Below are 48,747 nucleotides of genomic sequence, written 5' to 3'. Positions count from 1 at the left end.
GGTGCCGGCATCAGTGCCGAGAGCGGCATCCCCACGTTCCGCGACGCCGACGGCCTCTGGGAGAAGTTCGACCCGCAGGAGCTCGCCAACGTCGAAGCGTTCCTCGACAACCCCGAGCTGGTTCAAGGCTGGTACCGGCATCGGCGTCAGCTGGTCGAGGACGCCGAGCCCAACGCTGCCCACCGGGCCCTAGCCGAACTGGAGGCGCACGTGCCGACCGTATCTGTCCTCACCCAAAACGTGGATGATCTCCACAACCGTGCGGGGAGCAGCACAGTTATCGAGCTCCACGGCAACATCACCCGCAACTACTGCATGGACTGCGAGCGTGCAGCGGACGCGAAGACCGTGAACGCTGCCATCCAGAAGGGGGAGCCGGCGCGCTGTCCGGCCTGCGAGGGGCTCATCCGTCCCGACGTGGTGTGGTTTGGGGAGAGGCTCCCACCCGACGCGATGAAGCAGGCCGATGCGGCCACCGACCGGGCAGACGTGTTTTTGAGCGTGGGCACGAGTGCCGTGGTGTATCCGGCCGCACGTCTTCCGGTGGCAGCCAGCGAGCAAGGGGCCTACGTGGCCGAGGTGAATCCCGACACGACCGGAGTCACCGACGATGTCGACGAGTCAATCCGGGGCTCGGCCGGGGACGTGCTCCCCGCCCTCGTTGAGGCCGTAGCGGCTCAGCGCAGTGCGTAGCCCCGCCCCTGCCGACCCGCCTGATCTGTCTGACCATCGTTTTGCCGTTCGTGACCTTCGCCGATCCCCAGTTTCTGTGGCTACTCCTCGCCGTGCCAGCGGTGGGAATATGGTCGTGGTGGCGCCGACGGCGGGCCGGGGGGCTCCACTACAGCGACGTGAGGCCCGCCCGGCGAGCCCCCACCGCGTGGACCGTGCGGCTGCAGTGGGTCCCCACGGCGATTCGAATGGGGGCCCTCGCCCTCGCCATCGTGGCTCTGGCCCGCCCCCAAACCCAGGAGGTCAGGCGAACGAAGACGACCAAGGGGGTCGACATCATGCTCGTGCTTGACGCATCCTCATCAATGCAGGCCGAAGACTTCCAGCCCACCCGTTTCGAGGCGGCGCAGGAGGCCGCTGCGTCGTTTGTGCGGGGCCGAGTGTCCGACCGAGTGGGGCTCGTCGTCTTCGCCGCTGAGGCGTACACGCAGGTGCCGCTCACGCTCGACTACTCGTTCCTCCAGCGGATGCTCGAGCAGGTGAGCATCGGGGTGGTGGAGGATGGAACGGCCATCGGCACGGCGCTGGCCACAGCCGTGAATCGGCTCAAGGACAGCAAGGCGGAGAGCAAGGTCCTCATCTTGCTCACTGACGGCCGTAATAACCGGGGCCAGATCGACCCGCAGACCGCAGCCGAGATTGCCGCGACGATGGGCGTGCGGGTTTATGCAATCGGGGTGGGCTCGACAGGACAGGGCACCGCGCAGTCTGAACCCACGGCCGGAACGGGACAGGAGAAGTCGACGGGGATCGACGCCGGGATGCTGCGGTCAATTTCCACGTCAACAGGCGGGCGCTACTTCTCGGCCACGAATCAGGACGCGCTCGAGAGCATCTACGCCGAAATCGACACCATGGAGACCACGCCGGTCGACGAGCGCGTCTACACGGATCGACGAGAGCAGTACCCTTACTTCTTGCTGCCGGCCCTCCTGGCCGTGCTGCTGGACATCGGTCTGGCCACTACCGTCTTTCGCCGCTTCCCCTGAAACAACGGCGGGTTTTGAAACGCGAATCCCGAATGGGACGGACGGCTGCGTCTCGGTCGACGTTCGCACCGCCCAATCCGCAACTCGGAAACCGAAAATCAACAATGGATTGGTTGCATCCGACATACGCCTGGACGCTGGCTGTCCTTCCCGCCGCCGTGTGGCTGTACTGGCGGGCGGCCCGCTGGCGACGAGCGGCCCGGGAACGCTTTGGGGAGGCGGGCATCGTGGAGCAGCTTGCGACATCCGTTCACCCGCGCCGCCGGACCGTGAAGGCGGGCCTCGTGGTAGGGGCGCTGCTTCTGGGAGCAGTGAGCCTGATGGGGCCCCGCTTCGGGACGGAGGTCCATACCGTGGAGCGTCGCGGCGTAGACCTGATGATTGCCCTGGACGTCTCGGCGTCGATGCGGGCGCAAGATGTGGCCCCGAGTCGCCTCCAGCGGGCAAAGAAGGAGATTCGGGACCTCATCGGCCGCCTGTCGGGCGACCGGGTCGGTCTCATCCTCTTCGCCGGGGATGGCTTCATACAGTGTCCCCTCACAACCGACTACGGCGCACTCCGCCTCTTCTTGGACGCAGCGGACTCCGACCAATTGTCGACCCCGGGAACCAACCTTGAGGCGGCGGTCGACGCGGCCGTCCGGGCATTTGGCGCCGCCCGTCCCCGGTCCGACTCGGCCGCGTCTCCGGGCACCAAGCGCCCGCGCGCCCTGCTGATCGTGTCGGATGGGGAAACCCACACCGGCAGCCTGGAGACAGCGACGCAAAGCGCCACCGAGGCCGGCATCACGCTCCTCACAGCCGGGGTGGGCACCAGGGACGGAGCCCGGATCCCGGTCTACGAGAACGGCACCCGCGTTGGATTTAAGCGAAACAATCAGGGACAGGTCGTACAGAGCCAGCTGAATGAGGACATGTTGACGCGCCTTGCCGAGTCGGGCGCGTATTTCCGGATCGGCGGTACGACCAGTGCCCTGTCGGACGTTCCGGCGGCCCTTCGCCGGATTGGCGCCGCCTCCTATGGGGCGGAGCAATTCGCCGACTACCGAGAGATGTACCAGTGGCCGCTAGCGGCAGCCCTCCTCCTGCTGTTCGTTGAGGGCCTGATTCCTGTTCGGACCCGTGCCGGTGAGCGGCAGGTCTCGGGGAAGCGGCTCGGGGTCACGCAGGAATCGGTATCGTGAGCCGAACGCCCTCGGGAATCGAACAACCGGGGCAATCGTACAACAACCTCTATTGACTCTGGTGCCTTCCACTCTGGGTGCACAGATGGCCGCGCGACTGACACTCATTCTGCTGCTGTTCGGGCTCCTCGGCGATACCGGGGCCGAGAAGGGGCGAGAGGGAAACACGTACTTCGAGCAGGGGAAGTATGCGGCGGCAGCGACTGCGTATCGGAAGGGTGCGGCCGCCCTCCGCGACACAACGGGGGCGCCCTACACGGGGCTTCAGAATAACCTTGGGCTTGCGCTCTATCGGCAAGACCAGTACGGGGCCGCCCGGCGAGCCCTCGCTCGTGCACAACGCACCGCCTCAACCGATGCCCAGCGGGTGCGGGCCGCGTTTAACATCGCCACCGTGGCGGCTGCGATGGGGGACCGGCGAGTTGCCCTGCGCAACTACAAGCGCGCACTGCTTCTGGACCCGACCCACGAGGCCGCCCGGTACAACTACGAGTTCCTCAAGCGCAAGATGGGAACGGGCGCTTCCGACGATGCTCCGGAGGTGGACCCGTCCCCCTACGCCCAACGTCTAAAGCAAAAGGCCGACGCCCTGGTGGCCCGCACGCAGTACACCACCGCCGCGGCCCTGATGAAGGATGGGCTCCGTCGGGACTCGACGGTGAGCGCGTACCAGGACTTCATCACGCGGATCGAGCAGGTTGCCCGAATCAGTCGATCAGAGCCATGACGGTCGCTCGCTGGACCGGAGCCATTGGGGTCATTCTGCTTGTGCTAGGGGGAGCGCCGGGCCAAGCACAGTCCTCGGCCGACGCCTTCTTCCACGAAGCGGCCCAACAGTACGTGGATGGCGACGTAGAGGCGGCCCGTCGGACCGTGGCGCAGGGACTCGAAGCGGCTCCTTCGGATCCGCGCCTCCGTGCCCTCCGGAAGGCGCTGAAGCAACGGAGGACAGGTCGCGGGGGAGGCCGCCCGTCGCAATCTGGGCAGCAGGGCCAGCAGTCGGATCAGCAATCGAAGGGCAAGAAGCGGGAGGGAAGCCGGTCTGGTGCCGCACAGAACAACGCACAGTCCCGTTCCGGAAACAGACAGTCCTCGGATCGTTCGTCGCAACAGTCGGGTCGCGGTTCGAAAACGGCGCGCAACTCCCAGTCTGCCTCGCAGGCACAGGGAACGGCGGCACAGCGCCGGCGCGAGGGGCAGGCTAGGAGAGGGCGTCCCAGAGATGCGCTGAGCCGCGCGCAGGCAGAGCAACTCCTCCAGGCCCTGAAAAGCCAGGAGGCGAAGTTGCTCCGCGAGATCCGGGCCCGGGCGTCGCAGGAAAAGACTGCGGAGAAAGACTGGTAGGCAAGGAGTGCGGCGACCCGATTGAGGAGACCCCGTCCATGAACCCACCGTCAAAGACTGACCTGTGTTTACGCGAACCCTCCTCGCACTCCTCGCACTGGGAATGATGCCGGTGGGCTCCGCCCCAGCCCAGTCGGACCGTTCGGTCCAGATTACGGCTGAGGCCGAGCCGATGAGGGTGGAACCCGGGCAACCTGTTGTGTTTTCGGTCCGGGTAGAGGGCCCTTCCGCCACGGTCGTCCAGCCCCCGGATCCGCCCTCCGTCACCAATCTCGGGCTCCAGCAGCGCACGCCCCGCACCCAGCGTGGTCTGTCCTCCGACGGAGGCTCCTCTGAGCGCCATGTGACCTTCACGTGGCGGTACCGAGCCCTCCGAACAGGAGTCGCCCGCATCCAGCCAGTCGAGGTGACCGTGCTGGGGGACAAGTACACGACGGAAGAAATTCGAGTCCAGGTGGTGTCGGAGGCCTCACGGTCGGCGGATCGTTCCGGCGCGTCCTCCTCCGTGGGGAGGGACGAGAATAGCGCTCTCGATCCGCAGGATCTCCTCATCCGTGCGACCCCGACGGCCGACCGCATATACCAGAACGAACAGGTGGTCGTCAAATACCACCTGCTCTATCGGCCGAAGATCCGGCTCCGACACAGCCGCCTCGCCAGCGCGTGGAGTGCGCCGGGCTTCTGGCGTGAGGAACTCGATGTACCATCCCGGCCCGTGCCCCGGACGTCCCGCATCGACGGCCGAACCTACAGATCCATCATCTTGAAGCGGGTGGCCCTGTTTCCCACACGGGCGGGATCGCTCCGGGTCGATCCGCTCCGCATCGAGGTGGAGGCGCAGGGAACCCTTCAGATGCAGGGGAACGCGGTACGTGGTCGCTTCGAGCCCGTCAAACTCGCCTCCGGCGCCCTGTCCCTTTCCGTTCGGTCTTTGCCTCCAGCCGCTCCCCCCTCCTTCGACGGGGCCGTAGGCCAGTTTTCAATGTCAACAGACGTAGGTCGGGACAGCGTGGCGGTCGGCGGTCCCGTGGAGGTGGCCGTTCGAGTGCAAGGCACTGGGAATCTCGCTACGCTCTCCCCGCCGGGCCTGGATGTCCCGTCGGAGTTTGAGGTGTACGGGCCATCCGTTCAGACCGACATCGATCGGGGAGGGGAACAGATCGGGGGCACCAAGACCTTCACATACACCCTTGTCCCCCGGTCCCGTGGCCGCTACTCCCTTTCCCCGATTACGTTCAGCTACTTCGACCCTGATGCAGAGCAGTACAGGACGGTCCGCAATGCCCTCCCGACACTTCGGGTGACGGGCGAGGCGGCCCCACGGGTCGTGGGACGGACGGGAGACGGGCTGCCCGTGGGAGACGTTGCCGGGTTGGCGGCGGCAGAGCAGGCGCAATGGGTCCGTGCGGATCGCCCCCCCCTGCACCGCCGGCCCTGGGCCTACGTGGCACTGCTGCTCCCGGTGCTGGCAGCGGGCGCCGCCGCCGCGCACCGGCGCTGGGGGAGAGCATCTGGGACAGCAGACACCGCGGATCCGGACGATCGTCGCGTCCCTGCGCAGGATCACGTCCATGCGGCCCGCCAGCATCTTCGGAACGGGGACGAGACAGCATTCTACGACACAGTCGAGCAGGCCCTTCTCGCTATCCTTGACGAACGCCTCCAAACGGACAGCGCCGGCACGACGCGGACGGCCCTCGAACAGTCGCTCGCTCGCTACGACGTGCCGGAGGACCTCCGGGATGCCCTCTTTGACCTCCTCGATCGTTGCGAAGAGGCGCGATTTGCTCCGAGTCGGGACTCTCCCGATCCTGCGGAGGCCGTGCTCGAAAAAGCTCAGTCCGTGCTCCACCGGCTCGACGCGTGCCTTCCGGAGGCCTCCGGGAGACGCCCACGTTCGTAGCGGTTCTACAGACCCGACCTGTTCGATTCAGGAGGAACTGACTCCACCTTTTCCGCTCCACCTCACATGCGCCTCCTCGTACTTTTCCTTACGGGACTGGGGCTGATCGTCACGCCGGGCGGGGCGCTCGGGATGCAGTCCGACAGCCTGAGTCGCCAGTTTGCCGCCGCCAACGAGGCCTACACGCAGGGCCGGTACAAACGGGCAGTGGAGATGTACAGAAGCATTCTCGACGCCGGCCACGAAAGCGGGTCGCTCTACCACAATCTGGGTAACGCATACGTCCGACTCGGACGGGTGGGGTGGGCCATCTGGGCCTACGAACGGGGCAAGCGCCTGCGCCCTGCCGACCCGCGCCTGCGGCACAATCTGGAGTATGTGCGCCAGCGAGAGAGGCTCCCGCTTGGGGGCCTCCCGCCTCGTGGGCTCGCGGCGCTCGTCGCAGGATGGCCCCCCTTCATTCTGTTTGGAATCGGAGTGTTGATGCTTAGCATAGGGGGAGGCATGATCATGGTCAGAGTTGGGCCCGATCGGCTCGTCGCGGGGCACTCCTCGGTTGCATGGGGACTGGCCGCCGCGGGCGTGCTGGCCGTCGCCACTGGGCTCGGAACGTCCTACGTACAGACGCACGACCGGCGCGCCGTCGTCATTTCCGAACAGGCCCCTCTCCGACCGGCGCCCAAGGAAAGGGCCGCGCGCGACTCGACACTGGACGCAGGTGCGATGGTGGAGGTGGAGGCCCAGCGAGCCGAATGGGTTCGCGTGCGCCTGAGAAATCGGCACACAGCATGGATGCCAGCACGGGTACTGAAAAAGATCTGATGCCAGGCCTGGAGCGTCCCACGTCCTCGATCCTGGTAATCCCGGCTCTCCTTCGCTTACCTTGTAGTGCGTCGCCCACCATCGTCCCTGCAGCCTCCAAACTATGTCGGCCCTCGAACCCCACATCGTCGATCGCGACCGTGTCACCGGATGGGTTGAGGTGATCTGCGGATCCATGTTCAGTGGCAAGACGGAAGAGCTGATCCGCCGACTGCGCCGCGCCCGCATCGCCCGGCAACACACCAAAGTGTTCAAGCCGACCCTCGACGAGCGATACGACGAGGAAAAGGTCGTCTCGCACAACGAGAACTCCGTGACCACCACGCCCGTCGACGACGCCCCTCAAATCTTGGCGAAGACCAGCGACGCGGATGTCGTGGGAGTCGACGAAGCGCAGTTTTTCGGCGACGAGCTCGTACCGACGTGCCAGAGGCTCGCCGGCGATGGCCACCGTGTCATCGTTGCGGGGCTCGACACCGATTACCGCGCAGATCCCTTCGACCCGATTCCCCAGCTCATGGCGGTGGCCGAGCACGTGACCAAACTGCACGCCGTCTGCGTCGTGTGCGGGGCGCCTGCCAACCACTCGCAGCGCATTGTGCCGGGCGAAGACCGCGTGCTGGTTGGGGCCACGGAGGCCTACGAGCCCCGCTGTCGCCAGTGCTTCGAGCCCGAGCCGGTAGCGGTCGAGCGCCCCCGCCCCCATTCGGAAGCCCTTCGGCGCGTTCCCGACGACGGGGAATCTCCAGAGCCCGCACCGCACCACGAGGAGTCTCCGGGGCCGACCGCACAGCGTGAAGATGGGACGTCGTAAAAGGGAGAGGGCGGTCAACAATTGGAGGCTCGTCCCGTACATCCAGCCCTCGAAGGAACGCGGATAAAGTTCTTCTCTCATCCCATGAATGGCCCCCGTTCCGAACCTTCTCCGACAGATCCACGCCGCCGACGCACCCCACGCCGCACCCCGAGACGACAACCCAAGCGGACCCCGAAGCGACAACCCAAGCAGCCGCCGCGCGTGCCGAGCCCCACGCGGCGCGAGCCGAGTACGCCGGATCCGAAGCGGCGCGAGCCGAGCACGCCAAGCCCGTCCTCGGGCTCCGGTGAGTAGACGCACGTCGCCACGAGGGAAGTTTCCGAACATGCATCTTCGCGGGTGCTGCTCCGTCCCATGGAGGGGAGGGATCCTGAGCGTCTCGACGCTCGTGGACTGAGCAGGCCGGTCGTATCCTCCCGCGTCCCCACACTCGGCCTGCGTTCTCTCTTCAGCGTCTACGGGAGGCCCGTGAATTCCGCGAGGTGGCAGGAAGAAACCGTTTCGACGACCTTGGAACCTGGAGTCGACGGACGCGGGTGGCTGGGACGCATAGGAAGCTGTCGTACCCGGCTATCTCGGGACTGCACATCTCTGCCATCCCAAAAAGCAACGCACCTCTAGCGAGAGAGATAGAGCGAGCGGTTGAAGAGGGGTAGTCGTGTCGAGTCCTGAAGGGCTGGAATTCGGTACGGTAATTTCATGATTGTCCTGACCGAGTCCCGAACCTCGACAAGGTTTGGTCGTGGCAGCTAGGCGTATGCTTGTTCCAAAAAGCAAAGTTTATGGAGCATTCCATCACGGAGGACACCGAGTCCTCCGAACCTCTCCCCCAAACGGACGACGGAGGACTGCACCAGTCACTTCCTGTTCTTGGGGAAGTGTCCGGGTCTCCAAGTAACCTCCGCGATGCGCTCGACCGCTCCGAGAGCGGGGCGCCTGCCGCGGGGGAAGCCCTCCGGGATCTCTTTTCTACGGACGAGATCTTCCATCGCCTCGTCATCGCCGCCGAGGAAGAGTTCAGTCGATCTACGCGTCTGCTCTTTCTGAGTGGACTGGCCGCGGGGCTCTCGATCAGCCTGTCGTTCCTCGGCATGGCGGTGCTATCGGCCCTCTGGCCCGGTGGCCCGTCGCATCTGGCAGGCAGCCTGCTTTACCCGCTGGGCTTTTTGCTCGTGGTAATGGGGCGCTACCAGCTCTTTACCGAGAACACGCTGACGCCTGTCACGCTGGTCCTCACCCGCATCGCCAGCATCCCGAGGCTTCTGCACATCTGGGGAGTGGTACTGGCCGCCAATGTGCTGGGGGCGGCCCTCTGCGCGTACGTGCTTGCGACCACCGGTGTGTTCACGCCCGAGATGGCCGAAGTGGCACACGGGATCGGAGACCATTTCCTGGAAATGTCGTGGGCGGACCTGTTCTGGAAGGGCGTGTTCGCCGGATGGCTGGTGGCGAGCATGGTGTGGCTCAACTACGCCGCCCGTAGCATGACGGCCCGGATTCTCATCACGTTTGCGCTGATCTACCCGGTGGCCGCGGCAGAGCTGGCCCACTGCATCGTCGGCTCCACCGAGGTGCTCTACGTGGTCTTCCGAGGCGACGCCAGCCTGTGGACCTTCTTCGTCGACTTCCTTTCTCCGACGGTGCTGGGGAACACGGTGGGTGGCGTCCTGCTGGTCGCCATTCTCAACTTTGCGCAGACGCGCGACCGTCGCTTCCCTCACCGCGACTGCGGCCAGTTGGAGCTCACCTGGACCGAGTGGCTCTTCGGCCACGCGGCAGGTCGTCCCGAATCGGAAGGAGAGACGGGCGAGGAGGAGCGCCTCGATGTGCCGGTGCAGCCCGACGACCACGTGTACGGCCCCAGCGATGCTCCTGTCACGATTGTGCAGTATGGCGACTACGAGTGCCCCACGAGCCGCCGGATCTACGAAACGATGCGGCAGGTGATGGGGGCGCTCGCCACGACGAAAGACGCGTCCGGAGTGCCGCTCCAGTACGTGTTTCGCCATCTTCCCCTGCGGCAGCGCCATCCCCATGCCGTGCATGCTGGTGTAGCTGCGGAGGCGGCGGCCCGGCAGGGCGCATTCTGGGAGATGCACGAGCAGCTCTTTGCCCACCAGGACCAGCTCGAGGATGAGGACCTGCGGACGTACGCCGCCGCCATCGGGCTCGACCTCGACCAGTTCGAGGCGGATCTTCGCGACGAGGCACTCCACGACCGCGTTATGGCGGATCGAAGCTCGGCCGTGCAGAGCGGTGTGCGGCGCACCTCGAACTTGTTCGTCGACGGGAAGCGGTACAGTGGAGAATTTGAGCCCAACGCGGTTCTTCGAGCCATCCGGCGACGCGTCGCCGCGGAACGGGCAACCGATGCACAGACCGAGCAGCATCGTCCCACTGAGGCGCCGGCATCTACGTCCGGATGAGTGATCCTACAGCTTCGCTATCTGTGTCATTCTCGGTCGTGGAAACGGGGTGGCAGGACGATCACATGTCAAGGCAGAATGGGGGAATTTTCGAGTGAGAGGATGCGCCCTGGTCAGGGAGAACATTGAAGCGCTCTTTCGAGCGAGGAAATCATAAGTCGAATCCTCTAAGCGGAGGAAACCAGTCAATCGGTGCCACCTTGCCGCAAACTTTGATCTGTCTGGGGAATCAGAACGTCAAGATGCAATCGTCCTGAAGTGGAACGGATGGTGGTTGATTCCTCCGGGTGCCTGCCGATATATTGGACCGCGAAGACGTACGGCCGCTGATCCGCCACTCAGAACGCTCGTAAGAAGATCTGTGAATCCGTTCGATCGGCGGACAAAGGGCCTTAGGATCCCTGAGTGAGTTCTGTCGTGCAACCACCGGGCGAGGGGACAAGGAGCATGGCACCAAGATCCACAAAGTCGCAGGCAAAAGACACTAGCCAAACGGACGCTGAAGGCATCATCGGCACCGTTGGGTTCTCAATCCTCGTGCCGTCACGCGCCGCCTCAATCTGTCGTTCGCAGTCGTCATGGAGGAACAACGTTATCTCGTTGCTGCGCGCAAGTACCGGCCCTCGCTCTTCCGGGAGGTGATTGCACAGGAGCACGTCACAGAAACGCTCAAGAATGCGATTCGGCTTGACCGCCTCGCCCACGCCTACCTCTTCAGCGGGCCCCGCGGGGTCGGCAAGACCACGGCGGCCCGCATCCTCGCGAAGGCCATCAACTGCGAGACGCCCCGTGAAGAGCGAGACGATGAGGCCGAGCCCTGCTGTGAGTGTGACTCGTGCCGGTCGTTCGAGGAGGGCCGCAGCCTCAATGTCTTTGAGATGGACGCGGCCTCGAACAACAAGGTTGACGACATTCGGGAGCTCCGGGAGAAGGTGCGCATCCCTCCGCAGGGGGACCAAAAGAAGGTCTACATCCTCGACGAGGTGCACATGCTCTCCAAGCAGGCCTTCAACGCCCTGCTGAAGACCCTGGAGGAGCCCCCCGCCCACGCCCTTTTTATCTTCGCGACCACGGAGCCGCACAAGGTACTGCCCACCATCCTGTCGCGGTGCCAGCGGTTCGACTTCCGGCGCATTCCGGTCCCAAAGATTGTGGGGCGCCTCCGCGAGGTGTGTGAGGCGGAAGGCGTGGAGGCCGATGAGGAGTCGCTGATGCTGCTGGCCCGCAAGGGCAACGGGGCGCTTCGGGACGCCCTCTCGGCGTTTGACCAGGCCCTCTCGCTCTGCGGATCGACGCTGAAGTATAGCGAGCTCACGCAAGCGCTGGGCGTGGTGGACCAGGACCTGTACTTTCGTCTGACCGGCCACATCGCTACCCGCGACACGGCGGGCATGCTTGAGCTCGTCCGGCACGTGGTGCGCAGTGGCTACGACCTACAGGAGGTGCTGGTGGGCCTGGCCGAGCATCTCCGAAACCTGCTGGTGGCCCACTCGCTTGGGGGCGACGCGCTGGAGGAGGTGGCCAAATCCACGCAGGCCCGCTACGCCGAGGAGGCCGAGCGCTTCGCGGAGGCCGATCTGCTGCGCCTGCTCACCATGGCTAGCGACGCGGAAGAGGACCTCAAGCAGAGCGCGCAGCCGCGCCTCACCCTGGAGACGACGCTCCTGAAGATGGCCCAGCTCCGTCGGTCGGCCGATCTCCGGGAGGTGCTCCAGAAGATCGACCGTCTGGAGCAGATGGCAGAGGACGGTGAACTGCCCAGCACCCTGCCGGGTGATGGCACCGCCGAGGGCCAGGCCTCGTCGTCCCCGCACGGCGACGCCCCACCGGGGGACGAGCCGACCGGTTTCGCTGAGGCAGACACAGAGGAGAAGCCACCCGGTGCCGAAGTCGACTCCGCTCCGGAGGCTGAGCCCTCCGCCGAAGCCACGCAGTCCTCCGAGGACACGGCTGGTTCCTCCGAGGAAGCTGCTGGGGACGAGACCTCCTCGACTCCTGAGGACGAGGCCCCCGCCGCTGCGTCGGCCGATCGGTCTGGCGATCCGCCGCCGGACCCCGAGGGCCGGAGCCAGGACGAGGCGGAAGAGGACGCCCGCGACGAGGACTCAGGCGACACGCCTGGCGGTGCCCAAGACGCTTCCGTCGAGTACGGCGACCTCTTCGGCACACCGGCTCTCGAGGCCGACGACCCGTCGGATGAGGGGAGTGAGAACGACGCAGATGGGCAAACGTCCGCGTCGGCACGTTCGACCCCGGGTGGCAGCGCGGACACGCAGGCCGCGACCGTCGCCGAACCTTCTGCCTCCTCGGAGGCAGGAGAGACGCTCATTGCCCGGTGGCCCCAGGCTGTGCAGGCCGTCCGGGAGGAGCACGTCAGTCTCGGCACGTTCCTCGGGGAGGCCGAGCCTGTGGAGTGCGTCGACGGGACGCTGACGGTGGCCGTGCCCCGAGAGCTTCATCGCGACACCCTTCGAGACCGGCACCAGGTGCTGCTCCGACACCTAACCGCGACCGTCGACGCCTCGATCGAGGAGATCCGGTTCGTCGTGGAGACGACCACCCATGACGACGCAGACCCCGACACGTCGGACGAGCCGCTCAGCCCGCGCGAGCACCTTCAACAACTTCGTGACACCTACCCCGCGCTCGAAATCCTCTTCGGCGAGTTTGGGGCCGAACCCGTGTGGTAGCCAGCCACCCCCGAGAATCCGCGGGTTGGCGTGGAAGGGATCGGTTCCCCTCGACGCCCGTTGTACCCTCGTCGAACACGGCACTGGACCAATCTCCCACGGGCCGCTGCGCTCGTTTGGGGATAGCGACGAATCCTGCACTACCGTAAGCCTTCCAATTTAGACGACTTTAAAGCAATGGCCAATCAGGGACAGGGAATGAACATGTCGGACATGTTCGGAAAGATGATGGACATGCAAGAGAAGATGAACGCGGCACAAGAGGAGCTTAAGGACAAGACGGTGACGGCCGAAGCCGGAGGCGGCATGGTGAAAGTGACCGCCAACGGTGCCCAGAAGATTACGGGAATCGAGATTGAGCCGGAGGCCGTGGATCCGGACGACCTGGAGCTGCTCGAGGATCTTGTGATTGCGGGCGTCAACAAGGCCCTCGAAGACGCCTCCGAGATGGCGCAGGAAGAGATGCGCAAGTCGATGGGCGGCATGCTTCCCCAGGGCATGGATCTTAGCCAGCTGGGGCTTTAGTAGTCCGTCGGACTTCGAACGGCGAACGTCAAGCGCGGTCGTCGTTCCCTCGACGCTCGATACCTGGGATTCGACGTTGTTGCGATGCAGTTTACCTCGGAGTCCGTCGAGACCCTCGTGGAGCAGTTCACGAAGCTGCCCACGATCGGGAACAAGACGGCGCGGCGACTTGCCAACTACGTCCTGAAAATGCCGCGGGAGGAAGTTGAAACCATCGCGAACGCGCTGATGGCCGTGAAGAAAGAAGTGCAGCGGTGCTCGACCTGCTACGTCGTGGCCGATCAGGACCCCTGTCCCATCTGCTCTTCGGACGAGCGCGACGCGTCCACCATTTGCGTCGTCGAGGAGTCGAGCGACCTAATGGCGATTGAGCGAACCGGGGAGTACCGGGGACGCTACCACGTGCTCGGCGGTGTGATCTCGCCCCTCGACGGCGTGGGCCCAGACGATCTCCGGGTGCACGAGCTAGCAACTCGGATCGACCCGTCGTTCGAAGACACAGCGGCCGGCTCGCAGAACGGCGAGTCCCCGGCCAACGACAGTTCGGAACTGCCCGCGGGGGAGCAGAATGAGGGGGAGCAGAATGACGCTCCGGAGGCCGCCGACTCAGAGGTCGACGAAGTCATCCTGGCCGTAAATCCCAACGTGGAGGGAGACACGACAGCGTACTACATCTCCCAGCTCCTGGAGTCGTTCGACGTCAGTGTCACGCGCATCGCTCGGGGCCTTCCCATCGGGGGGGATCTCGAGTATGCCGACGAGGCCACCCTGTCGCGGGCCCTAGAAGGACGGGGCCACGTGGAGTAACCGCGCACCTTCCTCCGTGCCTTCAGGTCCTTTGTAGACCTGCATTCGAAGAACACGTTACACATGAGGATTACGGTACTTGGCGCCGGATCGATGGGAGCTCCTGTCGTACGCGAGCTCTGCGCGCGGAGCGACGAGGTGGAACAGGTGCAAGTCTGCGACACCCGCTCGCAGACACTGCAGCGGCTGCACGACCGTGTGGACGACGATCGCCACTCGCTGCGCTCCTTCCAGGTTGACATTCGCGACACCAGCGTGCTGTCCCAGATCGTTCAGGGAAGCGACTGTGTCATCAGCTGCGTTCCGTCAAGATTCAATCCCGATCTGGCGAAGCTCTGCCTCGACGTCGGGGTTCATTTCTGTGACCTCGGGGGGAACGATGCCCTCGTGAACCAGGAACTGGCGCTGGACGAGAAGGCCCGCGAAAAATCCGTCTGGATCGTTCCCAACTGTGGACTCGCCCCGGGCCTCATAAACGTTCTGTGCCTGTACGGCATCGATCGGCTCGACCGGGCCGAGACGGTACGCCTCCGGGTTGGGGACGTGCCACTGCACCCGGAGCCCCCCTTTAACTTCCGGATCTCATGGTCGGCCGAGCGCATCCTCCGCGACTACACGAATCCCGCACAGCTCATCGAAGACGGGCAAGTCGTAGAGGCCGAAGCTCTTTCACAACGGGAGGACATCCACTTTGAGCAGCCCTTTGGAACGATGGAGGCCTTTTGCACGCGGGGCGGGCTCTCCACCTTGACGGAGACCTTGGCCGGACGCGTGCAGACCCTCGACCACAAGACCATTCGGTGGCCGGGGCATGCTCAGCAGATGCGCTTCGTCATTGGACTCGGTCTCGCGGAAGAGCGCAAGATCGGAGTGCGGACCCACCTAACGTACCGGGACATTCTCGTGCGCCGCCTGCGTGAGCACCTCGGGGGCGACTACGAAGACGCGGTACTCATGCGTGTGCTGCTGAAAGGAGAGCAGGACGGCCAGTCCACGACGCTCGTGTACGAAATGATCGAGCAATACGACGAGTCGGCTCAGCAAACGGCCACGCAGCGCTGTACAGCCATCCCAACAGTCGTTGCGGCCCTGTCTCTTGCCCGCGAGGAGGCTGTATCGAGCGGTGGGGCCGACGTGCCAGAAAATGTGATTCCGCGCGACCGTTTCCTCGAAAAGGTGATCGACCGCGGGCTTAGCATCCAGGAAGAGCGGCACGAGGACGACCGTGAGGTCACCGCCAAGCAGTCGCTCGACAATCAGCATGCTCGGCACCACCTGTAGGGAGCGTCTCTTCTAGGGAGCGTCTCTTCAAGGCGTTTCTGAGAACGACTGGCACTACTGGGAACGGTATGGCTCGTGCGTCGTGTCTGGATGCCAGGGTAAGGTGTTTTTCCTGAAAGGCGGAAGCCCGTTCAACTCTTTCGGCAATTCGCACCACGAACCCTCACCTGCGTATCGGCACCAATTGCTACAGGCCTCCTCGAATTATTACCAGAGTGGCCCGCGGTCGCAAGACCGGACGTCAACGTACGTCGTAGCATCCTGGAGTACCATTGGATAGATCTGTGCCGCTGGTTTCTTCTCGCCTCTGCTTGCCGTCCTGCATGGCTTGGCTGCTCGGTCTGAGAGCGGAGTGGAGGACTGGGCTAGAAGGAATCTTCTGTCTTGTTCTCGCGAGCGCAATTCCTGGGCTGCTGGCCGGTTCCGTCCAGGCACAAGAGGCCCCCCCGCCCGACACGACCGTAGCCGACACGACCCAGCCTGTCCCTGATGCCGATCGGGTCGATCCGCTCGGAGGACCTGCACTCCCCGACAGCACGGTGGCGGTCGACAGCATGGCGGCCGTCGGCCGCATGCGGGCCGATAGCCAGGAGGTTTCGCCCACCACGACGTCCATCGACACGGGACTCGTCCGGCGGTACCTCCCATCTCGTCCCGATCAGTCCCTCAACCTGTTCGGTCGTCGCATCTCTCCACTCCTGGGCCCTCAGGCCACGGGGTCGAAGGAGTGGTCGGCAACCCTCGACTCGACCCGAAACACCTATATTCTCAGTGGTAGGGACCGTCTCGACGGCCCCATGCGCCTGGAGAAAGAGGTCTACCGCCAGGCACGGTATCGCGCCAATCTTCGCAAAAACTGGCGGTCCCTCGTCGAGAAAAGCCAGAACCAGCGTGGAAACCAGCAGGGCGTCGGCATCGACATGGTTGTGCCGGGAGGACGCAAGAGTGCCTTCTCCACAGTCTTCGGCAAGCCTGAGGTTGACCTTCGGCTCAACGGCCAAGCCAATATCAATGCCGGGTTTAACTACCGCAAGAGCGACCGGCAAACCGTCGCCACCGGGGAAAATACCCAGATTACTCCCTCCTTCAAGCAAGACCTTCAGCTGGGCGTTACCGGCACGGTCGGCGACAAGCTGAAAATCAACGTCGACTGGGACACGAAGAGCAAGTTCAACTACCAGAATCAGGTTAAGCTCAACTACTCCGGATACGAGGACGAGATCCTCAAGAACGTTGAGGCCGGAAACGTCTCTCTACAGACCTCATCCCAGCTCATCAGCGGTGGGCAGAGCCTGTTTGGCATCAAAAGCGAGTTCCAATTTGGCAACCTAGAACTCACGACGATCGCGAGCCAGCAGGAGGGACAGTCCAACACCCTCAGTATCGATGGAGGAGCCCAGGAGACCCAGTTTGATTTGAAGCCCACCCAGTACGACGCAAACCGGCACTTCTTCCTCGGCTATTACTTCCGCAACCGGTGGAACGATGCCCATCAGGATCCGAGGACGATCCGAACCTTTGATGGGTTCAGCGAAATCACTGAGATCGAGGTCTGGAAGACCACACAGAAGACCCAAAACGATGCGGATACCCGGAGTGCCGTTGCTGTCGTCGACCTCGGCGAGAACGACATCCTCCTCGATTCGACAGATGCCTTCAACCAGACGACGCTTCCGGCCCTCGAAAACGACCAGTACACGGACCAGGATCTTGATTCACTCCGCAGCGGAGAGACAACCGTCTCGTCGTACCTCTCCAGCAAAGTGGAAAATTCCCTGACCGGACAGAACCTGCAAACCGGGAAGTTTAAGCGGCTCACCCGGGGCGACGACTACCGGCTTCACCCTCGTCTCGGGTTTATTTCCCTCCGCCAGCAACTTCAGTCCGACGAGGCCTTGGCCGTAGCCTACAAGTACCGAACCGCTACCGGTGCTGTGGTTCAGGTTGGGGACTTTTCGGGAACCCGGGGGGGGTCGAGCGGAGGCATCAATGCCGACCGCCTCGTGCTCAAACTCCTTCGTCCTCGCAACCCGGTGGCCCCGGGAGAGTCGGTCAATCCAGCTCCCTGGTTTCTGCAGCTGCGGAACGTGTATCGTCTCAAGGGCCGGGACTTCAGGAAGGAGTCATTCAACCTGACTATCGAGTACCAGGAGTCGGGCTCGGGAGCAAAAACGAGATTGCAAAGGGTGGGAGGAAGTAAACCGCTACTCCAGGTCTTGGGGCTGGACCGGGTGAATCAGAACGGCGCCGCGAACCCAGACAACAAGTTTGACTTCCAACGACTTGACCAGAGCAAAGGGCTAATTTATTTCCCCTACCTCCAGCCCTTCGGAGAGCGGATTCTGGAAGCCGCGAAGGAAGAGACTGGAAGTCGGGCAGCGGGGCAGCCCTTTGCGTTCACGAATCTCTACGTCAAGAAGAAAGCGAACGCCAAGAAAGAGGATACTCAGAGGAACGTCTACCATCTCCGGGGCTCGTACTCGGGCGGATCGAAGCAATTCTACGATCTTGGGGCCTTCACCGGCTTGGTCGAAGGATCGGTGGAGGTACGGACGGCAGGTGGGCAAAAGCTGAAGGAGGGCGTCGACTACCGTGTCGACTACCAGGGAGGGACCGTGAACATCCTCAACGATTCTTACACCGCGGCCGGCCGCAAGCTCAAGATCACGTACGAGCAGAACAGCCTCACGAACCTACAGAAGAAGACTTTACTTGGGGCTCGGGCCAACTGGTCGCTGCGGGATCGATTTTCGCTTGGAGCCACGGTCATGCGGCTCAGCCAGAAGTCGCCCGTCGATAAGTTTCGCATCGGCAAGGTGCCCATCCAGAACACCATTTGGGGCCTGAACGGCTCGATGAATCTGGAGCCCCGGTGGCTAACGCGGGCCGTCGATGCGCTGCCGCTCGTGCAGACGCGAAAAAAGAGCAAGGTGTCGATCTCTGGGGAGTTCGCGCAGCTCCGACCCGGCCACACGACCACCGATGCCTTCCAGCAAACGGTTGATCGAGTGAAAGGCAGTGATACGGACAGTTACGCGTCCGATGAGTTGAGTGGTGTCGCATACATCGACGACTTTGGGGGCTTCGAGAACACCTTTTCCCTCACCAATCAGCTGGGAGCCTGGCAGGTGAGTGCAGCGCCCGACTCGACGGCCAACGGGCCGGGGCTCGATGGAGATGTGCCGGGCTTCGAGGATAATCGGAAGCGTACCTACTGGCGCGGGAGCCTCGGGTGGTACCAGCTCAATGAGGATATCATCGACAAGCTCGGCGAGGGCGACACGCCAGCAACAAAGCTTATTGATACCAAGGAGGTGTTCCCGGGCCGTGACACGAGGGGGCAGGCAAACACCACCCTTCGGACATTCGATCTCTATTTCGATCCCTGGCAGCGGGGGCCATACAACTACGTAGGACGCAAGAGCTCATCGCCCACCCTCGCGGACTTTTTCCGGACCCCAACGAAGGTGTGGGGAGGCATCACACGCTCTCTCCCCGAGGGTTATAACGATTTCTCGGTGCAAAATGTTGAGTTTGTAGAGTTCATCGTTAAGGTGTACCCTCAAAACGGAACGGTCACCGACGGGGCCCGCCTCTATGTGAATCTCGGCACGATCTCCGAGGACATTCTTCCCAACCAGGGAGTCAACACAGAGGATGGTCTTACCATCTCCTCCAACAAGAACCTGAGTCTGGGAGGCGACAGTCGACTCTCCAGTGGTCAAACCAATGGAAGAATCGACCTTCGGAATGGGAAGACGGAAGATCTGGGGCTCGATGGCCTCGTCTCCTACACCGACGAGAAGTACAACGACAAGATACTTGAGAAAAACTTCTACGACGAGTTCGTCAACACAACGGACAGTCTCCGCGGAGCCATTGGCCAGCTCGGTCTCACCTCTGCCCAGCAGGAGCGCCTCCGCGCCGAAGTTGCCCGCACCCTGAAGGATCCTTCGGCCGACGACTATCACAACTACGAGGACGACGCGTACTTCAACGAGGAGGTCTTCCCGAACGGTCTTCCGCTCCAGAAACGCTTTAGTCGGTACTACGCGGGGCACGAGCTCAGCGGCTTCGAATCACAGAATAAGCTGGCCAAGGATGTGACCGTCCGACGCGGCGTGTCACGCACGCCCGACGGGGAAAATCTCGAAGGGGTAAGTGGGGCCCAAGTTGAGCTCAGCAACAACTACTTCCAGTACGGCATTCCTCTGGACAAACTGGACAAACTGGCCCGGACCGAAGGGGGAGCGGCCGATTACGTGGTGAGCAAAGTAGGGCGAAACAAGGACTGGTACAAGATCCGAATTCCAGTGAAGAATCCTACGGACAAAGTAGGCAATATCCAGAACTTTGATAACATCAAATCCATCCGCCTTTGGACGACAGGGCACGCGGCTCCCGTGACGATGCGATTTGCCTCGCTGGAGTTGGTGGGGAGCCAGTGGCGTGCCTCGGAGGCCACAGCGACACAGCCTGTCGAGAGAGGAACCATCATGGACAAGGGATCGGGCGAAATTCGAGTGGCGAGTATCAACAGGGAAGAGGACCCCGTCTACAAGTCCCCCGATGGAGCGGTCGTGGGGCAGACCCGCACGGCCACAGGGAGCAACCGAAAGAAAAACGAGCAGGCGCTCCTAATGAACGTGGGGAAGCTCGGCCCAGGCCAGCAGCGGGGCGTGTTTAAGACGTTTGGGGAGGGAATTGACCTCCTCAAATACTCGAACCTCCGCATGTACACCCACCTGCACGGGCAATCGAACAACTCCCAGGTGAAAAAGCAGCTGAGCAAGAACCTCCGGCTATTCGTGCGGCTCGGGGACAGCGAGACTGGGGACTACTACGAGTACGTACAGCCCCTCAAGCCTGGAGACGTCCCGAGTACAAGCGGGTCGCAGGATCTCTGGCCCGAGAAGTATGAGATGAACCTGGTGCTCGAACGGCTCAACCGCCTCAAGATTCTCCGAAACCAAAGCCGTGTTCGGAAGGACACGACGTTTTCGAGCGGTCGCAGAGGGGTGGATTTAAATCTCGATTTCGCCCCCCCAAAGACGAAGCTCAAGATTCGTGGGACCCCCTCGTTGCGGAACGTCAAAACAGTTGTCATCGGCGTGCGCCATGCGGCCAAGCCTAACGCTTCCCCTCCCCCTCCCACGCTCCGAAACTTCGAGCTTTGGCTTAACGAGCTCCGGGTGAGTGGCTTCGATGAGCGAAAAGGATGGGCCGCCAACGCCAACGTTACCCTCGACCTGGCCGATTTCGCGACGATACAGGGAGGCTTCCAACGCCGAACGGATGGGTTTGGGGGGCTCTCGAGCACCCTAGGGGAGCGCGAGCAGTCCGACAATACGAGCTGGAACGTTCGCGCCGACTTCAACCTCGATGCCTTCCTGCCGGAGCGTCAAGGCTGGAGCATCCCGATGACCGTGCAGGTGCAGTCGAACCGCACCGTCCCTCGGTTCGACCCCAATCGCGGGGACGTAAAGGTGCAAACGGTGGCCAACCAGTTCAATGCTCTCTCCGACTCTGCACTGGAGAATGGGGAGCGGTTTGACCAGCGGTTTGGGGATGACATGCCCGCCGAAAAAATTAGGGCGCGGCTTCAAGATAGCGTGCGCACAGTGGCCGAGACCTACAGCGTGAGCCGCACGATGACGGCCAACGTGTCCAAGCAGGGCTCCGACTCGTGGCTGCTGCGGAATACCGTTGACGCGATGTCGCTAAATCTGTCGTACAACAACCAAGTGGCGCGTAATCCTCAGCGTCGGGTCAACAACAAGTGGGGCTGGTCGGGGAGCTTTAAGTACCAGCTCGACTTTGGGCAGGCCCGGACGGTTCAGCCCTTCGGATTCCTGCCCGACCTTCCGGTCCTCGGTGCCTTGTCCAATCTTGCGTTCAACTATGCCCCCCGATCGGTGTCGTTCACGAGCAACGCCAACCGGAACGTGAGTACGGATCAGAGTCGTCCCTCCCCCCAAGAGGCCAATCAGGGGCGCGTCCCCCTACGGGTGGCGTTCCCGCTGCAGCAGAAACAGCGCTTCAGCCATCGCCGAAACTTCAGCCTCAAGTACGATCCGTTTGGGTTCCTGAGCCTGAGCTTCGACACGAATGTCAACCAGAGCCTCAACGATGTCGCGTCGCGGTCTCAGAGAAACCTTATCATCGACGGCGAGAACATCCGTGATACAGTTCTCACCAATATTGGGACCGCCCAGGATACGACGATCCTCAAGAACCTGAGCAGCTATGACCTCGGACCGGAAGACATCGGGAAGTCCGCCTTCTTTGAACAGCGGCCCATTCAGCGGTCGGAGATCGAGATCCTCCGAAAGCTCCTCACAGGTGGGGCCCGGCCGCGCACGAATCAGTACAAACAGCGGTTTTCAGCGACCCTGAGCATGGGATGGACCAACCAGAAGTGGCTCAACTGGATCGACGTTCGGGATGTCAACTATCAGTCGTCGTTCGGGTGGCAAAACGGGCCGAAGGGAAGCGCTCAAGGAGCGGGTGTGAACAACTCCCTTTCCCTCCGCACAGGCGTGAGCCTGCATCCCAACAAGGTGTGGGAGCGATTTGGGTTCTTCCAGCGCCTCAAGAAGGCCCAGCGTCAGTCTGATCAAGAGGGGGGAAGGGAACGACGAGAAGGACAAAGGGAGCCTCCGAACGAGGGAGGAAGGGAGGAGGGAAGTGCGGCTCCAGACAGCACCTCGAAGGACGGAGGAGGACTGGGACTGGAGGATGTGCCCTTGCCGAATCCGGTCGGGGTACTACGAGGCCTCGCCCTCACGGTCCTCGACATCGAGAACATGAGTGTTAACTACAGCGGCAACTGGTCCGCCCGCTCGTCCAACGTGGGCACGCTCACGGCGGACTCGTCGAACGCAGAAGTCCACCATAGCTTGTTCGACGCGTTGCAGGGAAGCGGCCCGTCCATAGGCTATCGCTTTGGCCTGGAACGATCAATCGGGGCCCAGAACCGGATTCTCAAAGACGAATTCCAGGTGACGGATCAGCTTAGCAACCGCCACCAGCTTGAGGGACGCACCACCCTGAGCCCGAGCCGGGCCTTTCAGATCGACCTTAGTTGGAACACGGAGTGGAGCCGGCAAAGCAACACGAACTTTCGCCGAAAAGACAACTCAGACGGGACGTCGCCACTGCAACAGTTTACGTCTCGGAGCGGCGAAAACACGGCATCGGTGTGGGGGTTCGGGTCCTTCACGTCGCTGTATGAGCAGCAGGTGAGTCAGCTCCAGCGAAACGGCGATGGAGGGAACTCCGAACCGTTTCCGGCCGACGGTGTAGCGCTTACCAATGCTTCTGTGGCGGAGGATTTCCGCCAGTCCTTCCTGACGGGGCTTGGGAGCGTAGGGGAACGGGGCCTTCCGGTTCCCATGCCGACCTGGAGCGTCCGCTACTCGGGCATTTCGAAGTGGCCGCTTCTGAAACGCGTGGTGGAGAGCGCCTCGATCAACCACAGCTACAACGCAGAATACCAGTCGAGCTTCTCCTCCAACTCCACAGCCGGCAAGGAGGCCACGGTGACCTTCAGCGGACAGACGTACCTGGAGCCAGACTTTCGGGTTGGCTCCGCACGCGTCAACGAGCAGTTTCAGCCCCTCCTTGGGATTGACCTCACCTGGACCGGCGATCTGCAGACGAGCGTCGAGTGGAGCCGTCAGACCACAACGCTTCTGCGGACCAGCAGCAATCAGGTGGAGAGAGTGGAGACAAGTGAGCTTTCTGGCAGCCTGTCCTACCAGAAGCGGGGTCTCCGCATTCCGTTCTTCGGCCTGGGGCGCCTTAAGAACCAGATTCAGTTCTCGCTTACGCTGTCCCGGTCGTCCACCGATGAGCGGACCTTCGAACTCCAGGAAGCGCTCACTGTTGCCCGGTCAAACGACTTCAGTCTCCCGTCGCAGGCGACAGCGCCAGCGAATTCCTACGTCACTGTGCGGGAGCAGACGACCCGCCTTACGGTCAAGCCTGAGCTCCAGTATCGGCTCAGCGACCGGGTGACGGCAAACTTTGTGCTCGAGTACGAAAAGTTCAACGGGAAGAACAGTCAGCAGACGTCCTACACCCGGATCAATGGCGCATTCAACTTCCGGGTAAACATCACGCAAAACTAGATAGGGGGCTCTGGGTACGGGAAAGCCCCTGTGCCTTGCCGTACTGCTTCCCGCTTCCTGAACCGCACCCCGACGGATCGATGCCCGCCCGCCAAGACCTCGTGGTATGCCACCTTGGCCGTGTTGCCTACGAGCCGATGTGGGCTCTACAGGAGCAAGTCCAAGATCGTCTCGTGTCGGCCAAGCGCGACAACTCAGCCGATCCGCCGCCCCACGTACTCCTTCTTTTGGAGCATCCCTCCGTGTATACCCTCGGCAAGAGTGGCGACCCCGAGAACCTGCTGGTGTCCGAGGAGCAGCTTGACGCCCTCGACGCCACCTTTCACCGCATCGGCCGTGGGGGGGACATCACGTACCACGGTCCTGGCCAGCTCGTGGGCTACCCGCTGCTCGACCTCGACCGTTTCTTCACCGACCTGGGCCGCTACCTGCGCACGCTCGAAGAAGTGATCATCCGCACTTGTGACGAGTATGGCGTGGCCGGCACGCGGGTCGATGGCCGCACGGGCGTGTGGGTCGGGCCCGACGAGCAGGGACTGGAACGCAAGATCTGCGCGATGGGCGTGCGCTGCAGCCGCTGGGTCACCATGCACGGCTTTGCGTTCAACGTGACTACGGACCTCGGCTACTTCGACCACATCGTGCCCTGCGGCATCGACGACCGCGGCGTGTCTGCCCTCACCGAAGAAATCGACGGGTCGGTGACGGTAGACGAAGTGCGCAGGCCGGTCGTCCGTCACGTTGCCGACCTGTTCGGGGCCGCGGTGACGGAGTTGCGCGGGGAAGAGGCCCTGTCTTTTCTCCGGACCCTGACTGGCACAGACGTGGTCCCGACGTAGGGGGGGCTACTCGACCGGGACCTCGTCCTCTTCCGTGATCGCATCGACGTCCACGGGCGGGAGGTCATGGTACCAGTCGTGGTGCGCGGACCACGCGTGACACTCATGGCACTGCGTCTCGCGCCATACTTTGCCGCACTCCGGGCACTGGCCCTGCGTGTCGAACGTGTGCCAGGAGTGGCCGCACTCGCAGGTCCATCGTGCACTTGAGGGAGGCTCCCACTCGCACTCGGGGCAGTAAATTTCCATAGTGGCTTTTCGGAGGCTCGGGAAAGACCGCGAAAGGCCCTTGACGTCCTGCTTGACAACGCCGGGACCGGCAGGTACTCTACGTGCCTGTTCGTATTGCGTCCTGTCTCCTTCGATTCATCGAATCCCACACCATGGCGGCCTTCGATCTCGAAAATTTTACGACGCGTCTCCTCACCGAATCGCTGTTCTACGACCTAGAGTACGGAATGGTTGGGGCGGTGAGTCTCATCGACCGGGCGGCGGGGCAGGAGCGGTACATCGCCTCTTTCATGCCCGACGACGGCTCCTACATGATTGAGGAGGCTACGTCGTGGGAAGAACCTCCGGAGCTTGAGGACGAGGCGGACGTGGCCTACGCCCTCGCCACCGACAGCGTCGTGCACAGCACGCACGACGTACCGGAGGCGGCGGCTCAGGCGCTCATCGGGCTGGCCCGCGAGCACGATCTGTTGCCGAGCGTAACGGTGCTCTTCGAAGACGAAGAGCTGTAATTCCGCGCGGGCGGGAAGGCCGCCCGGGACATCTACCCACTGGTGCTGGTGAGGACCGTCCACGCCAGCATGGCCCAGCCCACGACAAACGCAACGCCCCCGAGTGGCGTAATCGCGCCGAGCCAGCCCGTGTCGGTGAGAACGAGCAGGTACAGGGTGCCCGAAAAGATTACGATGCCGGCCACGAAGCAGTACCCGACCCAGTGGAGAAGAGGGCCCCATCCCTGCGCGATGGCCCATCCCACAACGAGCAGCGCCAGGCCGTGGTACATCTGATACCGCACCCCCGTGCGGAACGTGTCCAAGCGATCCGGCGAGACGCGGCCTTCAAGGCCGTGCGCCCCGAACGCGCCGAGGGCCACGGCAATTCCTGCGGCAAGGGCGCCCAAGCCGACGAAGAGACGGGGTGTTGAGGACATACTCTGTGTCACATGGTGTGACAAGCGCGGTTCAGTCAGCGAATGCTGTCTCACTGACTGACGCCTCGTCCGCACGTTCCGACGCTTCCCGGTTCATCGGATCTCCGCATATATAAAGAAAAGGCAAACCCGGGCCATTAGTTCGTAGGTCGTGATGAGAGGTGGGGGGGCTGAAAGGGGGGGCGCCCGGCCGCTCTCACTGCGGCGGTTCCTGTTCGATTTGGCGTTCGATGTGGCTGCGAACGCGCCGGATTCGGCGAATGGCCTCGTTCAATTGGAATACCGGGCCGGGTGGGAGCAGGGTGAGCAGAGAACCTCACCTCCACCTCACAAGAGAGAATCCGCACCTCGGCTGCATCGTCGACGGAAGTGGTGGGCAGAAGTAGTGCACCCCGTCGCGCAAACTACGGCAATATCGGGCCGATTTACTACGGCAATATCGGGCCGATTTAGTGTTCAGTTCGGCGCGAACAAAGGCGATTCAAGCAGTTCATGTGAGACAGTGGCCCGATCTATGGCTACAGGGACCATCCCTGCGTGCACAGGTCCAACCTGCCATTTCATTCACTATCACGAAGCCTCAGAGGACCATCCCTGCGTGCACAGGTCCAACACCGTCAGCAGGCCCGTCTGAACCGGCGCAAAAGGACCATCCCTGCGTGCACAGGTCCAACATGCCTTGCGTGAGGGCAGACGCATTGGTCAGAGGACCATCCCTGCGTGCACAGGTCCAACGGGTCCGCCAGCACGCCCGTTTCGCAAACACCGGGACCATCCCTGCGTGCACAGGTCCAACTACCCATGGTGTGCCGGCTTTGCACGCAAAATGGGACCATCCCTGCGTGCACAGGTCCAACCCCGACGCCCTTCGGGCGCGGGTAAGCTCAGAGGGACCATCCCTGCGTGCACAGGTCCAACGCAAAAGAACGAGGTTGTCTTGATTCCAACAAAGGACCATCCCTGCGTGCACAGGTCCAACGCGGAGGCGGTTTGGGCGAGTGGCCGTATGTGAGGACCATCCCTGCGTGCACAGGTCCAACCCTGCGACAAAGTGTCGCATCAAGGGTCCGCGAGCACACAATCCATGTGCGGCTCGAAGGAAATGGCCTGTGGAGAATGCACGCTACGGGTCGCTCGCGTCGACACGGCTGCACCTTCAGTCTCCGAAGGCGTCTTACATCCGCTCGGCGAGCCTCTTGGAGACTTGTCGTCTCCGTTGGCCGTGGCCCTCACGGCCTCCAAGTACCCGGACGACCATCCGTCCGGGTCTTGATACTTCTTGCGGATGTTCATGGCACCAACCTGATCCCGGTGGGCCTCCAATCCGCACGAAGTGCATCGATAGCGGCGCGTAGACGTGGAGTTTTTCTCTCCGCACTGTGGACACGTTTTCGACGTGCCCCGCTCAGGCTCAAACTCCACTTCCATGCCGTACCGATTCGCTTTGTACTCAATCTTGTCAGTGAACTCGCGGAAGGCCCACTGATGCAACCGGCGGTTCGTGTCCGCGCCGTAGTCGATGTTATCGCGGATGCCGGTGATGTCGCCAATCACAATCGTCTCGACGCCCCGTGCCCAAAGCTCTTCCACGAGGCGCGTCGACAGCTTGTGCAGAAGGTCCTCAATTCGGTCTCGAATCTCTCGGAGGCGCTTATTTTTCGCCTCAACGAGCTTCCACCAACGGTTCGACCCTTCTTCCTTACGGTCAATTCGCTTCTGAAACCACTTCTTCTCCCGGTTCTGTAGGTCCCGCAGTTCTCGGAGCTTGCCCCCGTCGACAATCACCGAGTCGTCCCCATCGTGTACGGCGGCAAGGTAAATCTCACCGAGGTCAACGCCTGCAACCTTCTGACCCTGCGGCTCTCGTTCGCGGATAAGCCCTTCCGGCAGGTCCTGCTCCTCGGAGTCGTATACGGCGTGAACCACCGGCTGACCGTCTTCCCACCCGATTTCAACGGACTTCGGTCGAGGATGGGGCCACCGAATCTCGATCCCATCGACCCGTCTCCCTCCCCCAAGCCGGAGAGTATCGCCCTCTTTTTTGATGCTCGATCCGCCCGTTCTCGCCCAACGGGCGTTAAAGTAGCGTTTGCGCCGGTAGGGGGGATTGGGACGTTCTTCGCGTCGTCCCTCCCGCCACGCCTCAAGATTCTCAAAAAAGATGTCGTACGCGTCGAAGAAGCGCCGAACGACCTGCTGCCGTTGTTGGACACCCGCTCCCCGCATCTCAGGCGTCACGAAAGGATTTCGGTCGAACGTCTCGGGGTCAACGTCAACCGGGATTGATTCCCAAGCCTTCTTTACACGCTTCGTCATTCCGCCCGTGGCGAAGAGCGCCATGGCGTCCCCCTTCGTTAGCTCGATACCGTGCTCCTTGCGGAGCCAATGATACGCCTCGGCAAGCTGCGTCCACACCTCACCGCAGGCGCGGCGGACCCGATCAATCGTCTCGGTCGGCTCGATCTTTTTCTTTCGAGCGGTGATCACAGGTAAGCGGGAAGAATGACGAAAAGAAAGGACTGTGAACAACAATTATGCTCCTGCAGTGATCCGCATCCCCCGTAACCTGTTGATCGGGCTCTCAATCCGTTCGCCAAATCCGGCGGTAGTTTATGTCGAGACGGTTATCTCTCTGTACAGGCCGGTCGAAGCATCACCCGAAGGATAGTTAACTGTCTTTTAGATAGGATAGTCTTCTTTCATGTGGATGGCAAAGTTCACAAACTCCGGAGCTACCATCGTGAAGATGGTGGCCTGTTTTGCGGTAGGCTCCGCCTCGAAGTATTTACTCGCTGCTCTCTCGCATATCTCCTTCTTCAAACCATCCTTATTGTCCAAGCTGCTATCGAAAGAGTATTCAGGAGAAAAATGACCCTTTCACTCGTCGTTTAATTCTGACACAAAACTATCCTCAGCATCTTCGTAAACAATATCCTCGGTATTTTCAAAACTAAATAGGGTCAACTCAGCAAACGTACCTGCACAAACTTCTGCAAATCTATCAATATCGACCGAAACACCTATTTTTTCACCTTGCTCTTCAATGAGCTCTTGGTTATCCCGTATTTCGACGTAGCCAACTTGCATGACTATATTGGCTGCTACCCGGGCGTGGTCTACTGACGATTGATCTTTGTCGCTCGAACCGAATCCGAAAAGACCCACGACATGTGTTCGATCTGATTGAAAGGCTAATCAGCGGTTAATTTAGCTGTTTCGAACGCGCCTGAGAGCTTCCGTCTCTAAGATAGCAGGATTCCCGATGTAGCTGTTTCATCTCAGTACCCGATCAGCAGCAGTCCATATGGTAGGTCAACACGAGAGTGGCCGTAAAGCGCTTCGGCGACGCTTTTCGTCCTCTCGAAGTCCGGGCTACTTCCGCCTGCCCATTTGTAGATGTTTGGGACAGCAAGGGCGAGCACGCCAACCCGAACCATCACCATTGCCTGAACGAGGTCTCGGTAGACGGCATTCCCCTGCCAAGCTCGGCCTGCCTCGACTTCAAGGCCACAACCCCACTCGCCGTGATATGCGTCCACCTCGTACTTTAGCGTCGGATCGCCACCCTCGCCGAAGAAGACGGGCCGCTTGATCTTCTCGTGCTTCTTTTTCCCGGCCTCCACTTCGAAACCCAAGTCCTCCAAATCGGAGCGGACTGTAGCAAGCACCTCGTTGCTCTTCAGACCGTCCTCTTGACCGATGGTCCCGATCTCTTCAAGATTATGCTCAAAACTTGAAATGACAGCGGGGGTGTACTCAGGAGGCGGTTCTGTTCGCGGGAAGTAGATGTGATTGATCTCGTTCTCCGGCATCGTGCAGGGTGAGTAAGACTGTTAGGGTACCCCTACGATTTGTCTTCCTCCTTGTCAGTATCAGATTCGAGGATGTCAAGGGTAAAGGGCTCTCCCTCATCGGTCCGCCCAATTTGATCACCCCACTCCATTCCTGCTCCGCAATGCGGGCATTTTCCATCGTCTGTGCGGTACTTTCCTCCGCACTTGTTGCAGTAAACGATGGTCTCGTCAGAGGATTTGATTGCATTTGTGAGACGTTGGGCGTGCCACCATTTTCGTATTCCCCAAAACGCCAATCCGCCGAGAACCAAAATCAATATCAGTACAGCCATCCTATCGGAGGCAATCGTTTATTTTCGATCTGCGTGTGCGAAAAAAAGCAAAGCCAACCACGACATCAAAGTTCTCGGGTCGTGTGAGCCTTGTAGCGTGGTCGTGCCTCCCGTTTGCGCGTCGGGTCTCGGATGGGTGGGTTGCATAGGGCCGTTTGTCGTGATCTCGTGGTGTGAGGGAAAACACGAACGGTGAAGTGTTGTACGGAGAAACTCAATACCGCTCATCCAATCCTCCTGACACCATGAGTGATAACCCGTCCGTAGCGAGTGAAGAAGAGGCCACCGAAGCGCTCGAAGATCGTCTCGAACGAAAAAAGGAGGTGCGCGAGGAGTGTTACGTCGATGGTGACGTTCTCGTAGTCCACGATGAGTACTATACGATTAGGCTTTCTGACCTTGATACCCCCGAAAAAATATTGGGGTGGATCCATCATCTCGTCGAGAAGACGTGGATGGATAAGATATTGCTTCGACGATTTATCAATTGCGCAGCGGGTGCAAACGATATCGAGATAGAAGGTCCTTAAACAGGTGATATGGTGGGCCGCGTCGACCCATCCGCAACTTCGCTCCAACCCGGCCCGCGAAAAGTTCCTCGCGCCCTCCTTGACCCTGCGACGTGTCCGCCGTTGGCAAGCAGGAGGGAAGTTCCCTTTAAATCTGCCGAAGCTGCTTCCGGACCTTTTCCCGCTGTTCCTCCGCCTCTAACCGTGCGAGTCGGCTTGGGTCGGCCTCGTCTTCGCTGAGGACATACCCGTCGCGGATCGGCTCGCGCCTGTCAAGCTGCATGTAGTCGAGCCCGGTCCGCTCCTTGGTCTCCGCAATTGCATCATCCGGAATCGGCTCTGCCGTCACGATGCCGTCGTGTTCGAGGCTGTACGTAGCAACGTCATGACGCTCGTGTAGGACCGTCACGAGGGTTTGCATGAACAGTTGCTCCGCGTCGAAGAGGCGGAACGTCAGGAGGTCCTTCCGCAAGTCATCCCCGGACCTGTTGTCAACACGCATCCGAGCACCGGTCTCTCCACTGACGTACTTCCCGTCACCTGCGGGGTAGGCGTTCGCCTCAAGCCATGCCTCGGCAAGGTACTCGTGCACCTGTCGAACAGCGTTGAACACCGGCTCAAAGCGGCTCTTCAGGCCCTCGAAGGACTGTTCCCAACCCTCTCCCACGTCCTGCATAACCGCTCTCGCGGGCTTCTCGAACGCGGGGTTCGGTTGCGGTGGGCGCACGGCGAATTTCGTCCGGTGAGCAAACGACTTCACCGTGCCCCGAGACACTCCGCAATCCTCGGCAATCTCTTGCTTCCAATCGCCGTCGGACTCAAGCCGCTGATTGAGCGTCGGGCAACGGATCCCCGCTTCTCGGAGTAGCGCCCGCAGGATTCGGTCGAAGCAACTGTCGAGGTCGCAGTTGTATGCCTCCACCCCTGCAAATGCGCAGGTTTTCAGTTCGCGGCTCCCGCTCTGCACCTGCGTGCCGACGTGAGAGATGCGGGGCCACGGCTCCTGCTGTTCGAGCTTGATACGTGCCGTAGCCGTCCCGTCGTCGTGCCACTCCGTGACCTGTTCAGCGGTGTTCGCGACGACGCTACTCGCAGTTCCTTGGCGGGAATAGGCCATCTCCATCGCGTCTGAGTAAAGCCTGTACTGCCGTCGCTCTTCGCCGGTAAGTTCCTGATCCGAGTCGACTTCCGGAAGGGTGGATTTGAACTCCTCGAAGCGGCGCTTGGCCTCTCTCCGCACCGGGCTCAACTCCTGACGCAGTGTATCGGCGAACGTCTCCATCGCCTCAAAGTCGACGCGCATCTGATCCATGCGCTCCATTACCTCCCGCATTGTGGTGTCCTTCTTCGGTGACGCATGGCCGCTTTCGTTGGTAAGTTTCGTCGAGGAAGGGCTCCACACCCGCGCATCGTTTTTATCAAGCGTCTCGGCGAAGCTCATCAGGTCGTAGCGCGTCTTGTGACGAAGGCTCCGCATCCGCTTCTGCATGATGTCCATGAGGATGCTGTGGGGCACGCGGTACTCCGTGGCGTGACCGGGTTTGTAGTACCCGAACCCATCGCCGACGGGGATCAACTTCCGTTCGAGTAGGCCATCCTCCGCGAGCTTCGTGGGATCTGATTGCGGAATCTTTTGGTTGCGAATCGAAGCGGGCAGGGGTACGAAATCGTCCTCAGATTGCTTGCCCGAATCGAATCCGATCGCAGTCCACCGGTCCTGACAGGCCATTATGTGAGCGACCGCGATGCGGGTGTCGCGGTGGTAGTCACCATAGATCTTCTCGAAGCAATCGAGGACCGGACCGGGAACCACAAACTCGTCTTGCAGGAAGGGTCCCTGCGTCCCGTCCGCCGCGTCGCTCGAACCCTGATCCGTATCCTCACGCGACGGGACTGAGCCACACGACGATTCAGCCGCAGAATCGGCCTCAGACGACGCTGAGGGACGATTTTTGCTCTTAACACGGGTGTCCTGTTGAAACCTATTGCCCCCCGTCCCGTCGCGGTCTTCCGTCTCTCCGTCCTTCCGGTCGTCCGGTCCGGTGTGGCGGTCCTCGTCCCGGTGTTCCCGGTGTTCGGTGTCGACTTTGCGAGGGGTGGCCTTTTTTGAAGCCGAGGGCCGGGCGGCCCGCTCGGTTCGCATTTGTTGCCGCATTCGCGTGAGCGGTGGATTCTCCGGGTCTTCGAGAGGCGCCCCGTCCGGTGGCGGGTCCTGCGGTGCGCCCAACGCTATTCGGCGCCGCCGTCGAGCTTCACGAGCGGCCTCGGGCCTGCCGGTTGCGTCGTCTGAGGGGGTGGAATTTTGCGTAGACATAGGTGTCGATTTGTAGCCCTATCCTTATGCAGCGCATAGGATTAGACGGCAAAACGGGTCGATTGCTCCCGGCCGCAGGTGAAGCCCCTCTTAATCTCGACTTCACGATAACTCACACGCAAATGCGTGTCAGTTAGTTCGGTCGTGTTCCGTGTCGGCGGTGCCCTGCCGCGGCCTTTCGCAATCTCAATGCGCCCCGCGCGACACCCCCGTCTCTCGGGGCAATCTGCTTCCGTGAAGCGGCAACTCTCATCGGGTGCGCAGGGAACAATTTCCGCTTCGAATACGTGTTAAAAAGCCGTCCGAGGAGGGCGCATCCCCCCGCATCAGAGTGCTCACGCGAACCAAAAACGACTGTTATCGCAGCGATGAACGACGCGAAGGAGGTCCTCCGGCACATGGGCTTCACGGAGATCCGCGACGAATCGACCGGCAAATGGGAGTCACTTGACAACGTCAACGGACGCTACGGCACGACCGACGATACGCACCTCATCTTGCCGGAGAACGAGGAGGGCGTTTGCCGTCTCGTTGACCCCGACACTGAAGAGCAAATCGCAACGGCTCGGAAGTCGGTCTCAAACTCCGCCGCGGATTAAGGATCAGATTGCTCCTCGCAGGAGGACCCTTATGGATATTGAGGCCGGACGTGACGCCACGGTCCGGTCTTCCGGACGACGGGGAGCAGTGGAAGCGATCAGCAACTTCATGATTATCGGAGACGACGCGTTCCGGCAGAAGGAGCGGGTGTAGAAGCGAGATGATAAGCCGTTCTCGTAAGTCGAAACTGCCCCTTTCCCTCCACATTTGATTCATTTGAATAAAGCTCACACATGCCCGTCCTGCTTACATGAGTGACCCGAACAGTGATCTTCCTGATGAACAGGAAACAGCTTTCCTTCGGGAAGCATGGGTCACCGCTCAAATGGCTCGGACGACGAAAATCCTTACCCTTTCCGTAGGAGCCATTGGATTTCTCGTCACGCTCCTAACCACGTTCGGCGCGACGGGGCCGCAATTGGTGATTTACGGTCTCGCTGCACTCGCATTCGGATGTGCTCTAATCGCGAGCGTCGTGATTTTAGAGCGTAATCCCAAGAAGATTGAGGAGGTGTTTGCCGGAAAGCGTGAACGGGATAGCGTGATGGATACAACTGATTGGGTGAGGGTGATATGTTTCGGCCTCGGCGTGACTTTGACGGCAGTGATCGGCATCATGTATGCGATAAATCCACCACCAAAGTCTGAACAAGTCATGGGGGAAGACAAAGAAGAGAAAACGTCTCAAAGCAAGCCTGATCGCGAGACCTCCGACGATTCCTCGCGTGTCGACGAACAGCGAAGCTTCAGCAACATCGGGAATCTGCGACCCGATAGCAGTGACGATAGCAATGAGGCAGGAGGAAACGGTGAAGGAGGAGACGGAGACGCCGGTTCAGAGGATGGTGAGAACTGAAAGTCACTCTTTCTCATCTTGGGAAGCTTTGGGTCCCGCAGAGCGTTCAGTACGTACGGGAAACGCGCCCCGGTATATGGCGAAACGCTCGCATCAGACGAAACGCGTAGCGTTCAGCTCGGACATGTGAGAGATGGCGGAAACAGCGGTTTGTGAACGCCCTTGGTCGGAAGCAAGGTGGACCGTGGCGACACACACATGGCGAATCTACGCTTTTTGCGTTTCCGTTCACGACCCGTCCGTACCGGAGCGGGTGTGAGCGCCCGATAGAGAGGGAAATTGATTCCGCCGACCAACTCACCGGACGCTCGTTCAGTCGTCAGAGAAAGCCGCACAGATCTTGCAGAAAGTCGATTCGATGGGATCAAGGTGGCGTTCGGTCGGGCGTCCGATCTTCGCACATCTCTCACTTTGATCCGATACGACCCGAACGTCACGATCGCAGCGGCGGGGTAGCTGAGTGCAGAGAGCCGATGTGAGGGCCGCAACGAACACACAAACGTCACGTCCCACGTTTTTGCGTTCGGTTCGGTTTTATCCTGCAGGTCTCACCGACATGAACAGACATACCGAACACTGCGCTTGTCATTCCACCACTTTGACTGCGGCGTTTCGTTCGATTCGCCGTTCGACTTACCCCGTGAGACCCCCGGTTTTCGGGCGAACGAGTGAGCTGAAAGAAAACGGATTCGTTCGTCTCTGAGGAAGCGCGGAACACGAGACACCCAAACCAAGATACTGTCTTAAACTTGTTTTATTAACAAACCTCTTTTAAGCATGGCCGATGCCATTCAGGAACAGAATGGATCTATCTTAATCAGCGGAGACCACCCGAATGTAACCTCCAACGTTGTCGAAAGTCAGCATTCGAGAAAAACTATCGTAGTCCACGTTAGTCCGGTTGAGGAGGAAGTCCTCTCGCTTTTCGCTGAAGGGGAAGGATCACCGGAGGAGGCCTACTTCGAAGGAATGATAGGGGGAAAACGTCAGAGGGTCGAGGTTTTGTTGGACAAGTCGAAATTAGGGAGCAGAGAAAACTTTGCCCGTTTCAAATCCATAGGCCCGCCTGAACCTGTCAATTGAGATCCACGAGAACGCTATCTGACTGTCGTCCTGAAGTCGCACCCCGGTGCTGTGGACGTAGCGCATCGATGTTTTGAGGGACGAATGCCTGCGGGCCTCCTTGGTCGTCACGGTAGACGTGCTCTTCTCCGTTGAACCCTAGCAGGGGAATCAAGGGGCGAGAGACATGAAAATGCTCTTCCCACATCATTGACACGACCGTAGGACCTGATGTCGTTCGGACATCCCTTGCGTGGTGCCCGCTATGGTTCTGTCGATATGGAAAGCCCGTCGCAAACGGGTGCAGTGTCTCCCCGACCTGCCGACTATCGGTACAGTGTGTCGCTCATTTGGATTACATAACGCCTGAACGCACCGAGCGCATTGCACGGGAGCATTCAAGCATAAGGGACCCTCGGCCCCAATTGACCCCAATCATCGCAGGTGTGACGCGTGTTGCGAACGCGCTCCTGAGAACAGCGCCGTTTTTCCGTTCTACTCGGCAATTTCCGATCCGGTCAGGTTGCGCAATTTCCGCGGTAGTGGGGGCCATTCCCGCGGTGGTTGGGGAGCGCGGCCGGTTTCGGTGGTCTCGAAACGGTAGCCCACCCGGTCCGCACGAGCGAGATCGGGAGAACCCCCCCGAGAACCGGCTCCGAATCCCGATTCAGCGGCGAAAAGCCCTGATTTTGCAAACAAAAAGTGAATATTAATAGATCTGACCGCTCTACCCTGCATCCCTTGACCGAACGTCCTGCATTTCGAGGGGCGACCATAGGTGCGGACAGTGTTCGAGGTGAGACGAGCGGCGGTCTCCATCGCAGTGAGATACCGGCTCGGCACAAGGGCCGCGAACTTCCACCCTGCATCATCCCAAGGGCATTGCTGCGTCCGCAGAACGTCAGAAAGCGGATTGACGCCGCCTAGCGCCCGTCAAAGCGGTTTGTGTAATGCGGCGGTAGGTTGCCCTGCCTGCGGAATCGAACCGCAGAAATGCCTGCGCAGGGCTTGAGAGACAAGGGTTTACGCGAACGCTGCTTCCATGCTCTGCCGGAGGTCGGCGTTGGCGACGCGGACGTACTTCATCGACGTGCTCACGTCGGCGTGCCGCATCGCAGAACGCACTTCGTGAGCACCCAAGCCGTTGCTCGCTAAGTGCGTAGCAAAACCGGAGCGCAGATCGTGGAAAACGCGGTCGTCCGGCACATCGTCGCACTTCTCCCGCGCTTTTCGGAACCGCTCGGAAACGAGATCGGCAAACTTCTCCTCGGAGCGCTCGAATTTAGGCCCGGTCGGGGATCGCCACACGTACATTCCCGGCTCTCGTGGACGGGGCGCGTGCTTTAGGATCTCTTCTGCCCTGCTCACGAGCGGCACGGTCGCGTTCTGTGTGCCATTCTTCTGCCTCCTGAGACGAATAACGCCTGCATCCGTGTCGATGTCCTCCCAACGAAGGGCCGCCACTTCTGACGCCCGCAGGCCCGTGTAGAAGACGAATCGGAAAACAGGAATTGCCCAAATCATCTGCCCCGGCTGAACGCGGTTGTCTCGACGTTTCGCCCGATAATCCTCTTTCAAGGCCGTCGTGAGAGCGGAAAGATCGTCCTTCCGCACGGGCGTCGGCAACGAGTCTTCTCTCTGAGGCTCTGTCACGGCGTCGAGCACGCTCGTGCAGCCGAGGTGGTTTAGGATCGCCTTCGCGTGGCGGTAGCGTTTGTGCCGCGTGCTCTTCGCCACAGAAGGGTCGTGGATCACATCGTTAATCTGCCCCACCGTCATATCGTCGAGGCGAGCCCCCTCCCCTACCTGCTCCATAAGAGCCTCCCACGTGCAGCGATACGACCGGAGAGAACTGCCTTTCATGCCCTCCCGTTTCTTCTCCTCTGCGTACTTCTCGAACGCCCGAGATAGCGTGAGATCCTCGTTGGAGTCGTCGTAGTCGAAGGGGTCGTCCTCGAACGGGTCAAAAGCACCGCTCTCGTGAGCCTCCTCAAGCTCTGCGAGTTTCCGGAGTGCCTCCCGCTTGTCCTTGGTTTTGAGGGAGAACCGGGCACGCTGCCCGTCTGTGTAGAAGTTGGCGTAGAAGGTGCCGTTCGAGCGCTCGTAGATTGAGGCCATAACAGCGCGAAATCGGGGTCTGTGGACCCGCGCTGTCACGGCGGTGTGACAAAGAAGTGCCTCGAACCCCCTCTCAGCGACGCAGCGGGCCGTTTTCGTCCGCAGACGCGTGGTACATCTGATACCGCACCCCCGTGCGGAACGTGTCCAAGCGATCCGGCGAGACGCGGCCTTCAAGGCCGTGCGCCCCGAACGCGCCGAGGGCCACGGCAATTCCTGCGGCAAGGGCGCCAAGCCCAACAAACAAACGCGTCATTGAGAAGCGGAAGGCCACGAGCAGAAACGAGCTACGCTGCGTCCGGCGACGTTTGAAGAAGCTCCTGAAGCAGGTCCAGGTCCGAGGCGTCGCCGTCCTCGGGCATCTTTTCAGACTCGGCCTCGCCCCAGAGGCGCTCGATGCGGTAGTGATCGCGCTTGGACGGCAGAAAGACATGCACCACGACATGCACGTAGTCGAGAAGAACCCAGCGGTAGTGATCCATGCCTTCCCGCTTCCAGGGACGCTCCTCACACTCCGTCTCGATGTGGTCCATGACCCCGTTGGCGATGGCCTTGACTTGGAGGTCCGACTCACCAGTGCCAAGGACGAAGAAGTCGGCCATGCTGCTCACGTCCCGAAGATCGATTACCGTGACGTCCAACGCCTTCTTGTCGGCCATCGCGTCCACGGCACGGGCCGCGAGCAGGTGGCTCGGGTTCTCCGGGGTGCGACGACGAGAGGGTTCCGCGGGAGAGGAGGTCTGATTGGGGGAAGCCATACGGTCAGGACATTCGTGCAGGGAAATAATGAGAGGAACGAAGGACCGCTCTCAGGAACGCTACTGCGTCGTCGCCTGGAACGGGTGAAGCTGCTGGTAGTCGTGGCCGATGATGACGGAGGCATCGAGGTAGTACTGACGCCGGACCCTCTGGTGAACCTGGTCGGGGGGAATGCCGAGGGCCTCGGCAACTTTCCGGGCCGCGTCCAGGTTGCCGATCCGGTCGATGACCATTGACTTCTTCTGGTCGAAGGACGAATGATTTCCGGTCTTCACGACATCGAACCCTTGGTCTCGCAGATACCGGGTGGTGCGCGCCGCGAGGCCGTCCACGCCGGCACCGTTTCGCACCTCGACCTGGACAATGGACCCAACGAGGGCAGGCGAGCTAGACGGGGGGCGCTGCGGAGCAGGGCTCGTGACGATGATGTGCGCAACGAGCGCGTAGAGGAGCACCAGCGTGCTCCCCCCGCCAATCACGAGCGCAACGTTCAGCAGGCCGTTGGTAAACCGGGAGTGCCACGGGGTCATAGGCGCCGGAGAACGATCCAATCCTGCATGACGAAAGCGCGGCGAATATCCGTTCGCGCTTCGCTACCAACGGTCGACGCCCGGCCGGAAGCAGGGTTAGTTCTTCCGGAAGAGAGGCGCCTGGGACGAGGAAAATGCTCCCCGTCGATACCGGCCGTACGGGCTTGCGTAGCGCCCGTAGGGACTCTGCCGCACCTGCAGGCGGACTTGCACATTCTCGGACGGACGATAGGCGACCTCGGCGTTGCGCAGGAAGACCCGCGTTTCTCGATTCCCGAAGGTCCCGTTCGTAAGCGGATGGGCGACGCTCACGTCCGCACGCGCAGCCCATTTAGAGTTGAACTGCCACATCATCGAGGTGGTGTACATGCCCATCGAGGCTGTCTGGCCGCCGAACGAGGAGAATGACATCTGGTAGCTGTGTCCCATCCGGAAGTGTTCAGCCCCGAAGAGATTCCCGAGTGCGTTCGTCGCGGCAGAACCGGTGTCATACAGCTTCGTGACCACAGACGCGTCTCGTTGGACCTCTTCGCGGAGCTGAGCGTGAGCGGGCGCCGTAGCGCTCAGTACGAACACGAGACACAGGAGCGGAAGAATCGTGCGCATGGAAAACCTCGTTCGTCGTTGTGGAAAGGGGATCGAAAACCGGCCGCTTACTCTCGCCTCTACTCATATTCCGGAGCCGCCAGTTTGTTCGCGCTTCACTCGTGTCTAGGATCCAGGTTCCCGGCGGCTCGTGCGAAGGACCGTGCTGGCCCTTTTGCGCCCGAAGCCGCCCGACTGGAGACCTTCGCATGCTTGTACTCGGCGTCGAAACCTCCTGCGACGACACGACCGCGGCCCTCCTCGAAGACGGGGCGGTGCGGGCGAACATCGTGTCCTCGCAACACGAGCTCCACGAGGAGTACGGGGGGGTGGTACCGGAGATTGCCTCCCGCAACCACCAGCGGCTCGTCGTGCCGGTGGTCGAGAAGGCCCTTGCCGAGGCCTCCGCGGACACCACTGCGCTCGACGCCGTTGCCGTCACCCATGGGCCTGGGCTCCCCGGCTCGCTGATGGTGGGACTCAGCTTCGCGAAGGCACTCGCCCGCGGGCTCGGCATCCCACTCGTGGGGGTGAATCATCTCGAGGGACACGTCTACTCGGTCGATCTGGACGCCCCCCGTCCTCACCGCCCCTTCCTGTGCCTTGTCGTGTCCGGGGGGCATACCGAGCTCGTCCACGTCGACGAGAACTTTCATCATGACGTGCTGGGACGCACTCGCGACGACGCGGCCGGGGAGGCGTTCGACAAGGTGGCCCAGCTGTTCGGGCTCGGCTACCCTGGCGGCCCCGCCATCGACCGCCACGCTGAGCACGGCGATCCCACCTTCCACGACTTTCCGCGAAGCCGACTCGACGACTTCGATTTCTCGTTCAGTGGCCTCAAAACGTCGGTGCTCTACTACCTCCGCGACCGACCGGACACCGAGCGGAATCGCCTCCTCGACACGCACCTCGAGGACCTCTGCGCATCGGTGCAGGCGGCAGTGGTGGATGTGCTCGTGGATGCCGTGCGGCGTGCCGTCGAGAAGACCGGCGTTGAGCACGTGGCCGTCACTGGGGGAGTTGCCGCCAACTCCGCGCTGCGTCGGCGCGTGGAAGAAGCCGGCACAGCGGATGGGTTCACGGTTCACGTGCCTGATCTCGCGTACTGCATGGACAACGCCGCCATGATCGCGCAGGCCGGGGCCTACCATCTCGCGGCGGGCCACACGAGCCCGCCCACGCTGGACATCGACTCGAACCTCCAGCTGTGACCGGCTCTGCAGGGAGCTCGCCCCGTCTCCGCAACGGAGGTCGGCTGAGGCTTTGTGACCAACGCCCGCTCTTCGGATTTTGAGGAATAAGGACCGTCTTCTTCGGAACGGCCTCGCTCATGCGCTCGCGTCGCCTGCTCGGTCTAGCTGTTGCGCTCCTGCTCCTCGGGGGCATTGCTGGCGGGGTGGGAGGGACGATCATTTTCGGGCCAAACACGGTGGCGTACGATACCCCGAGAAGCGTCTTCCTCCCCCAGAATCCCTCCCTCGGTACGACGATCGACTCGCTTCGTCGGGCAGGAGTCCTTGCCTCACCCATCACGTTCCGTCTCGTGGCCGAGGTGACCGGGTGGGGGCAGCAGGTGAAATCTGGGCACTACCGCATCGCGCCCCGTAGTTCCAATTACCGCATGCTCAACAAGCTGCGCCGGGGCCTGCAGGATCCGGTACAGTTAAGGATTCCGGCTGGTCGACGGGTCGATGGGCTGACTCAGGTTATGGGGCAAACCCTCAAAAGGGGGCCTGAGGCGTTCCGCGCAGCCCTTCGCGACACGAGTCTTGCCCGTGAATTGGGCACAACGCCCTCGCGGCTCTTCGGGTACATGCTTCCCGCAACGTACGAGTTCTACTGGCAGACCTCCCCCGACGCTGTCGTGCGCCGCCTCAAGCACGCGTTCGACCGCTTCTACGAGCGCGCCTTGGCCGCCAGGGCCGACAGCCTCGGCTTTACGAAGCGGGAGGTCGTGACGCTCGCCTCGATCGTGGAGGAAGAGGCGCTCATCGACGCCGAGAAGCCGACGATTGCCGGGGTTTACTTGAACCGCCTTGAACGCGGATGGCCCCTGCAGGCCGACCCCACCGTGCAGTACGCGCTGATCGACCGGGGCGGTGAGCGCGTCACCCGCGTGCTCTATAAGCACCTCGAGATCGACCACCCCTACAACACCTATCAGATCCAGGGCCTTCCGCCCGGCCCCATCGCGAACCCCTCCCCCTCAAGCCTCCGTGCCGCCGCCTCCCCTGAGCGACACGAGTACTTCTACTTCGCGGCCGACGGCACGGGGGGGCACACCTTCAGCCGCACCCTCCGCGAGCACAACCGGGCCGCGGAAAAATATCACCGCTTACTCGATCAGCGCGAAGATGAGAACTCGCGCTAACTCCTGGCGGCATCGGTCTGCTAGAAGCGGTAGCGCAGGCCGACCTGGAACTGGTTGCGGACCACCTCCTCGTCGACGAACGGGATCGGAATCTCGTCCGGATTGGAGAGGGGCGTGCCCTCCGGCTCGCCGAACGTGTACGGGAGAAACTGGTTGTGGCTGCGCTCCTGCATCCAGCCTACGTCCACCGTCATCTGGTCGCTGAGCGGATAGCTGAGTCCCGCCGAGAAGAAGATGCGGGTGCGGTCGGGGGTCTCGCCGTTGGCAAACGTGAGGTCGTACTCCCGGGGATCCGGGCGGTAGGCCGCCCCAGCCCGCATGGTTGGGCCGTTCTCGATGGAGTATTCGATGCCGCCTCGAAAGTTGAATACGTACCCGAACGAGTCCTCAATCCGCTCATTCTCCGCCGGAAACCCGAAGGTGTTCGAATCAAGACTCAGGTTCGACCAGTCGATGAACTCCACACCGGCGTCGATTCGGAGGTGATCGTTGTCGAATGCCACGCCGGCGCTGAGTCGCCAGGGGGTCGTGATCCGGTAGTCGAACGTCCCCTTCCCCACGTCCTCGTCGGGGTCGTCGCCGTAGGCCAGCGATTGACCATCGAGAAACTCTGTACGAATGACGGCGTCGGTGAAATCTTCCGCGACGGAGATCCACGTCGGGGTTTCGGCGGTGAAGCCTACACGCACGTTCGACACGGCGGTGGCCGAGAGGCCCAGCCGCAGGTTGAAACCCGTAAATTTCGATGTGAAGCGCTCGCGGAATGTCATCCGGTCGAGCCCGCTGTAGAGCTGCCCATTGCGGAGCACCTCGTAGTTCTCGTTCTGGCCCTGGTCGATCTCCGTGAGCTCATGCTTAAACTGGTACTGTCCCGTCACGAGGTTGGCGGAGACGCCTAGCATCAAGTTCTTCGCGGCCTCGACGGCCCCGGAAACGTTGATCTCGTTCATTCGGCCCTCTCGCTCAACGGTTCCCTCCTGGCGAATGGGTAAAAACAGTGCGGCCTGTTCGAATGGGTACTCGCCTGCGTCGTAGTCCGACCGAAAGAATTCGATGGCGCCGCCCTGGTAGGCGATAAACGGGATGATGTTGCCCGCCACGTCGTCGGGGAAGAAGACGCCCAGAGAGTCAACCGCGTATTCGTCGTTGGGGCGTTCGTTGGTGGGGAGAAACGTGTCCGTAATGGAACTACTACCATTGCGACCCCCATACGAGAGCGTGCGGCCGAAGGGCTGGGTGCGGGTGTAGCCGAAACCGAAGACGAGCGATCCCTGCTCGGTGGGCAGCTTGTACACGCCCGCGAGGCTTCCGAGGCTCGTGAACGAAGCGCGCTCCTCCTGGCGAAAGGTCGGGGCGTCAGCGGCGGCCTGAAAGGTAGAGGCGTCGTTTGTGAGGAGCAGGTTGAGGTTGCCGGTGATTTCCGAGGTGGTGTAGTAGCCGAGCCCGGCGGGGTTTGAAATCATTGCACTCAGGTCGGCCCAGCCAGCCGTGCTTCCGCCGCTCAATCCAAGCGCACGGGCACTGGGGGCCGGGGTGCGGAGTGAGAAACGGAGCGCGTCGTTGGCGGTCTGTCCGTGGACTACGGGGGCGAGGGGGGGCGAGAGAAGCCCCCCGAGCAGGAGGCAGAGCACCGTGGAGGGAAGGAGCGAGCGGGTCATGGATGAGGAAAGATGGTGAAAAACCGGGAGGCCATACGAGAGGCCCGTGGTACGAGTACACGGGCCTCTCGAATGCTACGTCGCAAGGAGAAGCGACGGGTCAGCGTCCGTTATCGTCTCGGCTGCCGCGTCGCGACCGTCCCCCGTCGTCGGAGCGCGAGGATGAGTTGTCGCTGCGCGACCGGGCGCGGCGGTCGGAAGAAGAGCGCGTGTCGTCTGATCGAGTACGGGTCGTACGACGCGAGGAAGACTCAGAGCGATATGAGCGTGATCGCTCGCTCCGAAACGAGCGATTCCTCTGAAATGACGGCCGGTTTTTCGCCCTGCGCTGCCGACGAAGCGTCCGCTCCTTTCGTTTGTAGCGCTTGATGTCGACATCAGGCCGATCCGGCACCTCTATGGAGCGCCAGCCGGTGGGGTTGGCTCTACGAGCGTTTCGCTTCGGCTCATGATCTCGGCCGATCCGCCCGTTTTCTTCCCGGGTCCGGCGCTCCCCCAACTCGCGCTCGGTGCGGCTTCGGTGCCGTCCACGCTCATTTTCTCCCAAGAAGCGGCCGCGAGACTGTGTCGCCCGTCGTCGCTCACCGGACTCGTCGCGGTCCACTGTGCGTCCTCGCTCACCCGAGCGAGCACGGCGGTCTGCGGAGGAGCGCTGTCCCCGGTCGGCGCGGCGCCCAATGTGAACCGTACGGCCCGACCGGTTTCGAGCAAGCCGTCCTTCCTCCTCGGAGTGAGAAGAGCTACGTTCTGACCGTTCGTCGTCCTGTTCCGCTCGCCCGTTGCCACGCTCTTTGCCTCCATCATCACGCTCCGTTCGCCCACCGCCCCGTTTGCCAGATTCACGCTCGCCAGACCCGCGCTCAGTACGGCCCCGGCGGCGCCCGCGCTCACTCTCTCCCGAAGAACGACCGCGGGACGGTCTCGCCCGCCGTCGCTCGCCGGATTCGTCGCGGTCCACTGTGCGTCCTCGCTCACCAGAGCGAGCGCGGCGGTCTGCGGAGGAGCGCTGTCCCCGGTCGGCGCGGCGCCCGATGCGAACCGTGCGGCCCGACCGGTCCGCGGACCGGCCGATACGCCCCCTGTCGGCTTCTCGGGGGGCACCACGGGCGGCGGCGCGGCCCCGATCAATTCCTCGATTGACCTGACGCCCTCGTGCTTCTCTACGGGTAGGGGTCCGACCGACTGACGACCGTGGCCGGTAGGTGCGACGATCAGAAACGTAGTTCGGTGGGTCGTAGAATCCTGTCCCGTACCCGTGATATCCAGGGACGGGAGTCCCGTAAAGTCCTGAGTAGTAAGGCCGGTATGGCTGGAAATGAAAGGGGTCGTGGAAGCCGAAATGCCGATAGTGATGATACCGCCACGGGTGGACACGGGGGTATGGAGATCCGAAGTGTACGGAGACGAAGATCCCCGAAGAGTAGTCCCACGGATCGTAGAAGAACGGGTCGTGGAAAAATGGGGCGTGGAAAAACGGGTCGTAGAACCCGACCTCGTAGGTGTATCGGTACTCGACAGTCGTCTGCTGGGTGTCCGGACGGTACTGGCGATCGTCCCGGCGGGTGCGACGCTCGTCCTGTCGATATTCGCGCCGGTACTCGTCGGCGTACGTCTGATCACGCTCATCGGCGTACGCCTGTTCACGCTGGGCATCGCGATCGGTGCGCATGGTCCGCCTCTCCTCGACCCCCTGCAGTTGCGTGTAACACCCCGTGAGTCCGAGGGCAACAACGCCGAGGACAAGCGTCAGAGCTGCGCGAGACAAGATGGGGAACGAAAACCGTTCGACGTGGGTCATGGGAGACCACCTCTAGCCATGCGGCACAAACTCGTTAGGGAATAAATCAATAATACAGTACGCTACGCCTCCGTAAAAGTTTGCGGCATCCGACCGATCGGTTTCACGATCAGATGTCCGCTTCTTCTCGGGCCACCTGTTCTTGCCAAATCCCAGCGTGTCCGATAGTGGAGCCGCCGAGCGGGGGGCAAAAGTAACAGGTGTCCCGTCCCCTTGAACGCGAGAGGCGACAGCGTCCCGGAGGAAATACGAATTCCCCTGAGCAGGTCACAGCCTGTTCAGGGCAGGGTCGTGTCGAGTCCAAAATCCTCGGCCCAGGGGACGCCAGATGAGAGCGCAGGACGCCGGGCGCATGAGTTTCCGGGGAGCAGCCGGGTGCGCTACTAACCCGGCGACAGGCTCAATTCTCACCGGAACTCCCAGGTTTTTTGGAGCTGGGTTTTTCAGGGTTCGGGTTGTTTCCGGGGCCCTTGGGGCTCGACCCTCGACCCGGCGAGACTTCGGGGGCCGGACGGTTCCTGTCAGGGGTATCTACGTCCGGGCCGGATGCGTCACCGATAGCTCGATCGGGGTCAGACCGGTCAATCCCTGCGTCGATCCCCCGCGTTCCACGCCGTTCGTGTGCGGGTGTGCCCAGTTCTGGGGAGGAGCCAATGTCTGCGTTGACCTCAACCGCTTGCTTTAGCCGCCGGATCTCCCTCAGTGTCGATGAGAGGTCGTATTCCCCATGGATCCGCGATCGCTCGCGGGTCCGTGTTGGGGCGTCGGTCTGCTGCCCCGACGAGAGGACCCTGTTGAGGTACACGGCAAATTCGAATCGTTCCCGAGCGGAGAGGTCGCGGTCTCCGTATCTCTCCTCCTTCAGCTGCCGGATGCGGAGAGCCTTCTCGGACTGCACCAGAGACGAAACTTTCGCTCGCATGGTAGCGCGCAGGTCGCTGGGAAGCTGTACGTGGAGGGAGGGATCGGACGGTCGGTCGACTTCGATTGGCGCGGGGGCGGAAGAGAGATCCGGCTCTGCTCCATCGGCGGACGGGTTGGAGGAAGTACGGAGCGTATCGGGTCTTCTCCGAAGCTCTGAGTCGGGGCCTCCTCGAGATTCCCTGTTGGAACGATCAACAACCCGGCGAGACCCCTGGACTGCAGTTCCACCAATGGATTCGAAGTGTTTATGTCTCCACAAAGAGCCAGGGAAGGGGCGGGAGAGGCTGGCGAAAAGGCCCCGGTGCCCGCGGCTACGGTAGCTGGTACGGTATCTAAGCGGCACGAGGAAGAATTCCGATACGTATCTAAAGCCCTGGCACGTCCCTCCAAATGCCGGGTCATACGAAAGGGGATCGCAGAAAAACATGTTCGCCAAGGAGGACTGGAAGGGATTGACCTCCAGGCTCGCGAGGTACCGCAGCCGGGCCATCCTGAAGTAGTCGGCGTCGTAGGTGGCGTAAAACGGGTTCCCGAAGAAATTGCCGTAGAACTCAGGATGGTTGAGCTTGAAATACTGGACGCCCTTCTGATAGGTGGAATGGCCAATCTTCGTGTCGGCCCGGGCCTTCATCAGCGCCGTCGCGAGATCAGCGAGCCGCGAGTCTGACTCCGCAGTGACGGCCGTCTGCCTGAGGGACTGGATCGGCTTGTCGGCGTCGAAGGCTGTCGCCTGAGCTGTCGCCGTCCGGGGCGAGGCACCCGTTGCCACGATTAGAACAGCCAGCGCGAGGCCGAGTGTCGAAAGCCGGGAAAACGGGTTGGGCCGAGGCATGAGGATCACCCCACGAAAGGTTTTGGACACAAAGAACAGAAAAAATACCCGTGGTTTAAATGAGGGGCATTGAAGGGGGTTTCAAGCTTCTGTGACTCCGGAGGGCCGACGAGCACCACCCCCAGTCATGCCCACAGGGCAATGCAATGAGACCTTACGGGTTCTCTGAGTTCGGCGATTTCGACCGGTCTGGGGTCGGGTCTGGGGAGTTCGCCGGCTGGCCCGGGTCTGGGGAGTTCGCCGGCTGGCCCAGGTCCGGGGAGTTCGCCGGCTGGCCCAGGTCCGGTGATTTCATCGGACGCCTCAGATCGGGGGTCCCGATGTCCTCCATGCCAGGAAAGTTCGGCGCCGGTTTCTCCGGCAGCTTAAAATCGGGAGGGGAGACTCGAATAGGGTTAAGACCGGAGGCATCGGAGGGGTTGGTTTGTTCCGGCATGCGTTGGGAACCGGAAGCGTCAGGCGCAGGACGGGTCTCATTCCTGAGACCACTCCGCGAGAACCCGTCTGCTCGCGGAGAACTGGTCCCCTTCATGGAAAGCACCTCGGCGAGGCGCGAGGCCATTCTGGCGCGCTCCCGGTCAGAAAGATCAGGGGCCGCGTGCTTCTGCTTGACCAGCTTCCGGAAGCGCAGGATCTCCTCTGCATGCCTCAGAGACGAGGCGGTCTTCCGCATGGACGTGATCAGGTCATCGGGCAAATCGATCCGTTGATCGGGCGTCTGAATCGGTTCCACGGGGGCGGTGATCTCGGAGGAGCCGGAGGAGTTCTCGGTAGAGGTCCCCGAGGTTCTCGACACGCGGCCCTGATTGTCTCTGTCCGGCCACTCGTACACGAGATTGCACCTCCGGTCGTACGCGGCAGGACTCAGCTTCGCCTTACAGTTGTCGCCTAAGTAGATCGGTTTAGAGTCCCGGATGGATGGAGCGGACGCAAGAAGGGGCACAGATCCGCCTGGGAGAAAAAGGAATTGGAAAGCCGCAAACTGGTACTCGCATCGCCCCCCAAACGCGGGGTCATACCAGCGTGGGTGGCAGGAGAACAGTCCCGACACTCCGCTTCGGGGATCGATCTCCGTACCGGCGAGACTCCGTAATCGGGACATGTACACGTACTCGGAGTCGTACGTCGCGTAATACGGGTGCCCAAAGAAATTGCCATAGAACTGCGGATGGAATGTCCGGAAGTACCGAACCCCCTCTTTGTAGGTCGACTGACTGATCTCCGTATCGGCGCGGGCCTCCATGAGCGCTGTTGCAAGGTCGACGAGCTGCGAATCTTCCTCCGCGACAAGAAGGGCTCGTTGAAGCGAGGCTGTGGGTTGCTCCACGTCGAAGGTGGGCGTCTGTGCCGTTGCGCCCTGAAGCGACGCGCCCATCGTCGTGAGTAAGAGCGCCAGTGCGAGAACGAACGGTGACTGTCGAAAAACGGCGGGAGCCCGGAGCATGGCAATCACCTTCGAGTTGCATGCAAGATACGAAACTCGGTTTGGAAAACGGAAAACGATGAAGAGAGTTTCACAAACAGGGAGCAGTGGCTTCTAGATCTGCAGAAACGACGAACACCGTTCCGGGCCGTTGATATCTGCGGAACGGGGCTCCTATATTGAGCGTGCCCCCATTCCTTCCGCTCTCGTAGATCGCATCAGTTACCCCCTTCTCGACAACATGGCAGACGCAGTCACGCCCCGCGACGAAGACTACTCGCAGTGGTACCAGGATGTCGTGCGCAACGGCCAACTGGCCGAAAACTCGCCCGCCCGCGGATGCATGATCATCAAGCCCAACGGCATGGCGCTGTGGGAAAACATGCGCGACCAGCTCGACCAGATGTTTAAGGACACGGGCCACGAGAACTACTACTTCCCGCTGTTCATCCCGGAGCGCTACATGGAGCGGGAGGCCGAGCACGTGGAGGGCTTTGCCAAGGAGTGCGCCGTGGTGACGCACTCCCGCCTCACGCAGGACGAGGAGGGCAACCTGGTCCCCGACCCCGAGTCGGAGCTGGGCGAGAACTACATCGTGCGCCCCACCTCCGAGACGATCATCTGGG

At 61.7% G+C, this 48,747-nt stretch carries 39 protein-coding genes, 1 pseudogene and 1 CRISPR repeat array; of the genes and pseudogenes, 24 read left to right on the top strand and 16 right to left on the bottom strand.

Features of this window, described 5'->3' with window-relative positions; all coding sequences use genetic code 11:
* The 15 genes from ABEL04_RS04805 to lipB form a co-directional block, all read left to right on the top strand.
* The coding region (locus tag ABEL04_RS04805; RefSeq protein ID WP_375801251.1) for an NAD-dependent deacetylase at nt 1–693 on the top strand (693 nt) is incomplete at its 5' end.
* A gap of 50 nt (nt 694–743) precedes the next feature.
* The gene (locus tag ABEL04_RS04800; RefSeq protein WP_375801250.1) at nt 744–1,721 is read left to right on the top strand and encodes a VWA domain-containing protein; all 978 of its coding nucleotides are present in this window, start codon (nt 744–746) and stop codon (nt 1,719–1,721) included.
* 104 nt (nt 1,722–1,825) lie between these two features.
* Nucleotides 1,826–2,905 carry a VWA domain-containing protein gene (locus tag ABEL04_RS04795; RefSeq protein WP_375801249.1) on the top strand — a complete coding sequence of 360 codons (1,080 nt, stop codon included), beginning with the start codon at nt 1,826–1,828 and terminating at the stop codon, nt 2,903–2,905.
* Nucleotides 2,906–2,990: 85 nt separating this feature from the next.
* Nucleotides 2,991–3,632, top strand: a complete 642-nt coding sequence (locus ABEL04_RS04790) for a hypothetical protein (RefSeq protein WP_375801248.1) — start codon at nt 2,991–2,993, stop codon at nt 3,630–3,632.
* Nucleotides 3,629–4,249, top strand: a complete 621-nt coding sequence (locus ABEL04_RS04785) for a hypothetical protein (RefSeq protein ID WP_375801247.1) — start codon at nt 3,629–3,631, stop codon at nt 4,247–4,249. The genes ABEL04_RS04790 and ABEL04_RS04785 overlap by 4 nt, the downstream gene beginning before the upstream one ends.
* 64 nt (nt 4,250–4,313) lie before the next feature.
* Nucleotides 4,314–6,152 carry a BatD family protein gene (locus tag ABEL04_RS04780; RefSeq protein ID WP_375801246.1) on the top strand — a complete coding sequence of 613 codons (1,839 nt, stop codon included), beginning with the start codon at nt 4,314–4,316 and terminating at the stop codon, nt 6,150–6,152.
* 66 nt (nt 6,153–6,218) lie between these two features.
* The gene (locus ABEL04_RS04775) at nt 6,219–6,974 is read left to right on the top strand and encodes an SH3 domain-containing protein (RefSeq protein WP_375801245.1); all 756 of its coding nucleotides are present in this window, start codon (nt 6,219–6,221) and stop codon (nt 6,972–6,974) included.
* Between the two features lie 103 nt (nt 6,975–7,077).
* Nucleotides 7,078–7,788, top strand: a complete 711-nt coding sequence (locus tag ABEL04_RS04770; protein ID WP_375801244.1) for a thymidine kinase — start codon at nt 7,078–7,080, stop codon at nt 7,786–7,788.
* Between the two features lie 785 nt (nt 7,789–8,573).
* Nucleotides 8,574–10,217 carry a formate/nitrite transporter family protein gene (locus ABEL04_RS04765; protein WP_375801243.1) on the top strand — a complete coding sequence of 548 codons (1,644 nt, stop codon included), beginning with the start codon at nt 8,574–8,576 and terminating at the stop codon, nt 10,215–10,217.
* A gap of 578 nt (nt 10,218–10,795) precedes the next feature.
* A complete protein-coding gene (gene dnaX, locus ABEL04_RS04760; RefSeq protein WP_375801242.1) occupies nt 10,796–12,907 on the top strand; it encodes a DNA polymerase III subunit gamma/tau in 2,112 nt (703 codons plus the stop codon).
* A 204-nt stretch (nt 12,908–13,111) separates the two neighbouring features.
* Entirely contained in the window at nt 13,112–13,432 is a 321-nt protein-coding gene (locus ABEL04_RS04755) for a YbaB/EbfC family nucleoid-associated protein (RefSeq protein WP_375801241.1), read from the top strand.
* Nucleotides 13,433–13,516: 84 nt separating this feature from the next.
* The gene (locus tag ABEL04_RS04750) at nt 13,517–14,239 is read left to right on the top strand and encodes a recombination mediator RecR (protein WP_375801240.1); all 723 of its coding nucleotides are present in this window, start codon (nt 13,517–13,519) and stop codon (nt 14,237–14,239) included.
* Between the two features lie 63 nt (nt 14,240–14,302).
* Nucleotides 14,303–15,520: a saccharopine dehydrogenase family protein gene (locus ABEL04_RS04745; protein WP_375801239.1), complete on the top strand. Its 1,218-nt coding sequence runs from the start codon at nt 14,303–14,305 to the stop codon at nt 15,518–15,520.
* Nucleotides 15,521–15,843: 323 nt separating this feature from the next.
* The gene (gene sprA / locus ABEL04_RS04740) at nt 15,844–23,652 is read left to right on the top strand and encodes a cell surface protein SprA (RefSeq protein ID WP_375801238.1); all 7,809 of its coding nucleotides are present in this window, start codon (nt 15,844–15,846) and stop codon (nt 23,650–23,652) included.
* Nucleotides 23,653–23,732: 80 nt separating this feature from the next.
* Nucleotides 23,733–24,491, top strand: a complete 759-nt coding sequence (lipB, locus tag ABEL04_RS04735; protein WP_375801237.1) for a lipoyl(octanoyl) transferase LipB — start codon at nt 23,733–23,735, stop codon at nt 24,489–24,491.
* Nucleotides 24,492–24,497: 6 nt separating this feature from the next.
* Here the strand turns inward: lipB and ABEL04_RS04730 are convergent, their stop codons facing one another.
* Entirely contained in the window at nt 24,498–24,740 is a 243-nt protein-coding gene (locus tag ABEL04_RS04730) for a hypothetical protein (RefSeq protein ID WP_375801236.1), read from the bottom strand.
* 134 nt (nt 24,741–24,874) lie between these two features.
* Here ABEL04_RS04730 and ABEL04_RS04725 point away from each other — a divergent pair, with 134 nt between their 5' ends.
* Nucleotides 24,875–25,234, top strand: a complete 360-nt coding sequence (locus tag ABEL04_RS04725) for a hypothetical protein (protein ID WP_375801235.1) — start codon at nt 24,875–24,877, stop codon at nt 25,232–25,234.
* A 32-nt stretch (nt 25,235–25,266) separates the two neighbouring features.
* On the opposite strand, the gene ABEL04_RS04720 is transcribed toward ABEL04_RS04725, so the two are convergent.
* The 5 genes from ABEL04_RS04720 to ABEL04_RS04700 all read right to left on the bottom strand — a co-directional run bounded on the left by ABEL04_RS04720 (nt 25,267) and on the right by ABEL04_RS04700 (nt 29,779).
* Nucleotides 25,267–25,653: a DUF423 domain-containing protein gene (locus tag ABEL04_RS04720; protein ID WP_375801234.1), complete on the bottom strand. Its 387-nt coding sequence runs from the start codon at nt 25,651–25,653 to the stop codon at nt 25,267–25,269.
* Between the two features lie 524 nt (nt 25,654–26,177).
* Nucleotides 26,178–26,693: direct repeats of the CRISPR family, unit length 28 nt; unit sequence GGACCATCCCTGCGTGCACAGGTCCAAC.
* Nucleotides 26,694–26,712: 19 nt separating this feature from the next.
* Nucleotides 26,713–28,140, bottom strand: coding sequence for an RNA-guided endonuclease InsQ/TnpB family protein (locus ABEL04_RS04715; protein WP_375801233.1), 1,428 nt, complete (start codon nt 28,138–28,140; stop codon nt 26,713–26,715).
* Nucleotides 28,141–28,530: 390 nt separating this feature from the next.
* The gene (locus tag ABEL04_RS04710) at nt 28,531–28,818 is read right to left on the bottom strand and encodes a hypothetical protein (protein WP_375801232.1); all 288 of its coding nucleotides are present in this window, start codon (nt 28,816–28,818) and stop codon (nt 28,531–28,533) included.
* 113 nt (nt 28,819–28,931) lie between these two features.
* Nucleotides 28,932–29,465 carry a hypothetical protein gene (locus ABEL04_RS04705; protein ID WP_375801231.1) on the bottom strand — a complete coding sequence of 178 codons (534 nt, stop codon included), beginning with the start codon at nt 29,463–29,465 and terminating at the stop codon, nt 28,932–28,934.
* Nucleotides 29,466–29,497: 32 nt separating this feature from the next.
* Entirely contained in the window at nt 29,498–29,779 is a 282-nt protein-coding gene (locus ABEL04_RS04700) for a hypothetical protein (protein ID WP_375801230.1), read from the bottom strand.
* Nucleotides 29,780–30,024: 245 nt separating this feature from the next.
* Here ABEL04_RS04700 and ABEL04_RS04695 point away from each other — a divergent pair, with 245 nt between their 5' ends.
* Complete coding sequence (locus tag ABEL04_RS04695; RefSeq protein WP_375801229.1) at nt 30,025–30,309, top strand: hypothetical protein; 285 nt, start codon at nt 30,025–30,027, stop codon at nt 30,307–30,309.
* 127 nt (nt 30,310–30,436) lie between these two features.
* Here the strand turns inward: ABEL04_RS04695 and ABEL04_RS04690 are convergent, their stop codons facing one another.
* Nucleotides 30,437–32,443, bottom strand: a complete 2,007-nt coding sequence (locus ABEL04_RS04690; RefSeq protein ID WP_375801228.1) for a hypothetical protein — start codon at nt 32,441–32,443, stop codon at nt 30,437–30,439.
* Between the two features lie 527 nt (nt 32,444–32,970).
* On the opposite strand from ABEL04_RS04690, the gene ABEL04_RS04685 reads away from it, so the two are divergent.
* The 4 genes from ABEL04_RS04685 to ABEL04_RS04670 all read left to right on the top strand — a co-directional run bounded on the left by ABEL04_RS04685 (nt 32,971) and on the right by ABEL04_RS04670 (nt 35,141).
* The gene (locus ABEL04_RS04685; RefSeq protein ID WP_375801227.1) at nt 32,971–33,201 is read left to right on the top strand and encodes a hypothetical protein; all 231 of its coding nucleotides are present in this window, start codon (nt 32,971–32,973) and stop codon (nt 33,199–33,201) included.
* 31 nt (nt 33,202–33,232) lie between these two features.
* The gene (locus tag ABEL04_RS04680) at nt 33,233–33,355 is read left to right on the top strand and encodes a hypothetical protein (protein WP_375801226.1); all 123 of its coding nucleotides are present in this window, start codon (nt 33,233–33,235) and stop codon (nt 33,353–33,355) included.
* 97 nt (nt 33,356–33,452) lie between these two features.
* Entirely contained in the window at nt 33,453–34,058 is a 606-nt protein-coding gene (locus ABEL04_RS04675; RefSeq protein WP_375801225.1) for a hypothetical protein, read from the top strand.
* A gap of 777 nt (nt 34,059–34,835) precedes the next feature.
* Nucleotides 34,836–35,141: a hypothetical protein gene (locus ABEL04_RS04670; protein WP_375801224.1), complete on the top strand. Its 306-nt coding sequence runs from the start codon at nt 34,836–34,838 to the stop codon at nt 35,139–35,141.
* Between the two features lie 1,002 nt (nt 35,142–36,143).
* Here the strand turns inward: ABEL04_RS04670 and ABEL04_RS04665 are convergent.
* The 5 genes from ABEL04_RS04665 to ABEL04_RS04645 form a co-directional block, all read right to left on the bottom strand.
* Nucleotides 36,144–37,238, bottom strand: a complete 1,095-nt coding sequence (locus tag ABEL04_RS04665; protein WP_375801223.1) for a tyrosine-type recombinase/integrase — start codon at nt 37,236–37,238, stop codon at nt 36,144–36,146.
* Nucleotides 37,239–37,311: 73 nt separating this feature from the next.
* Nucleotides 37,312–37,494, bottom strand: a complete 183-nt coding sequence (locus ABEL04_RS04660) for a DUF423 domain-containing protein (protein WP_375801222.1) — start codon at nt 37,492–37,494, stop codon at nt 37,312–37,314.
* A 31-nt stretch (nt 37,495–37,525) separates the two neighbouring features.
* Entirely contained in the window at nt 37,526–37,996 is a 471-nt protein-coding gene (gene rsfS, locus ABEL04_RS04655; RefSeq protein WP_375801221.1) for a ribosome silencing factor, read from the bottom strand.
* A gap of 60 nt (nt 37,997–38,056) precedes the next feature.
* Complete coding sequence (locus tag ABEL04_RS04650; protein WP_375801220.1) at nt 38,057–38,527, bottom strand: LytR C-terminal domain-containing protein; 471 nt, start codon at nt 38,525–38,527, stop codon at nt 38,057–38,059.
* Nucleotides 38,528–38,623: 96 nt separating this feature from the next.
* Nucleotides 38,624–39,133 (bottom strand): hypothetical protein, encoded by a 510-nt coding sequence (locus tag ABEL04_RS04645; RefSeq protein WP_375801219.1) that lies wholly within the window; start codon nt 39,131–39,133, stop codon nt 38,624–38,626.
* 188 nt (nt 39,134–39,321) lie between these two features.
* On the opposite strand from ABEL04_RS04645, the gene tsaD reads away from it, so the two are divergent.
* Both tsaD and mltG read left to right on the top strand, forming a co-directional pair.
* The gene (gene tsaD / locus ABEL04_RS04640) at nt 39,322–40,326 is read left to right on the top strand and encodes a tRNA (adenosine(37)-N6)-threonylcarbamoyltransferase complex transferase subunit TsaD (protein ID WP_375801218.1); all 1,005 of its coding nucleotides are present in this window, start codon (nt 39,322–39,324) and stop codon (nt 40,324–40,326) included.
* A 119-nt stretch (nt 40,327–40,445) separates the two neighbouring features.
* Nucleotides 40,446–41,486: an endolytic transglycosylase MltG gene (gene mltG / locus ABEL04_RS04635; RefSeq protein ID WP_375801217.1), complete on the top strand. Its 1,041-nt coding sequence runs from the start codon at nt 40,446–40,448 to the stop codon at nt 41,484–41,486.
* A gap of 20 nt (nt 41,487–41,506) precedes the next feature.
* Here the strand turns inward: mltG and ABEL04_RS04630 are convergent, their stop codons facing one another.
* The 4 genes from ABEL04_RS04630 to ABEL04_RS04615 form a co-directional block, all read right to left on the bottom strand.
* Entirely contained in the window at nt 41,507–43,144 is a 1,638-nt protein-coding gene (locus tag ABEL04_RS04630; protein ID WP_375801216.1) for an OmpP1/FadL family transporter, read from the bottom strand.
* Between the two features lie 396 nt (nt 43,145–43,540).
* Entirely contained in the window at nt 43,541–44,518 is a 978-nt protein-coding gene (locus ABEL04_RS04625) for a hypothetical protein (RefSeq protein WP_375801215.1), read from the bottom strand.
* 824 nt (nt 44,519–45,342) lie between these two features.
* A complete protein-coding gene (locus ABEL04_RS04620) occupies nt 45,343–46,698 on the bottom strand; it encodes a hypothetical protein (protein ID WP_375801214.1) in 1,356 nt (451 codons plus the stop codon).
* 154 nt (nt 46,699–46,852) lie between these two features.
* Nucleotides 46,853–48,142, bottom strand: coding sequence for a hypothetical protein (locus tag ABEL04_RS04615; protein ID WP_375801213.1), 1,290 nt, complete (start codon nt 48,140–48,142; stop codon nt 46,853–46,855).
* Between the two features lie 220 nt (nt 48,143–48,362).
* Between ABEL04_RS04615 and ABEL04_RS04610 the strand changes: the two are divergent.
* Nucleotides 48,363–48,747: pseudogene (locus ABEL04_RS04610) on the top strand (proline--tRNA ligase); the annotation flags it as partial.

The sequence above is a fragment of the Salinibacter sp. genome, from assembly GCF_042218895.1.
GTDB lineage: Bacteria > Bacteroidota > Rhodothermia > Rhodothermales > Salinibacteraceae > Salinibacter.
This window is presented reverse-complemented; position numbering and strand designations above follow the sequence as displayed.

What these genes read in the sequence shown, in the direction of transcription:
- ABEL04_RS04645 (WP_375801219.1), bottom strand. Translation starts at nt 39,133, where the DNA reads ATGCGCACGATTCTTCCGCTCCTGTGTCTCGTGTTCGTACTGAGCGCT.
- mltG (WP_375801217.1), top strand. Translation starts at nt 40,446, where the DNA reads ATGCGCTCGCGTCGCCTGCTCGGTCTAGCTGTTGCGCTCCTGCTCCTC.
- ABEL04_RS04695 (WP_375801229.1), top strand. Translation starts at nt 30,025, where the DNA reads ATGAGTGATAACCCGTCCGTAGCGAGTGAAGAAGAGGCCACCGAAGCG.
- ABEL04_RS04685 (WP_375801227.1), top strand. Translation starts at nt 32,971, where the DNA reads ATGAACGACGCGAAGGAGGTCCTCCGGCACATGGGCTTCACGGAGATC.
- ABEL04_RS04650 (WP_375801220.1), bottom strand. Translation starts at nt 38,527, where the DNA reads ATGACCCCGTGGCACTCCCGGTTTACCAACGGCCTGCTGAACGTTGCG.
- ABEL04_RS04745 (WP_375801239.1), top strand. Translation starts at nt 14,303, where the DNA reads ATGAGGATTACGGTACTTGGCGCCGGATCGATGGGAGCTCCTGTCGTA.
- ABEL04_RS04730 (WP_375801236.1), bottom strand. Translation starts at nt 24,740, where the DNA reads ATGGAAATTTACTGCCCCGAGTGCGAGTGGGAGCCTCCCTCAAGTGCA.
- ABEL04_RS04795 (WP_375801249.1), top strand. Translation starts at nt 1,826, where the DNA reads ATGGATTGGTTGCATCCGACATACGCCTGGACGCTGGCTGTCCTTCCC.
- ABEL04_RS04720 (WP_375801234.1), bottom strand. Translation starts at nt 25,653, where the DNA reads ATGTCCTCAACACCCCGTCTCTTCGTCGGCTTGGGCGCCCTTGCCGCA.
- dnaX (WP_375801242.1), top strand. Translation starts at nt 10,796, where the DNA reads ATGGAGGAACAACGTTATCTCGTTGCTGCGCGCAAGTACCGGCCCTCG.
- ABEL04_RS04630 (WP_375801216.1), bottom strand. Translation starts at nt 43,144, where the DNA reads ATGACCCGCTCGCTCCTTCCCTCCACGGTGCTCTGCCTCCTGCTCGGG.
- ABEL04_RS04750 (WP_375801240.1), top strand. Translation starts at nt 13,517, where the DNA reads ATGCAGTTTACCTCGGAGTCCGTCGAGACCCTCGTGGAGCAGTTCACG.
- ABEL04_RS04775 (WP_375801245.1), top strand. Translation starts at nt 6,219, where the DNA reads ATGCGCCTCCTCGTACTTTTCCTTACGGGACTGGGGCTGATCGTCACG.
- ABEL04_RS04705 (WP_375801231.1), bottom strand. Translation starts at nt 29,465, where the DNA reads ATGCCGGAGAACGAGATCAATCACATCTACTTCCCGCGAACAGAACCG.
- tsaD (WP_375801218.1), top strand. Translation starts at nt 39,322, where the DNA reads ATGCTTGTACTCGGCGTCGAAACCTCCTGCGACGACACGACCGCGGCC.
- ABEL04_RS04785 (WP_375801247.1), top strand. Translation starts at nt 3,629, where the DNA reads ATGACGGTCGCTCGCTGGACCGGAGCCATTGGGGTCATTCTGCTTGTG.
- ABEL04_RS04615 (WP_375801213.1), bottom strand. Translation starts at nt 48,142, where the DNA reads ATGCTCCGGGCTCCCGCCGTTTTTCGACAGTCACCGTTCGTTCTCGCA.
- sprA (WP_375801238.1), top strand. Translation starts at nt 15,844, where the DNA reads ATGGCTTGGCTGCTCGGTCTGAGAGCGGAGTGGAGGACTGGGCTAGAA.
- rsfS (WP_375801221.1), bottom strand. Translation starts at nt 37,996, where the DNA reads ATGGCTTCCCCCAATCAGACCTCCTCTCCCGCGGAACCCTCTCGTCGT.
- ABEL04_RS04765 (WP_375801243.1), top strand. Translation starts at nt 8,574, where the DNA reads ATGGAGCATTCCATCACGGAGGACACCGAGTCCTCCGAACCTCTCCCC.
- lipB (WP_375801237.1), top strand. Translation starts at nt 23,733, where the DNA reads ATGCCCGCCCGCCAAGACCTCGTGGTATGCCACCTTGGCCGTGTTGCC.
- ABEL04_RS04725 (WP_375801235.1), top strand. Translation starts at nt 24,875, where the DNA reads ATGGCGGCCTTCGATCTCGAAAATTTTACGACGCGTCTCCTCACCGAA.
- ABEL04_RS04665 (WP_375801223.1), bottom strand. Translation starts at nt 37,238, where the DNA reads ATGGCCTCAATCTACGAGCGCTCGAACGGCACCTTCTACGCCAACTTC.
- ABEL04_RS04675 (WP_375801225.1), top strand. Translation starts at nt 33,453, where the DNA reads ATGAGTGACCCGAACAGTGATCTTCCTGATGAACAGGAAACAGCTTTC.
- ABEL04_RS04790 (WP_375801248.1), top strand. Translation starts at nt 2,991, where the DNA reads ATGGCCGCGCGACTGACACTCATTCTGCTGCTGTTCGGGCTCCTCGGC.
- ABEL04_RS04770 (WP_375801244.1), top strand. Translation starts at nt 7,078, where the DNA reads ATGTCGGCCCTCGAACCCCACATCGTCGATCGCGACCGTGTCACCGGA.
- ABEL04_RS04755 (WP_375801241.1), top strand. Translation starts at nt 13,112, where the DNA reads ATGTCGGACATGTTCGGAAAGATGATGGACATGCAAGAGAAGATGAAC.
- ABEL04_RS04660 (WP_375801222.1), bottom strand. Translation starts at nt 37,494, where the DNA reads ATGACGCGTTTGTTTGTTGGGCTTGGCGCCCTTGCCGCAGGAATTGCC.
- ABEL04_RS04620 (WP_375801214.1), bottom strand. Translation starts at nt 46,698, where the DNA reads ATGCCTCGGCCCAACCCGTTTTCCCGGCTTTCGACACTCGGCCTCGCG.
- ABEL04_RS04670 (WP_375801224.1), top strand. Translation starts at nt 34,836, where the DNA reads ATGGCCGATGCCATTCAGGAACAGAATGGATCTATCTTAATCAGCGGA.
- ABEL04_RS04700 (WP_375801230.1), bottom strand. Translation starts at nt 29,779, where the DNA reads ATGGCTGTACTGATATTGATTTTGGTTCTCGGCGGATTGGCGTTTTGG.
- ABEL04_RS04690 (WP_375801228.1), bottom strand. Translation starts at nt 32,443, where the DNA reads ATGCGGCAACAAATGCGAACCGAGCGGGCCGCCCGGCCCTCGGCTTCA.
- ABEL04_RS04680 (WP_375801226.1), top strand. Translation starts at nt 33,233, where the DNA reads ATGGATATTGAGGCCGGACGTGACGCCACGGTCCGGTCTTCCGGACGA.